Source organism: Mesorhizobium sp. B2-3-15 (assembly GCF_006442875.1).
Taxonomy (GTDB): domain Bacteria; phylum Pseudomonadota; class Alphaproteobacteria; order Rhizobiales; family Rhizobiaceae; genus Mesorhizobium; species Mesorhizobium australicum.
Window position 1 is genome coordinate 627,134 of record NZ_VFVO01000002.1, and the last position, 41,450, is coordinate 668,583.

Annotated in this window: 38 protein-coding genes (1 of these 38 cut by a window edge); 23 read left to right on the top strand and 15 right to left on the bottom strand. The window is 63.9% G+C overall.

Annotated features, from left to right (window positions below; translation table 11 throughout):
• The 4 genes from FJ954_RS06940 to FJ954_RS06955 all read right to left on the bottom strand — a co-directional run.
• A protein-coding gene (locus tag FJ954_RS06940; RefSeq protein WP_140660863.1) for a DUF937 domain-containing protein crosses the window boundary here: on the bottom strand, positions 1-768 show its 5' portion. The gene continues 264 nt to the left of window position 1, outside the view; the window shows 768 of its 1,032 coding nt (coding positions 1-768); its start codon is at positions 766-768; the stop codon falls past the left edge of the window.
• A 90-nt stretch (positions 769-858) separates the two neighbouring features.
• Positions 859-2,232: a glutamate--cysteine ligase gene (locus FJ954_RS06945; RefSeq protein WP_140660864.1), complete on the bottom strand. Its 1,374-nt coding sequence runs from the start codon at positions 2,230-2,232 to the stop codon at positions 859-861.
• Positions 2,233-2,376: 144 nt separating this feature from the next.
• The gene (locus FJ954_RS06950) at positions 2,377-3,111 is read right to left on the bottom strand and encodes a 16S rRNA (uracil(1498)-N(3))-methyltransferase (protein WP_015316494.1); all 735 of its coding nucleotides are present in this window, start codon (positions 3,109-3,111) and stop codon (positions 2,377-2,379) included.
• Between the two features lie 31 nt (positions 3,112-3,142).
• Positions 3,143-3,790 carry a hypothetical protein gene (locus tag FJ954_RS06955; RefSeq protein WP_015316495.1) on the bottom strand — a complete coding sequence of 216 codons (648 nt, stop codon included), beginning with the start codon at positions 3,788-3,790 and terminating at the stop codon, positions 3,143-3,145.
• A gap of 87 nt (positions 3,791-3,877) precedes the next feature.
• Between FJ954_RS06955 and FJ954_RS06960 the strand changes: the two genes are divergently transcribed.
• Both FJ954_RS06960 and FJ954_RS32225 read left to right on the top strand, forming a co-directional pair.
• On the top strand, positions 3,878-4,576 hold the full coding sequence (locus FJ954_RS06960; protein WP_140660865.1) for a type 1 glutamine amidotransferase: 699 nt from the start codon (positions 3,878-3,880) through the stop codon (positions 4,574-4,576).
• A gap of 289 nt (positions 4,577-4,865) precedes the next feature.
• Entirely contained in the window at positions 4,866-4,997 is a 132-nt protein-coding gene (locus tag FJ954_RS32225; protein WP_013893872.1) for a hypothetical protein, read from the top strand.
• A 66-nt stretch (positions 4,998-5,063) separates the two neighbouring features.
• On the opposite strand, the gene FJ954_RS06970 is transcribed toward FJ954_RS32225, so the two are convergent.
• From FJ954_RS06970 to FJ954_RS06980, 3 genes are read right to left on the bottom strand one after another with little or no spacing between them, the layout of a single operon-like run.
• A complete protein-coding gene (locus FJ954_RS06970) occupies positions 5,064-5,837 on the bottom strand; it encodes a metallophosphoesterase (RefSeq protein WP_140660907.1) in 774 nt (257 codons plus the stop codon).
• A 33-nt stretch (positions 5,838-5,870) separates the two neighbouring features.
• Positions 5,871-7,007 (bottom strand): alpha-hydroxy acid oxidase, encoded by a 1,137-nt coding sequence (locus FJ954_RS06975; RefSeq protein ID WP_015316498.1) that lies wholly within the window; start codon positions 7,005-7,007, stop codon positions 5,871-5,873.
• Between the two features lie 25 nt (positions 7,008-7,032).
• Positions 7,033-7,836, bottom strand: a complete 804-nt coding sequence (locus tag FJ954_RS06980; protein ID WP_015316499.1) for an FCD domain-containing protein — start codon at positions 7,834-7,836, stop codon at positions 7,033-7,035.
• A 207-nt stretch (positions 7,837-8,043) separates the two neighbouring features.
• On the opposite strand from FJ954_RS06980, the gene FJ954_RS06985 reads away from it, so the two are divergent.
• The 4 genes from FJ954_RS06985 to glcF all read left to right on the top strand — a co-directional run bounded on the left by FJ954_RS06985 (position 8,044) and on the right by glcF (position 13,798).
• On the top strand, positions 8,044-9,366 hold the full coding sequence (locus FJ954_RS06985; protein WP_140660866.1) for a DUF3422 family protein: 1,323 nt from the start codon (positions 8,044-8,046) through the stop codon (positions 9,364-9,366).
• Between the two features lie 155 nt (positions 9,367-9,521).
• Positions 9,522-11,018: an FAD-linked oxidase C-terminal domain-containing protein gene (locus tag FJ954_RS06990; RefSeq protein ID WP_140660867.1), complete on the top strand. Its 1,497-nt coding sequence runs from the start codon at positions 9,522-9,524 to the stop codon at positions 11,016-11,018.
• A 238-nt stretch (positions 11,019-11,256) separates the two neighbouring features.
• Complete coding sequence (locus FJ954_RS07000; RefSeq protein WP_140660868.1) at positions 11,257-12,462, top strand: FAD-binding protein; 1,206 nt, start codon at positions 11,257-11,259, stop codon at positions 12,460-12,462.
• Between the two features lie 10 nt (positions 12,463-12,472).
• Positions 12,473-13,798, top strand: coding sequence for a glycolate oxidase subunit GlcF (gene glcF, locus FJ954_RS07005; RefSeq protein ID WP_140660869.1), 1,326 nt, complete (start codon positions 12,473-12,475; stop codon positions 13,796-13,798).
• A gap of 8 nt (positions 13,799-13,806) precedes the next feature.
• On the opposite strand, the gene FJ954_RS07010 is transcribed toward glcF, so the two are convergent.
• Together FJ954_RS07010 and FJ954_RS07015 are read right to left on the bottom strand one after the other, a co-directional pair.
• A complete protein-coding gene (locus FJ954_RS07010) occupies positions 13,807-14,727 on the bottom strand; it encodes a bifunctional 5,10-methylenetetrahydrofolate dehydrogenase/5,10-methenyltetrahydrofolate cyclohydrolase (RefSeq protein ID WP_015316504.1) in 921 nt (306 codons plus the stop codon).
• Positions 14,728-15,016: 289 nt separating this feature from the next.
• Positions 15,017-15,763, bottom strand: coding sequence for a L,D-transpeptidase (locus tag FJ954_RS07015; RefSeq protein WP_140660870.1), 747 nt, complete (start codon positions 15,761-15,763; stop codon positions 15,017-15,019).
• Between the two features lie 212 nt (positions 15,764-15,975).
• Here FJ954_RS07015 and FJ954_RS07020 point away from each other — a divergent pair, with 212 nt between their 5' ends.
• Positions 15,976-16,614, top strand: coding sequence for a DNA-3-methyladenine glycosylase I (locus FJ954_RS07020; RefSeq protein ID WP_140660871.1), 639 nt, complete (start codon positions 15,976-15,978; stop codon positions 16,612-16,614).
• Between the two features lie 11 nt (positions 16,615-16,625).
• Here the strand turns inward: FJ954_RS07020 and FJ954_RS07025 are convergent, their stop codons facing one another.
• Positions 16,626-16,877: a hypothetical protein gene (locus FJ954_RS07025; RefSeq protein ID WP_140660872.1), complete on the bottom strand. Its 252-nt coding sequence runs from the start codon at positions 16,875-16,877 to the stop codon at positions 16,626-16,628.
• 249 nt (positions 16,878-17,126) lie between these two features.
• Here FJ954_RS07025 and hisS point away from each other — a divergent pair, with 249 nt between their 5' ends.
• The 4 genes from hisS (at position 17,127) to FJ954_RS07050 (ending at position 22,489) form a co-directional block, all read left to right on the top strand.
• A complete protein-coding gene (hisS, locus tag FJ954_RS07030) occupies positions 17,127-18,632 on the top strand; it encodes a histidine--tRNA ligase (RefSeq protein WP_140660873.1) in 1,506 nt (501 codons plus the stop codon).
• 178 nt (positions 18,633-18,810) lie between these two features.
• Positions 18,811-19,929: an ATP phosphoribosyltransferase regulatory subunit gene (locus FJ954_RS07040; RefSeq protein WP_140660875.1), complete on the top strand. Its 1,119-nt coding sequence runs from the start codon at positions 18,811-18,813 to the stop codon at positions 19,927-19,929.
• Positions 19,926-20,624 carry an ATP phosphoribosyltransferase gene (gene hisG / locus FJ954_RS07045; protein WP_140660876.1) on the top strand — a complete coding sequence of 233 codons (699 nt, stop codon included), beginning with the start codon at positions 19,926-19,928 and terminating at the stop codon, positions 20,622-20,624. The genes FJ954_RS07040 and hisG overlap by 4 nt, the downstream gene beginning before the upstream one ends.
• Before the next feature lie 92 nt (positions 20,625-20,716).
• Positions 20,717-22,489, top strand: a complete 1,773-nt coding sequence (locus FJ954_RS07050; protein ID WP_140660877.1) for an AMP-binding protein — start codon at positions 20,717-20,719, stop codon at positions 22,487-22,489.
• 7 nt (positions 22,490-22,496) lie between these two features.
• Here the strand turns inward: FJ954_RS07050 and FJ954_RS07055 are convergent, their stop codons facing one another.
• The gene (locus FJ954_RS07055) at positions 22,497-24,041 is read right to left on the bottom strand and encodes an alpha/beta hydrolase (protein WP_181177769.1); all 1,545 of its coding nucleotides are present in this window, start codon (positions 24,039-24,041) and stop codon (positions 22,497-22,499) included.
• 174 nt (positions 24,042-24,215) lie between these two features.
• Between FJ954_RS07055 and FJ954_RS07060 the strand changes: the two genes are divergently transcribed.
• Entirely contained in the window at positions 24,216-24,857 is a 642-nt protein-coding gene (locus FJ954_RS07060; protein ID WP_015316513.1) for a class I SAM-dependent methyltransferase, read from the top strand.
• 16 nt (positions 24,858-24,873) lie between these two features.
• Here the strand turns inward: FJ954_RS07060 and FJ954_RS07065 are convergent, their stop codons facing one another.
• A complete protein-coding gene (locus FJ954_RS07065) occupies positions 24,874-25,548 on the bottom strand; it encodes a TetR/AcrR family transcriptional regulator (protein WP_015316514.1) in 675 nt (224 codons plus the stop codon).
• Positions 25,549-25,651: 103 nt separating this feature from the next.
• Positions 25,652-26,596, bottom strand: a complete 945-nt coding sequence (locus tag FJ954_RS07070) for a nucleoside hydrolase (protein ID WP_015316515.1) — start codon at positions 26,594-26,596, stop codon at positions 25,652-25,654.
• Between the two features lie 102 nt (positions 26,597-26,698).
• On the opposite strand from FJ954_RS07070, the gene FJ954_RS07075 reads away from it, so the two are divergent.
• The 4 genes from FJ954_RS07075 (at position 26,699) to FJ954_RS07090 (ending at position 30,451) form a co-directional block, all read left to right on the top strand.
• Positions 26,699-27,712, top strand: coding sequence for a 2OG-Fe(II) oxygenase family protein (locus FJ954_RS07075; RefSeq protein ID WP_015316516.1), 1,014 nt, complete (start codon positions 26,699-26,701; stop codon positions 27,710-27,712).
• A gap of 80 nt (positions 27,713-27,792) precedes the next feature.
• Positions 27,793-28,650, top strand: coding sequence for an ABC transporter substrate-binding protein (locus FJ954_RS07080; RefSeq protein WP_140660879.1), 858 nt, complete (start codon positions 27,793-27,795; stop codon positions 28,648-28,650).
• 56 nt (positions 28,651-28,706) lie between these two features.
• Positions 28,707-29,648 (top strand): amino acid ABC transporter permease, encoded by a 942-nt coding sequence (locus tag FJ954_RS07085; RefSeq protein ID WP_140660880.1) that lies wholly within the window; start codon positions 28,707-28,709, stop codon positions 29,646-29,648.
• Positions 29,645-30,451 carry an amino acid ABC transporter ATP-binding protein gene (locus FJ954_RS07090; protein WP_140660881.1) on the top strand — a complete coding sequence of 269 codons (807 nt, stop codon included), beginning with the start codon at positions 29,645-29,647 and terminating at the stop codon, positions 30,449-30,451. Before FJ954_RS07085 ends, FJ954_RS07090 begins: the two co-directional genes overlap by 4 nt.
• A 19-nt stretch (positions 30,452-30,470) precedes the next feature.
• Here FJ954_RS07090 and FJ954_RS07095 read toward each other — a convergent pair whose 3' ends face one another.
• Positions 30,471-31,379: a hydrogen peroxide-inducible genes activator gene (locus FJ954_RS07095; protein WP_015316520.1), complete on the bottom strand. Its 909-nt coding sequence runs from the start codon at positions 31,377-31,379 to the stop codon at positions 30,471-30,473.
• 178 nt (positions 31,380-31,557) lie between these two features.
• On the opposite strand from FJ954_RS07095, the gene katG reads away from it, so the two are divergent.
• Positions 31,558-33,768, top strand: coding sequence for a catalase/peroxidase HPI (gene katG, locus FJ954_RS07100; RefSeq protein WP_140660882.1), 2,211 nt, complete (start codon positions 31,558-31,560; stop codon positions 33,766-33,768).
• A gap of 68 nt (positions 33,769-33,836) precedes the next feature.
• Here katG and FJ954_RS07105 read toward each other — a convergent pair whose 3' ends face one another.
• Positions 33,837-34,514 carry an MIP family channel protein gene (locus FJ954_RS07105; protein ID WP_140660883.1) on the bottom strand — a complete coding sequence of 226 codons (678 nt, stop codon included), beginning with the start codon at positions 34,512-34,514 and terminating at the stop codon, positions 33,837-33,839.
• A gap of 316 nt (positions 34,515-34,830) precedes the next feature.
• Here FJ954_RS07105 and FJ954_RS07110 point away from each other — a divergent pair, with 316 nt between their 5' ends.
• The 6 genes from FJ954_RS07110 to FJ954_RS07135 form a co-directional block, all read left to right on the top strand.
• On the top strand, positions 34,831-36,120 hold the full coding sequence (locus FJ954_RS07110) for an RsmB/NOP family class I SAM-dependent RNA methyltransferase (RefSeq protein WP_140660884.1): 1,290 nt from the start codon (positions 34,831-34,833) through the stop codon (positions 36,118-36,120).
• A gap of 72 nt (positions 36,121-36,192) precedes the next feature.
• Entirely contained in the window at positions 36,193-36,645 is a 453-nt protein-coding gene (locus tag FJ954_RS07115; protein ID WP_140660885.1) for a TspO/MBR family protein, read from the top strand.
• A 93-nt stretch (positions 36,646-36,738) separates the two neighbouring features.
• Positions 36,739-37,197 (top strand): PaaI family thioesterase, encoded by a 459-nt coding sequence (locus FJ954_RS07120; RefSeq protein ID WP_023771340.1) that lies wholly within the window; start codon positions 36,739-36,741, stop codon positions 37,195-37,197.
• A gap of 105 nt (positions 37,198-37,302) precedes the next feature.
• Positions 37,303-37,971: a 5'-methylthioadenosine/S-adenosylhomocysteine nucleosidase gene (locus FJ954_RS07125; protein WP_140660886.1), complete on the top strand. Its 669-nt coding sequence runs from the start codon at positions 37,303-37,305 to the stop codon at positions 37,969-37,971.
• A gap of 55 nt (positions 37,972-38,026) precedes the next feature.
• A complete protein-coding gene (guaA, locus tag FJ954_RS07130) occupies positions 38,027-39,589 on the top strand; it encodes a glutamine-hydrolyzing GMP synthase (protein ID WP_140660887.1) in 1,563 nt (520 codons plus the stop codon).
• 761 nt (positions 39,590-40,350) lie between these two features.
• Positions 40,351-41,450: VCBS domain-containing protein (locus tag FJ954_RS07135; RefSeq protein ID WP_210243307.1), on the top strand; the 1,100-nt coding region annotated here is incomplete at its 3' end.

Below are 41,450 nucleotides of genomic sequence, written 5' to 3' on the forward strand. Positions count from 1 at the left end.
CCCCAGCGGGTTGTCGCCGTAGGGGCTCTGTGTCTGCTGGGACTGGGGCCGGCTTTGTGGTTGCTGCGGCGCGCCGCCACCGAACATGTCCTGCAGCACCTTGCCGAGCGGATTGTCGCCATAGGGATTGGGCGCCGGCTGCGGCTGGCTTTGCGGCTGCGGTGAGCCGCCGCCGAACATGTCCTGCAAGACCTTGCCGAGCGGGTTGTCCATGGGGTTCTGAGGCGGTGGCGCCTGGCGCTGTTGCGGCGCTGGCGCCTGCATGCCGCCTTGCCGCATCATCTGCTCGATGATCTCGCCCAGTGGATTGTTGCCGCCGCCGCCAAGACCAGCCGCTGCCTGCATCTGGTTTGTCGTCTGCTTGAACAGTCCGCCCATTACCATCGAGGCGATAGCAGGCAGCATCTGCTGCAAGATCTGCTGGCTGACGCCGCTCGCCTGCGCGGCCTGGCTGGCCACGGCGCGCGACAGGTCTTTCGAACCGAACAGATGTCCCAGAATGCCGTTGCCCTCGTCGACGCCTTGCGGCGAGAAGGCGCGCGTGGCGTCCTCGAAATATTTGGCGTGCTGGCCGCTTGCCATCGCCGTCATGAAGGCGCCGAGCCCATAGGGATCGGCGGTGTTGCGTTGCAACCCTTGTGAAAAGGCTGGCAGCAGTGCGGCGACCGCCGCCTGCGTCTGCTGCAGCGAAAGCCCGTATTGCTGGGCAAGCGCCTGCATGCCGTTGCCGTTCTGGGCCTGCGCCAGCATGTCGAACAAGGTAGGCATCGGCTTCTCCTCCGGGAAATCCTCGAAAGAGAGCCTAATTCGTTTCAGCGCCCGATTGAAGTTACTTTTGCCACCCGCCATGGCTCGCGGTTAATAGGCATACTCCATGAACACCGGCTCGATCGAGCCGCCCCAGCGCGTGTGGTAGGCCGACAGCATCTCCTCCGCACTGGTGGTGCCGCGCGCCACGACCTCGTCGAGCGTGTTGAGGAACGAGGTTTCGTCGTAGCCGTCACGGTTCTTCTTGCCGCGGTTCTTCAACCCCGTGCGCGAAATGGCCATGACGTCGCGGGCGACCTCGCGCAACGTCGTGTTGCGGAAGGGCGCGGCAATGCCGAGCTCCGGCACGGCGTTGCGCATGGCCAGGACTTCCTTGTAGGTCCAGCTCGACGTCAACGCCTCGGCCGCGTCGAGTGCCACCTCGTCGTAGAGCAGCCCGACCCAGAAGGCCGGCAGCGCGCAGATGCGCCGCCAGGGACCGCCATCGGCGCCGCGCATTTCAAGGAAACGCTTGAGCCGCACGTCCGGGAACAGCGTCGACAGATGGTTCGCCCAGTCGCCCATCGTCGGCAGCCCGTCCGGCACTTCATTGCGCGCGGCCCCGGCCATGAACTGGCGGAAGGTGATATGCGTCATGTCGTGATAACGGCCATCGCGAATGACGAAATACATCGGCACGTCGAGTGCCCATTCGACATAGTCGGCGAAACCGAAATCGGGCGAGAAGCAGAATTCGAGCAGGCCCGAGCGCTGGTTGTCGGTGTCGCGCCAGATGTCGCCGCGCCAGCTCTGCAGCCCGTTCGGCCGGCTGTCGGTGAAGGGCGAGTTGGCGAACAGTGCGGTCGACAGCGGCTGCAGCTTCAGCGACACCTGCATCTTGCGGCGCATGTCGGCCTCGCTCTCGAAGTCGAGGTTCACCTGGATCGTGCAGGTGCGGTACATCATGTCGAGGCCCTTGGTGCCGACCTTGGGCATGTAGCGCGTCATGATCTCATAGCGCGACTTCGGCATTTTCGGTGTCTCGGCCAACGACCATTTCGGGCTGCCGCCGAGGCCGAGGAAGCGGATGCCCATCGGCTCGGCGATCTCGCGCACCTGCGCCAGATGGGCGTTGCCCTCGCGGCAGGTCTGGTGGATCGTCTCCAGCGGCGCGCCGGAAAGCTCGAACTGGCCGCCGGGCTCGAGCGAAATTGCCCCCTGGCCCGTCGGTTCGACCAAGCCGATGATGCGGCCGTCATCCATGATCGGATCCCAGCCAAGCTTGTTCTGCATGCCTTCAAGGATGGCGCGGATGCCGCGTTCACCACCATAGGGCACCGGTGCGTTGCCATCGACATAGAACGGGAATTTCTCGTGCTCGGTGCCGATGCGCCATTTTTCGCGCGGCTTGTTGCCTTCGGCCAGGTGCTCGACAAGCTCGTCTATGCCTTCGATGGGCCGGAAATCGGTTGTGTCGCGCGCCATTCTCAAGCCCTCAAAGGCGGTTGGACCACCGCCGGCGCTAAATGGACGAAATGTCAGTAGCCGATCAAGCGAAAAATCCTGAGCCACAGGTCAAGAGGAATTGAAGGCCACGCCCAGCAAGCACCTCTTGCAAGAGACAGAGCACTACCAGTCGCCGATTGTTGCCTGCATCACCGCAAGCGCTGCCACGGCCGCCGTGTCGGCACGCAGGATACGCGGCCCGAGCGGAATGGCGGTCACGAAGGGAAGCGCGCGCAGCATCTTGCGCTCCTCGTCGGAAAAGCCGCCCTCGGGCCCGACCAGCAGGGCGAGCTTCTTCTCCTTCACCGTCTGCAATGCTGGCAGTGGGTTGTTGGTCGAGGCGTCCTCGTCGCAGAAGATCAACCGGCGTTCCTTGTCCCAGCCGGTCAGCAGGCGCTCGAATTTTTCCGCGTCGCGAACCTCCGGCACCGCCAGGATGCCGCATTGTTCGGCAGCCTCGACGACATTGGCGCGCAGGCGATCGAGCGACGGCTTGGCCACCTGCGTGTGCTGGGTGATGACCGGCTGCAGGACGCCGGCGCCCATCTCGACCGCCTTCTGCACGAGATAATCCAGCCGGCCCTGCTTCAGCGGTGCGAAGCAATAGACCAGGTCAGGCAAAGGCGGCTGCGGCCTTTGCAGCGCCAGCACTTTCAGCCGCACCGAGCGCTTCGATTTCGCTGATATCGCGGCCGACCACTCGCCGTCGCGGCCATTGAAGACAAGGATCTCGGCGCCTTCGGCGAGCCGCAGCACATGCAGGAGATAATGGCTCTGCTGCTGGCCGGGTTCGACCTCGATGTCCAGTCCGAGGTCGTCGGGCACGAACAGACGTTGCATCTTGTAGTTGGCGCGCATGGCCGAGGAATGGGCGAGGCGGCCGCCGGCGTCAAGCCTTGGCGGAGGGATGCCACACAGGCTGAAAGCCGTGACGCAGGATGGCAACCGTCGTTTCCGGGGTCAGCAGCACCAGCGTCTCGTCCTCGAACCGACCCAGGCTGGTAGGCGGGCCGTATCCGGCAAAAGACCATGGCAACGCCTTGCCGTGGCACAAGGCGTAGGTGCTGCCGCCGGTTGCGATCATCGCGCCGTCGGGCAGGCGGGCAAGCGCGTCCATCGCGACGGCAGGCCGTTTGCCACCCGACGCCAACCGCTCCTTGTGCAGCCGTTTGTCCACCTGCGGCGCGCGCGGCTCGGCAATGACGAAGGCTTGGCCGAAGCGCCTGACAAAATCCCTGGCTCGTTCGCGCTGGCAAAAGAAGCAGGGACGATGCCCGGCGGCGAGCGCCGTCACCTCGTCGAGGAAGAACAGTTCAGTCCAGCCGGCCTTGCCATCGGCCCGGTTGCGGCCCATCGGCTCGCGCCGCACATTGCGGAATTGGCACACGCAGATGATCCAGGCCTGAAGCGCCCAGCGCTTTTTCAGGAGCGTCTTTGTCGCGGGGTCGTGGATGATGCCGCGATTGCCGGTGAACAGGCCGCGCTCCGGCACGGCATGAATGGCGCCGAACGGATCGACCCGGTTCTGCAGTGGCATGGTTTTCTCCTGGGATACGCATCTTGGCTGCGATACTGGCGGCATGATATCGCTGGTTTCCTCGTTTTCATGTCAGCAGGGTTTGCCATGCGGGTGCTGGTGGTCCAGAACTTCGACAATACCGGCCTTGGCCAGGTTGGCGCGGCGCTCGCGGAAGCGGGTGCCGATCTCGATGTGCGCCTTCCCTACAAGGGTGATGCGCTGCCACGGGACGCAACCGGCCATGATGCCATGGTGGTGCTCGGCGGTGGCCAGAATGCACTGGACGACGAAGACTATCCCTATTTCCCGGCGCTGCTGGAACTGACCCGCGATTTTGCCGGCAAGGACCGCGCAGTGCTCGGCATCTGTCTCGGGGGTCAACTCGTCGCCCGCGCCTTTGGCGGCGAGAACCGCATTGGCGGCGCCAATGAATTCGGCTGGCGCGGCGTGTCGTTGACCCCGGATGCCAAGGCCGACCCGGTGCTGTCTGCACTGCCGGAAACATTCCCGATCTTCCAGTGGCACGACGATACATTCGAGCTGCCGGACGACGCCGTGCGGCTCGCCGGCAACGATGTCGCCGAAAACCAGGCGTTTCGCGTCGGCCGTGCCGTCTACGGCTTCCAGTTCCATTTCGAGGCCGACCGGCCGCTGGTGAAGGACTGGAGTTCCTCCTTCGCGCCGACCATTGCCGCGCGCCATCCCGACTGGGCCGGCGAGCTCGAGGGCGAAATGGCCCGTAACGGCCCTGACGCCGATGCTGCGGGCCTCGCCATCGCCCGTGCCTGGGTGGCGACGATCTGAGCATTCCCTTCCGCGTCCTACCGCGTGACATAATTGGCACGTGGGACGGAATCCGTCTGGGGAAAACCTTTTCATCCTTGGCTTGGGTCCGCCCGCTATCCTAGAAGGCGCGCGCTATATCGGCTGTGCAACCGGGATGAACCTTTTGTGTGACCCGTGCGACACACCATCGATACAGAACACGCCTAGAAGCGCGAAATCGTCGAAACTTTGAAGCGATTTTTCCATTTCAACGCATTGGTAACCGCCTCGTGCACAGATGCAGAAAGCTCAACAAGAGATGACCTCCGTGAAAGCAGCTCTTCTGTCCTTTGCCATGCTGTCCGCCATCGTGCTTTGCGGCCTTGGCATCTATGCCGCCGATGCCGCCAACAACCACAATGCGGTCGACGGCTACGGCGTTACCGCCTCCCTGCGCTAAAGCCCAGGCATCCCTCGCGCGAGTATTCCTCGCGCCAGTATCCTCGCGCCCTTGGGCGCCGGGGCCTCAAGGTTCCTTTATCGACATTTCCAGGATGCGTTTGTCCGCGCCGTCCACGACGAGCGCGGTAAGCATGCCTGACTGCCAGGCAAGCGTGTCGACATTGACGCGGTTGGCCATCACTTCCGCCTCGGGGACCGGCGTGTGGCCATGCACCACGATCTTCGGGAGGAGACCGGCGTGATCGTGGAAGACGTCACGGATCCAGATCAGGTCCTGGATATTCTGTTTCTCCAGCGCAATGCCTGGCCTTATGCCGGCATGGCAGAAGAAGAAGTCGCCTGACGTCACCGAGAACGGCAGCGACCGCAGGAAGTCGATATGGCTTTGCGGCACGGCTGCGAGCAAGGCTTGGTGGCCCTTGCGCATGGCTGACTCGGCCTTGCCGAACCAGATGCCGCTGCCGTTGTTGATCGTCACCCCATAGGATTGCGCGGTCTGGATGCCGCCAAAACGGATGAAAAGCCCTTCGGGGTCGGGTGTCTCGAGAAAGTCGAGAAAGCCGAGGTCGTGGTTGCCGGCCAGCATCATGTTTCGCTGATCGCGTTCGCGCGCTTCGATCAGGAAGTCGATGACGCCCTTGGAGTCGGGCCCTCGATCGACATAGTCGCCAAGATGGATGATGCGCCAGTCCGCGACCAGGTCCCTGGCGATCTCGGCCTCGATCTGTCCGTGCATGGCGGCCAGCAGGTCGAGCCGGCCATGCACGTCGCCGATCGCGTAGAGACGCACGCCGTCCGGCCCGCGTGCGTCGAGGAAATGGATGCCGGGTTCCGCCAAGGTTTTGGTATCTCCGTGGTCAGATGTCATGGCCTAGCGCCGGAGTTGGTCCTTGCCCATGTCGGTGACCAGACGCTTTCCGCACAGCGCCAGCGTGATGTCCATCTCCTTACGGATGATTTCCAACGCCTTGGTAACCCCTTCCTTGCCGAGCGCGCCCAGGCCGTAAAGAAACGGCCGGCCGATATAAGTGCCCTTGGCGCCCAGGCAGAGTGCTTTCAACACATCCTGGCCGGAGCGGATGCCGCCGTCCATATGCACTTCTATTCTGTCGCCGACCGCATCCGCGATCTCTTCCAGCGCCATGATGGAGGACGATGCGCCGTCGAGTTGGCGGCCGCCATGATTGGAAACGATGATGGCATCGGCGCCGGTGTTGGCTGCCATCAGCGCGTCCTCCTTGTCGAGGATGCCCTTGAGGATCAGTTTGCCGCCCCAGCGCTCCTTGATCCAGGCGACGTCCTTCCACGACAGGTGCGGATCGAACTGTTCGGTCGTCCATGACGACAACGAAGCCACATCGCCGACGCCCTTGGCATGGCCGACGATGTTACGGAAGGTACGGCGCTTCGTGCCAGCCATGCCCATCCACCAGCCAGGCCGCACAGCGATGTTGGCGATGTTGGCGAGCGTCATCTTGGGCGGCGCCGAAAGCCCATTGCGGACGTCCTTGTGGCGCTGGCCGAGGACCTGCAGGTCGAGCGTCAGCACCAGCGCCGAGCACTTCGCCGCCTTCGCCCGGTCGATCAAGTTGAGGACGAAATCCTTGTCGCGCAGCACATAGAGCTGGAACCAGAACGGTTTCTTCGTCACCGACGCGACATCCTCGATCGAGCAGATGCTCATCGTCGAAAGCGTGAACGGCACGCCGAATTCCTCAGCCGCCTGCGCTGCCAGCATCTCGCCGTCGGCGTGCTGCATGCCGGTCAGGCCTGTCGGCGCAAGCGCCACCGGCATCGACACTTTCTGGCCGATCATGGTCGATTCCAGCGAGCGGTTGCTCATGTCGACCAGCACGCGCTGGCGGAACTTGATCTTCTGGAAGTCTTCCTCGTTTGCCCGGTAGGTGCTCTCGGTCCAGGCGCCGGAGTCGGCATAGTCGAAGAACATCTTGGGCACGCGCCGGCGCGCGAGATCCTTGAGGTCTGCGATGGTGAGAATGTCGCTCATGATGGTCCCCGCTTGATCAAATTGACTAGGAGCGGCTGCGCGCTGGTTCGCTGCCGCCGGTTTCTGAGCGCTGCCTTAGCCTCAGCCGCGACACGCGTTGCCAGTCGCCGCTGCGCTCGGCTTCCGCCATCGAGCGCTCGACATAGGTCATGTGGTCCATCGCCGCCTGGCGGGCGGCGGCCGGATCGCCAGCCCTGACCGCGGTGTGGATCGCCCGGTGCTGCGCCAGCAGCGCCTCTCGCGCGCCCGGCACGGTGAACACCAGCAGCCGGTTCTGGAACACGCCTTCCGATAAGAGGCGGTAGCAGGAGCGCAGCGTGTGCAAGAGCAGGATGTTGTGCGCGCATTCGCAGATCGCGTGGTGGAATTCAACGTCGATTTCCGCCTCGTCGTCGAAGTCGCCGGTGCGATGCGCCTCATCCATGCGCGCCATGATGCGGTCGAGCAGGGCGAGGTCTTCGGGTGTGGCACGCCGTGCCGCGTATTCGGCGGCTATGCCCTCGACCTCGCGGCGATACTCCAGATAGTCCGTCACAGCCTTGCGATGCGTCGAGATCAGGTCCGCCACCGGCTTGGTAAACAACTGGCCGATAATGTCGGCGACATGCGTGCCGCCGCCGGCCTTGGTCGTCAGCAACCCACGTCCTTCGAGCGCCTTCAGCGCATCGCGCAGGATGGGCCGTGACACATCGAACTGACGCGCCAGTTCGCGCTCGCCCGGCAGCCGGTCGCCAGTGCGCAGCACGCCTTCGAGGATGAGGCTTTCGATCTGCTGCACGACTTCGTCGGCGGTGCGCGAATGCTCGATCCTGGAGAAAATATCGCTCAAAGGAAGCGCCTGGGGACGGAATGAATGTCGCGCAGATTAAAGCGTCTGTCGCCAACTGGTCAAATTATTTATCCAATTCGCCTGGTTCGGTCGATTTTCGCATCGCGCCGGCACGTCGCCTCGCGCTAAACTTTGCTGTTTACGTCCCTTGTCGATTGCCGCAAGACGGCACCATTGCACGAAGGGTCGAAACCAGGGGGACCAGATGTGTCGGACGAGACGTCCAATCTTGAATTCCAGTCGCGCAGCCAAGGCAGCGTCATGGGCTTTCCGGCGCATGAAGGCCGGCCCGGCGCGCTCGGCGAGGTTCATGCCCGTCCGCATCCACTCGTCGAGAAGCCGCGTGTCCTCGTCCAGCTCTCCTTCATGACCGAAGGAGGCTCCGCGGTCGACCATGCCGTGCTTTCGGAACTGTCGCGCCGCCTCGGCATCGCCGCCCCCGAGCGTCATGCCCGCCACCACGCCGTGAAATGGGGCAAGGGCACCCTGCGCTGGGAGCGGCATACGGAGTTCTCGACCTATCTCTGGGAAGGACCGCTGGCCGAGAATGGCCGGGGGCAAGAGGATTCGCCGTTCGGCAATGGCTTTTCGCCGCCGGGAACCGTCATCTCGGGCATCCGGCTCGAGATCCGCAAGTGGACGCAGGCGAACGAGAGGCTGATCGCCGGCTTCGACCCGACCAGCCTCTGTCACTCGCTCGTCGAGCGCGGCAGCGCGGCTATTGTCACCGACTTCCGCCAGGACGGCGATGGCATGACCCGCATGCTGGTGCTTGATCGTGGTCTGACCCCGGCCAGCACCGGCGCGCTGTCGCAGCGGCTGATCGACATCGAGACCTACCGCACGCTTGCCATGCTCGGCTTGCCGCTGGCGCTCACCTTGTCCAGCCGCGCCCGCCGCATCGAGGATCGCTTGGCACAGACGACCCTGGAAATGAAAGTTGCCGAGACCCGCGACAGCCAGACGCTGCTCGCCGACCTGACGGAGCTTGCCGCCGAACTGGAGGCTGATGCCGCTTCCAGCCTTTACCGCTTCGGCGCCAGTCGCGCTTATGACGGCATCGTCACTGAAAGGCTCAAGGCACTGGATGAGGAGCCAGTGCTGGGCTACGACACCTGGGCGGGCTTTCTGCTGCGGCGCATGGCGCCAGCCATGCGCACCTGCCGCTCGGTCGAGGAGCGCCAGGCCAATCTGTCGCGAAAGCTGACCCGTGCCACCACGCTGTTGCGCACCTGGGTGGATGTCGAGGTCGAGAAGCAGAACCGCGATCTGCTCGCCTCGATGAACAACCGCGCCCGGCTGCAACTGCGCCTGCAGCAGACCGTCGAAGGGCTCTCGGTCGCCGCCGTCTCCTACTATGTGGTGGGCCTCATCGGCTATGTCGCCAAGGGCGCGTCGGTCTTTGGCCACGCCTTCGCGCCGGAGGTCGTTACCGCCGCATCGGTGCCGGTCGCCATCCTGCTGGTCTGGTGGGGCGTGCGCAGGGTGCGACAGATGCATTCCGAGCCGGCGAAGCATCCGGCCGAATAGACCGCGCCAAGCTTCGAAGCGCGATGGATGTGCAGCGGCAGATTGCCGCTGCGGAAGCCTTGCCTGCATCCGCCCCGGATGCCATCAAAGCAAGGTTTGCAACAAATGCCCCTAGCTGGTAAATCATTTTTACCAGTTGAGTGGAGGAAGCGCCGATGTCCGGCCTTGCCATGCCCAAGCCAGACGCCGAGACGCTGCGCCGGCGCAGCGAAATCGTCGCCGACATGCGCATCATCGTACCGGGCGAGGGCGTGGTCGACGCGGCCAATGAAATGCGGGCCTTCGAGAGTGATGGCCTGACTGCCTACCGGCAAGTGCCGCTGGTCGTGGTCCTGCCCGAGACGGTGGCGCAGGTTTCCCGTCTGCTGAAATACTGCAACGACCGCAACATCCGCGTCGTGCCGCGCGGATCCGGCACCTCGCTGTCGGGCGGCGCGCTGCCGCTGGAAGACGCGGTGCTGCTGGTCATGAGCCGGTTCAACCGCATCCTGGAGATCGATTTTCCCAACCGCATCGTCGTCGCCCAGCCTGGCGTCACCAATCTCGGCATCACGTCCGCCGTCGAGCAGGAGGGTTTCTACTACGCCCCCGACCCATCATCCCAGATCGCCTGCTCGATCGGCGGCAATGTCGCCGAAAATTCCGGCGGCGTGCACTGCCTGAAATATGGTCTCACCGCCAACAATGTGCTTGGCATCGAGATGGTCCTGATGAATGGCGAGGTGGTGCGGCTCGGCGGCGGCCACCTCGATGCGGAAGCCTATGACCTGCTCGGCGTCATGACCGGTTCGGAAGGTCTGCTCGGCGTCGTCACCGAGGTCACCGTGCGCATCCTGAAGAAGCCGGAGACGGCGCGGGCGCTGCTGATCGGCTTTCCGACCAGCGAGCAGGGCGGCCAATGCGTGGCCGACATCATCGGCGCCGGCATCATTCCGGGCGGCATGGAAATGATGGACCGGCCGGCGATCCACGCGGCGGAGGATTTCGTCCATGCCGGATATCCCCTGGATGTCGAGGCACTGCTGATCGTCGAGCTCGATGGGCCGGGCGTCGAGGTCGATCATCTCATCACCGCGGTCGAGGCGATCGCCATCCGCAACGGCTCGACCACCTGCCGCATCTCGCAGTCCGAGCAGGAGCGGCTGAGTTTTTGGGCCGGCCGCAAGGCGGCATTCCCCGCCGTTGGCCGCATCTCGCCCGATTACTACTGCATGGACGGCACGATCCCACGCAAGGAGTTGCCGCGCGTGCTGGCCGGCATGCGCGAGCTGTCGGAAAAATACGGCCTCGGAGTCGCCAATGTCTTTCACGCCGGCGACGGCAATCTGCATCCCCTGATCCTTTATGACGCCAACGTGCCTGGTGAACTCGACAAGGCCGAAAGCTTTGGCGCTGACATTCTGAGGCTTTGCGTCAAGGTTGGTGGCGTGCTCACCGGCGAACATGGCGTCGGGGTCGAGAAGCGCGACCTGATGCCGGAAATGTTCAACCAGGTCGACCTCGACCAGCAAATGCGCGTCAAGTGCGCCTTCGATCCCAACCATCTGCTCAATCCCGGAAAGGTGTTCCCGCAACTGCGCCGCTGCGCCGAACTGGGGCGCATGCATGTGCATCGCGGGCAGGTGGCGTTTCCCGACATTCCGAGGTTTTGAGGGACATGTTGGCGCTTGAACACCCCCCTCTGTCCTGCCGGACATCTCCCCCGCAAGGGGGGAGATTAGCAGTTCCGGCGTCTCGCCGTTCAACAGACATTGGATGTTGGCGAAATCCGATGCGGCATCTGATCTCCCCCCTTGCGGGGGAGATGTCCGGCAGGACAGAGGGGGGTGTGAAGAAACGCGACCTATCACTTCTCGCCCGCTTTGCGGGGCAGAGGAAGGGCACGCGTGCATGACCATCTTCACCCCCACCACCTCAGCCGAAGTCCTCTCCACTGTTGCCTGGGCGACGGCAGAAGAAGCATCGCTCGAAATTCTCGGCCACGGCTCCAAGCGCGGCATCGGCCGTCCGTTGCAGACCGAGCATACGCTCGACCTGTCGAAACTCTCGGGCGTGACCCTCTATGAACGCGCAGAACTGGTGCTGTCGGCCAAGTCAGGCACGCCGCTGGCCGAGATCGAAAGGCTGCTGGCTGAAAACGGCCAGCAGCTTGCCTTCGAGCCGATGGACTACGGCCCGCTGCTCGGCGGCGAGCCGGGCAAAGGCACCATCGGCGGCGTGCTCGGCGCCAACCTGTCCGGTCCGCGCCGGCTGAAGGCGGGCGCCGCGCGCGATCATATCCTGGGCATCAACGTCGTCTCCGGCCGGGGGGAAGCTTTCAAGTCGGGCGGCCGCGTGGTCAAGAACGTCACCGGCTACGATATGTCGAAGCTGATGGCCAACAGCTGGGGCACGCTGGCCGTCTTTACCGACGTCACCTTCAAGGTGCTGCCCGCGGCCGAGACCGAAGTCACGCTCGCTGTCCGTGGCCTGCTCGATGATGCAGCCTGCGCCGCCATGGCCTTGGCCCTTGGTTCCAGCGCGGAAGTATCGAGTGCTGCCCATCTGCCGGAGCGCATCGCCGCCCGCGTTGCCGGCGGGATGCTCGGCAGTGAAGCCGCCACGCTGCTGCGCGTCGAGGGCTTTGGCCCGTCGGTTGCCTATCGCATCACCGCGCTGAAGACCCTGCTCGGCAAGGCCGGGCCGCTGGAAGAGATTTCCGGTGAGACCTCCAAGGCAATCTGGCGCGACGTGCGCGATATCAGGCCCTTCGTTGACGGCAGCGAGAAGCCGGTCTGGCGGGTCTCGATGACGCCCGCACAGGGGCACCAGATGGTTCTGACCCTACGCATGCAAGCCGCCGTCAGTGCCTTCTACGACTGGCAGGGCGGGCTGGTGTGGCTGCGCATGGAGGAGGGCGATCCCGAAGCCACCCTGCTTCGAGGGCTGTTGCGGAAACATGGCGGCGGCCACGCGACGTTGGTGCGCGCCGCTCCCGCCCATCGTGTCGCGCTGCCAGTGTTCGAGCCGCAGGCGCCGGCATTGGCGGCGCTCAGCCAGCGCCTGAAACAGGAATTCGACCCGAAGAACATCCTCAATCCCGGCCGCATGGCCTAGGACATCAGAGATGCAGACCAATTTTTCGCCCGCCCAGCTTGCCGACCCTGATGTCGCCGAGTCCGAAAAGATCCTGCGCAAATGCGTGCATTGCGGTTTCTGCACCGCCACCTGCCCAACTTATGTAACGCTTGGCAACGAGCTCGATTCGCCGCGCGGGCGCATCTACCTGATCAAGGACATGCTGGAAAACGGCCGTCCCGCCGATAAGGAAATCGTCACTCATATCGACCGCTGCCTGTCCTGCCTGGCCTGCATGACCACCTGTCCGTCGGGCGTCAATTACATGCATCTGGTCGACCATGCTCGTGCCCATATCGAGGAAACCTACAAGCGGCCGCTGCTCGACCGACTGACTCGCGCCATGCTGGCTTTCGTGCTGCCTTATCCCCAGCGCTTCCGCGCCGCTCTCAAGCTTGCGGGGCTGGGCAAGCCTTTCATTGGCCTGTTCGAGAAGATTCCTGCACTGAAGCCGCTCGCCGCGATGCTCAAGCTCGCGCCTGCATCGATCCCGGCGGCCTCGCCGATGGCCTTGCCGGGTGTCCATGCCGGGCAGGGGACGAAAAAGGGCCGCGTCGCCATCCTGCGCGGCTGCGCGCAATCGGTGCTTGACCCCGCCATCAACGACACCACGATCTCGCTGCTGACGCGGCTCGGTGTCGAGGTCGTGGTGCCACCGGGCGAGGGCTGCTGCGGCGCCCTGGTTCATCACATGGGGCGGGAAGAAGCCGCCCTTGCCTCGGCCAGGCAAAATGTCGATGCCTGGACACGCTCCATCGAGCAGGGCGGGCTCGACGCCATTGTCATCACCGCGTCGGGCTGCGGCACGACGATCAAGGACTACGGCTTCATGCTGCGGCTCGATCCGGCCTATGCCGACAAGGCCGCGCGCGTGTCGGCGCTGGCCAAGGACATCACCGAATACCTGGCAAGTCTCAAGCTCCCTGAACCGGTGCGCAAGCCCGGCACTGTCGTTGCGTATCACTCGGCCTGCTCGATGCAGCACGGCCAGAAGATCACCCGGCAGCCGAAGGAGCTGCTCGCCAAGGCCGGTTTCATTGTGCGCGAGCCGCGCGAGGGCCATCTCTGCTGCGGCTCGGCCGGCACCTACAACATCCTGCAGCCCGAGATTTCGGCCAGGCTGCGCGATCGTAAGGTGAAAAACATCGAGGCGACGGGCGCCTCGATCGTCGCCACCGGCAATATCGGTTGCATCACGCAGATCGCATCCGCCGCCAGCATGCCGGTGGTGCACACGATCAAACTGCTCGACTGGGCCTATGGCGGGCCGAGGCCGGATGGCATTTTGGATGAGAGCCTGGTCGCTGCGGAGTAGGCCGGGCGCTATTCCGCCGCAAGCCTGTCCGACGTGCCGTAGGTCGCCTCGTAGAGCGCGCGCTGGCGGCTGAGCGCGACCATGGTATTGCGCAGCAGGATCGCCACCGTCAGCGGACCGACGCCTCCCGGCACCGGCGTGATCCACGAGGCCACTTCCTTGACGCTGTCGGTGTCGACGTCGCCGACGATGCGGCTCGTGCCGTCCGGTCCGACCTCCGAATTGATGCCGATGTCGATGACGGCGGCACCCGGCTTGACCATGTCGGCCTTGATCAGCCGTGGCTTGCCAACGGCGACGAACAGCGCATCGGCGCGCCGCGCATGGGCGGCGACCGACCGTGTCATATGATGGCAGACCGTCACCGTCGCGCCTTCGCTCATCAGCAGGAAGGCGATCGGCTTGCCGACGATTTCCGAATGGCCGACGATGACCACTTCCAGCCCCTTGAGGTCGAGGCCGGTTTCCTTGAGCAGTTCGACCGAGGCGGCCGCCGTGCAAGGCGCGAGATCGAGCTGGTTGTAGACGATGTTGCCGATCGAGGCCGGATGCATGCCCTCGACGTCCTTTAGCGGATGCACAGCCGCCTGCAGCATTTTGATCGGGATATGCGCCGGCACCGGCCGCTGGATGATGATGCCGGTGACACGCGGATCGGCATTCAGCCCATGGATGGCTGCTTCGAGTTCACCTGAGGTGATCGTCGCGGGAAAGCGCCGTTCCTCGAAATCGATGCCGGCGAGTTGAGCCTTGGCACGCTGGTTGCGCACATAGACATCGACGGCGTCGGTATCGCCGACAGTGATCGAGATCAGCTTGGGCGGAAAGCCCTCGGCCTTGGCAATGGTCGCGTCCTCGCGCACGGCGGCGATGATGCGCTGGGCAACCGGGCCGCCCCTGAGATAGCGGCTGTCGTCGGACAGGGACATGGTTCGAACCTTTGGTGGGGAAATTGTGCACTGCAATAGCAGAGCACGGCCCGGAAATCAGCCCTGAAAACGAAACACCGTGCCTCCGGGGCGACCTGTCGCACCGTGAAACGAAAAGGGCAGCCCGGTTACCCGTGCTGCCCTCTCGTGACTGGCCGTATCCCCACACGGCCCGTCCCCCGTTAACTCGTTGCCAGTCTAAGCACGTCTTCCAAAAGTGCGCTATGACTTAAGGGCAACAGCGCGCCAAAACCTGCTCAGCACTGCTTAACCGGCTGATTCGCCGCCACTATATCACCTCGACGGTGGTTCCGACATTGACCCGCTCATAAAGGTCGACCACGTCCTCGTTGCGCATCCGGATGCAGCCCGATGATACCGCGCCGCCGATCGTCCAGGGCTGGTTGGTGCCATGGATGCGGTACTCGGTCGTGCCGAGATAGAGAGCGCGCGCGCCGAGCGGGTTTTCCATGCCGCCGGCCAGATAGGTCGGCAGGTATCGGCCCTTGGCCGCTTCGCGCTTGATCATCTCGGCCGGTGGACGCCAGTCCGGCCAGACGCGCTTGTTGGTGATCTTGTGGGTGCCCGACCATTCGAAACCGGGCTTGCCGGTGCCGACGCCGTAGCGCCGCGCTTTGCCGTTCTTCTCGACCAGATAGAGGAAATTCTGCGTGGTATCGATGACGATGGTGCCCGGCTTCTGGGCGCCGTCATAGGCAACTTCCTGCGGCAGGTAGACGGGGTTGATCTGCCGGCGCATGACCATGCGTTTGGCAGGCGCCTGCACAGCGGCCGTCTGTACGCTGTCGGGCTGTGCCGGCTGCGCGGTGCGCTGGCGCGGCTGCTGCTGCACGGCCTGTCGGTTCTGCCGCACGATTCCGGGCGCATGGCCGAGCTGCAGCACCCAGGGCGCGGAAAGGTCGGGGCTCACCATCACCGGCGGTCTGTCGGCATAACGGTCGTTGGCGGTTGAGGGTGTGACGCCGGCGGCAAACACAGCCACGGCGCCGAGCAAGGGAAACAGAACTCTTTTCATCGGGAACGCACCTTGATCGTCTAATACGCCGGGCAAGAACGCTCCCGGCTTGCGCGATCATTGGCGGCGAGCAGCAACCGAAACATGAATCGGAATGCGTAAAATGCGGTTCTGTCAGTAAACTCTTTGGTGTGGTTACCGCCCGGTTCAGGAATCTGGTAAAGCCACGGTAAAGACAGCGCGCAAGCGCGTTAACGGATGGATTTCTTGGGATGAGCAATGAAAACACCGGCCTGCTTGCCGGTCCTGACGGTGTCGTGCGCTGCTTCTGGCACGGCAATCTGCCCGATTATCTGGATTACCATGACCATGAATGGGGCCGGCCGGTGGCCGATGACCGCAGGCTGTTCGAGAAGATCTGCTTGGAAGGGTTTCAGTCGGGCCTGTCCTGGCTGACCATTTTGCGCAAGCGGGAGAATTTTCGCGAGGCCTTCGCTGGCTTCGACTTCGATAAGGTCGCCGCCTTCAACGAACGGGATGTCGAGCGCCTGCTCGGCAACGCCGGCATCATCCGCCATCGCGGCAAGATAGTCTCGACCATCAACAACGCCAAACGCGCCCGCGCGATGGTGGATGAGTTCGGCTCGCTGGCCGCCTGGTTCTGGAAGTTCGAACCCGGCAAGGAGGAGCGGCCGGAGATCGTCGACCTCGCCCATCTGCGCGCCAACCCGACCAGCGCGGTTTCCGTTCGGATTTCGAAGGACCTGAAAAAGCGCGGCTGGACTTTCGTCGGCCCGACCACCGTGTACGCCTTCATGCAAGCCATGGGCCTGGTCAACGACCATCTCGAAGGCTGCGTGTGCCGTACGGAGGTCGAGAAGCAGCGGAAGGCTTTCCAGCGGCCGAAATAGCCGCGGGCAGCTCAGGTGCCGTTGGCGCTGGCCAGGAACAGCCCGGCGACGATTGCGGCCACCGTGGCGACCGTCGGATAGATCACCAGCAGACCGGTCACCAACGCGTCGCGCAGGGAAGGATCCTTGCTGGTGCCTGCCGGCACATTGAACGGCCCGGCAGCCTGACCAACCATTTGCGGTGCATGGGTGCCCGCCGGGCGCAGGCGCGTCGGCACTTCGCCGGCCTCGCTGTTGGCCTCAAATTCCGTTGCGCTGGTCATGTCCCGAACCCCTTCGTTTCGGTGCGCTATATCGGCCGCGATTGTGTCGGCACGATGCCGCGCCCGTGGCGGCATTGTTTCATTTCTGGTGTGTTTTTGTTTCAGGGGGTTTCGATTCTTCCTGATCTTGTCGGGTGCGCTCCGGGGCGCCAACCCTTGCCGCTCCCGGCTTCATCGGTTAGGAAACGCGCGCTGTGAACGCGCTAGATTTGCCGCGTCACGAAGTCATGAACATCGGGTGCCCAGATTATGGCCGACAAATCGGAAAAGACGAAAGCGCGGCTGCCGCGCGGGTTTGCCGACCGCGGCGCCGAGGATATCCGCGCCGTCGAGAAGATGATGGCGACGATCCGCTCGGTTTATGAGCTCTATGGCTTCGAACCGGCCGACCAGCCGCTGATCGAATATACCGATGCGTTGGGCAAATTCCTGCCCGACCAGGACCGGCCGAACGAAGGCGTGTTCTCTTTCCAGGACGACGACGACCAGTGGCTGTCGCTGCGCTACGACCTGACCGCGCCGACCGCGCGCTTCGTTGCCGAGAATTTCGAACGCCTGCCAAAACCCTACCGCAGCTACCGTTCCGGCTGGGTGTTCCGCAACGAAAAGCCCGGGCCCGGGCGCTTCCGCCAGTTCATGCAGTTCGATGCCGACACGATCGGCACGCCGGGCGTCGCGGCCGACGCCGAGATGGCGATGATGATGGCCGACGTCATGGAAGCGCTCGGCATCAAGCGCGGCGACTACGTCATCCGCGTCAACAACCGCAAGGTGCTGGACGGCGTGCTGGAAGCGATCGGCCTTGGCGGCGAGGAAAATGCCGGCCGCCGGCTGACGGTGCTGCGCGCCATCGACAAGCTCGACAAGCTCGGTCCGGACGGTGTCCGGCTTCTGCTTGGCCCGGGGCGCTGGGACGGCGGCAAGGAAGGCGAGGGTGACTTCGCCAAGGGCGCCGGGCTGAATGAAACGCAAGCCGAGGCTGTTCTTATGGCGACAGCGCGAAATGTGCAGGCGGGTCTGGATGCCAGCGTCAGCGGGAACGCGGTCTACCAGGAGGGCGTTGGCGAACTTGCGACCATCGAATCGTTGGTCCGGGCTGCCGGATATGCCGAGGACCGTATCGCCATGGATCGTTCCGTCGTGCGCGGCCTCGAATATTACACCGGCCCGGTCTTCGAGGCCGAGCTTCTGGCTGAAATCCCCAACGAGGACGGCCAGATCGTGCGCTTCGGCTCGGTCGGCGGCGGCGGCCGCTATGACGGTCTGGTCTCGCGCTTTCGCGGCGAGCCGGTGCCGGCGACCGGCTTTTCCATCGGCGTCTCGCGACTGATGACGGCGCTGAAGAACCTCGGCAAGCTGGACGTATCGGAAGTGATCGCGCCGGTCGTCGTGCTGGTCATGGACAAGGACACTGAAAGCCTCGGCCGCTATCAGAAGATGGTCTCGGAATTGCGCGCCGCCGGCATTCGCTCCGAAATGTATCTCGGCGGCGCCGGCATGAAGGCGCAGCTCAAATATGCCGACCGGCGCGGTTGTCCCATCGCCGTCATCCAGGGCGGCGACGAGCGGGCCAAGGGCGAATTGCAGATCAAGGACCTGATCGAAGGCGCGCGCATGTCGGCGGAGATCACCGACAATGCGGAATGGCGCGCCGCGCGTCCGGCCCAGGTGACAGTAGCGGAAAGCGAACTGGTCGCCGAAGTGAAGAAGATTTTGGCGGCGCAGGCCGCTGATCGCGCCAAGGGTGGCGCTTGAGCACCCCCCTCTGGCCTGCCGGCCATCTCCCCCGAAAAGGGGGAGATGGGATGTCGCGTAGGTTTTCGCCAATCTCCGATGTTGGGAAAAACGTGCCGAGCCCGAAGCTGCCGATCTCCCCCCTTGCGGGGGAGATGGCCGGCAGGCCAGAGGGGGGTGCCTCGCGCCCAACCTGTCTATGACCTCCCGCCCCGCCATCGCCACCGACATCATCACCCTCTTCGCCAACCGCAACACACATGCCGTCGAAGTCGCGGTGCTGCAGCCGGCCGATCCCTTCCTCGACATGGCCGGCGAGGATCTGCGCCGCCGCATTTTCCTGACCGAAAGCGAAACCGGGCAGACGCTCTGCCTGCGGCCCGAATTCACCATTCCCGTCTGCCTCGACCACATAGCCAGCCAGGCCGGCACGCCGCGCCGCTATTCCTATCTGGGCGAAGTGTTTCGCCAGCGCCGCGAGGGCGGCAATGAGTTCTTCCAGGCCGGCATCGAGGATCTCGGCGACGGCGACACGGCCGAAGCCGATGCCCGTTCGGTCGCCGACGCGCATGCGCTCTTGTCGCTGGTGCTGCCCGGCCAGCCGCTGGCGGTCACGCTTGGCGACCAGGCGATTTTCGAGGCGGTGCTGGCGGCGCTCGGCTTGCCGCGCGGCTGGCGCATGCGGCTGGCCCGCGCCTTCGGCTCGGCGCCTATGCTGGAGACAGCACTCGCCGATCTCGCCAACCCGCCGCGCAACAGCCAGCTCTCCGGGCCGGTCGCGGCGCTTGTCCTCGATGGCGATCTGGACCGTCTTTCCCAGCATATTGCCGGCGGCATGGAGGAAGCCGGCTTGTCGGCATCGGCCGGGCGCGCGCCGTCGGATATTGCGCGGCGGCTGATCGAGAAAGCCGAGTTGCGCAGCGTGCGGCTGTCGAACGAGGCTTTCGCGGCGCTGAAAGATTTTCTGGCGATCGACGTGGCGCTCGATGGCGCGGCCCAGGCATTGGAAACCTTCGCGGCCGGCGCCGGACTTTCGCTGGGTGCGGCGCTGGAAAAATTCTCGGCCCGCGCCAAGGCGATCGAGGCGCATGGCTTGCCCTCCGAAAAAATCCGCTACGACGCCGCTTTCGGCCGTCCGCTCGACTACTACACCGGTGTCGTCTTCGAAATCGCGGCCGCCAACGGCGAGCGCGCCTTGGCCGGTGGCGGGCGCTACGACCGGTTGCTGACGCTGCTCGGTGCCAAGACCGCGATCCCCGGCGTCGGCTTTTCGGTGTGGCTCGACCGCATCGAGGCGCTGCGGGGGGCGGCATCATGATCACGCTCGCCGTTCCCTCGAAGGGTAGGCTCAAGGAGCAGGCGCTGGAGGTGTTGGCCAAGGCCGGCCTCGCCGTCAGCCTGCCCGGCGACGAGCGTAAGTATCACGCCCGCGTCGAGGGTCTGGACAATGTCGAAGTGCTCTTCCTGTCGGCCCCCGAGATATCGGGCGAAATAGGCCAAGGCGCGGTCGATCTCGGCATCACCGGCGAGGACCTGGTGCGGGAAAATCTCGCTGACTGGGAAGCGCGGGCCGAGATCGTCGCCCGCCTCGGCTTCGGCCATGCCGATGTGGTGGTCGCGGTGCCCGAGATCTGGCTCGATGTCGACACGATGGCCGATCTCGACGATGTCGCCGCCGACTTCCGCCAGCGCCATGGCCGCAGGCTGCGGATTGCCACCAAATACTGGCGGCTGACCCAGCAGTTCTTCTCCCAAAAGCACGGCATCCAGGTCTATCGCATCGTCGAGAGCCTGGGGGCTACCGAGGGCGCGCCGGCGGCCGGCCTCGCCGACGTCATCGTCGACATCACCAGCACGGGCTCGACGCTACGCGCCAACCATCTCAAGGTGCTGGGCGATGGCGTGGTCCTGAAATCACAGGCCTGTCTGGTCGCGTCGAGGAAGACACGTGCAGCGGCCGACGACGTCGTTTTGCGCGACATCGTCGCGAAACTGGCGGCAGCGGTCGCATAGCGATCCTTCAGGGAAGGGGCTCCAGTACCATCGACGGGATTTCCAGCATCCCGGCAGGCTGATAGGTTCGGCCAGTCTTGGAGGAGACAGCGATGCCGGTCAATCTCGACGAACTGAAGAATGCCACCAATCTGCGCGGACGCGGCGCGCGCGCCGGCAGCGTCTTTATTGCACCGGTCGATGGCAGGGCGCATGTCTCGGGCGACCGCAAAGTGCCGCTGCTCGACAAGACCATTCCCGCGCTGTTCTCCGACACCGTCGGCAAATACGGCACGCTCGATGCCGCCGTGTTCGTCGGCCAGGACAAGCGCTTCACGTGGAGCGAACTGTCGGATACGGTGGATGCACTGGCCGCCGGCTTTCTGGCGCTCGGCCTCCGGAAGGGCGACCGGGTCGGCATCTGGTCGCCCAACCGCTGGGAATGGCTGGTGACGCAATTCGCCACCGCCCGCATCGGCCTGATCCTGGTCAACATCAATCCGGCCTACCGGCTGACCGAGCTGGAATATGCCCTGAACAAGGTTGGCTGCAAGGCACTGGTGACGGCGGCGAGCTTCAAGACATCGGACTATCTCGCCATGATCGAGACTCTGGCGCCGGAGATCGCTACGGCGACGCCCGGCAAGCTGAAGGCCGGGAAATTGCCTGCGCTCAGGATCGTCATCCGCATGGGCGAGGACAATTCGCCGGGCATGTTCAATTTCGGCGACGTGCTGGCCATGGCCGGCCGCGACGAGCATGACAGCCTCGATCGTATCTCGGAAGGGTTGAAGCCGGGCGAGGCGATCAACATCCAGTTCACGAGCGGAACCACGGGGGCACCCAAGGGCGCGACGCTGACCCATTCGAACATCGTCAACAATGGCAATTTCGTCACATCGGCCATCAAGCTCACTGTCGACGACCGGCTCTGCATCCCGGTGCCGCTTTATCATTGCTTTGGCATGTCGATGGGCACGATGGGTTGTGTGTCGAAAGGCGCGACCATGGTTTTTCCCAGCGAGGGTTTCGATCCCGGCCTGACGCTGAAAGCCGTGTCGCATGAGCGCTGCACAGGCCTCTATGGCGTGCCGACCATGTTCGTCGGCATGCTCGACCACGCGGATTTCTCGACATTCGATCTTTCCAGCCTGCGTACCGGCATCATGGCCGGTTCGCCATGCCCGATCGAGGTGATGAAGAAGGTGGTGTCGCTGATGCATATGTCGCAGGTGACCATCGCCTACGGCATGACCGAGACCAGCCCGGTCTCGTTCCAGAGCGGAGTCGACGATCCCCTGGAAAAGCGGGTCTCCACCGTCGGGCGCATCCACCCTCATGTCGAAGTCAAGGCGATCGACGCCGATGGCGCCACCGTTGCGGTCGGCGCGCCGGGCGAGCTCTGCACGCGCGGCTACTCGGTGATGAAGGGCTATTGGGACGACGACGAGAAGACCGGCGAGGCGATCGACAGCGACGGCTGGATGCACACCGGCGATCTCGCCACCATCGACGTCGAGGGCTATTGCAACATTGTCGGCCGCGTCAAGGACATGGTCATCCGCGGCGGCGAGAACGTCTATCCGCGCGAGGTCGAGGAATTCCTCTACCGGCATCCCAAGGTCAAGGAGGTGCAAGTGTTCGGCATCCCGGACGCCAAATATGGCGAGGAGCTGTGCGCCTGGATCGTGCTCAAGCCCGGCCAGATCGCCACCGAACAGGAGATAAAGGCCTTCTGCGCCGGCCAGATCGCCCACTACAAGGTGCCGCGCCACATTCGCTTCCGCAGCGAATTGCCGATGACGGTGACCGGCAAACCGCAGAAATTCCTGATGCGTCAGGCGATGGTCGAGGAACTCGGGCTGGTGGCGCAGAAGACGGCGTGAGGCCGGATCAGCCGTGTCGCACAAGCACGCCGATAGCCTTGAGCAGCGCCTGCTGGTCGCCGACCCAGAACCAGTGGTCGTCGCCATCGACCTCGATAAACCGCGCGCCTGGAATCTTGGTCGCTAGGAACCGCCCCGCCTCGATGCGCACGGCGCGGTCGCCGGAACGGTGGAGGATCATCGTCGGGGCGGAGACTTTTGCCAGGAGGTGACGGACATCGGCGTCCCGCAACGCCTCGAGCAGCCCTGCGACCGCGCCGGGACTGGAGGCTGCCCTGAGCAATCCGGCCCACCAGGTCCTCGCCTGGCGGTCGCCAGCGAGGCTCGGGGCGAAGGTTTCGATTTCCGCCGGGCCACCCCAGCCCGCCAGCAGCCGTTGCTTCCACAAACCATACTGCGCGACGGTCAAGGCGTGGGGATAGTCAGGTGCACGGCTGCCTTTGGCGAGCGAGCCCCACAAGACAAGGCCCGTCAGCCGATCGGGATGCTGGACCGCAAAACGGATACAGCCCGGCCCACCCTCCGATGCGCCGACCAGCAAGGCCCGGCGGCTGCCGGCCGCGTTCATGACCGCCAGAATATCCTGCGCCGTCGCCTCGACCGTGGGGCGGGCACCGACTCGGTCGGAAAGCCCCATGCCGCGCCGGTCGAAGAGGATCAGGCGACCCAGGCGCGAAACCGCGGTCAGCCAGGCGCGGCAACCCGGGTCTTCCCAGATACGCTCGACATGTGAAATGAAGCCGGGAACAAGCACGATGTCCGTCGGGCCGCTGCCAAAGATCTGGTACGCGATGTGGATACCGCCCACCGCGACATAGCGCGTCCTGGGCACGTCCAGGGCGGCGTCCTGAGTTGGTTGGCTCAGCATGGCAAGCGTGGCGGGGTCCGGCGCTACACCGAGTTCGTCCCGCAAGAGCCGGATGCACGTGTCGATCTGCCGCTCGGCCGCCGCCCTGTCCCCGGCCGCCAGATGGGCACGGACCAGATGTCGGTGCGCGCTTTCGCTCAAGGGGTCGAGTGCCGCCAGCCGTGTCGCGTGAACGACCGCGCCACGAGGCTGGCTGTAGGCGATCTTGGCGTCGATGAGCCGCTCCAGCGCCTGCACCAGCCGGCCACGCAACGTCTCTCGCCGAAAGAAGACCCATTCCTCGAATTGCGGACAGTCCGGCAGCAAGAAGCCGGCGAGATAGTCGTCTTTGTAGATCTCGGCTGCCTTGTCGAGAGCGCCGGAATTGCAGGCCTGCTCGAAAATCCTGGTGTCGATCTCGGCGGACAACGCCGGGTGCAGGCTTAGCGAGACGCCTGTGGCGGCGATGATCTCGTTGCCGAACGCGATGCGGATTTTGTACAGCGTGCGCCGAAGGCGGGCGCGTGCGGCCTGCTCGTCGGCTTCTGGCCACAACAGCGTGGCGGCGACCTCGCGCGCCACCGGTCCGCTGGCCTCGGCGAGATAGATGAGGAGGGCTGCCGCCTTGCGCAGGGCGAGTTCCACCCGCCGGCCGTTCAACCGGAACTCCGGAAAACCCAGAAATCGGAATTCCAATCGCTCCATCGATCCGACCACGGCCATGCAGGGACGTTGAGGGGACGCCGGCCTTCTATCCATTCCCACGACATCGGGCCGATCGGGCCCGATCATGAGACTCCCTTGGAGCGAGAAATGTCACTGGTCAATACTCTCACCCGCCCTGTCGGTGCCGCCAACACACGGCAAGGAGGCTGAGACATGTGCCAATCCTGTCTCTCCTGGTACGCGCGCTGCATTGCTCCCTACCTCGTCCACGCCGGCTGTTCGGCCAACGCTTTCACGGACATGCGAAGGCGTCTGATCCCGCGGGCAGGGGGCGTCGTCGTCGAAGTCGGCTTCGGCTCCGGCCTGAACCTTCCCCATTACGACGCCGCCAGGGTGAAGCGGCTGGTCGGCGTCGATCCCGACGGCACGATGCTGGGCCTTGCCGAACCGAAGAGCCGTTCCCTGCCATTCGATGTCGACTGCATCAGGGCCAGCGGTGAAAGGCTGCCCTTGGCCGACAGCTTCGCCGACACGGTGGTCGTCACCTATGCCTTCTGCACCATTCCGGACCCCGAGGCGGCGCTGACCGAGATCCGGCGCATCCTCAAGCCCACGGGCCGGCTGATCTTCATCGAGCACGGCCAGGCCGAAGGGCCGCGTTGCCGCCGGTGGCAAGAGCGTCTGAACCTGATATGGGGCCGGCTCGCCGGCGGCTGCCACCTCAATCGCGATCCATTGCACCTGATCCGGACGGCGGGCTTTCATATCGTCGAAGCGCAGCGCGAGCGGTTCCAGCTACCCTTCTGGCAGTTGGGAAGTCACCATGCCGGCATCGCGATACCCCTAACGGGTTGACGGGATGCCTCGTCCGCTAACGCCGCCCGCGCCGTATTTCCGCCGGCCGTGGCGCCGAACCCGGCTCCTGCACCAGCGGCCCCAGCAGCACCTCGCCGAACAGTGGCTGGTAGCTGCGGCGCACCGCCGGGTCCTCCTTGAAGGACAGCGCATATTGCCCGATCTGGTGGAAATAGGTGATGCGGGCCCTGACCAGGCTTTCGTCCTCGGGATAACCCATGGCGCGGAAGGAGCGGGTCAGGAGTTCGATGCGCAGGTCATCGATATCCTTGACCTCCTGCGCCAGCTTTTTCGACGTTCGTGACCAGTCGCGCACGGCGAGGTCGAGCAGGGGACTAAACGGCGCCTCGTCGACCCAAACATGCACGATGTCGGTGAAGAACTGCAGGCCGTCTATATTCTGCATCTCGCGCATAGCCCAGAAGGGCTCGCAATTGATATCTCGCCATTCTTGCAGCAGGCCGTCGCGAAGATCGGCCAGGCTGGTGAAATGGAAATAGAAGCTGCCGCGCGTCACCTTGAATTGCTTGGCGAGGCGGTCGATCTTGACCTCGCCAATGCCGTGCTTCTCCAGCACCTTGCGCGCCGCTGCGATCCAGGCCTCGCGACTCAGCGTCTGCCGCGCCGTCTTCCCAGGTCCCGCGGCTTTGGCTGGTCTCTTGCCTTTGGCCGGGGCGCTGTCCGATTTCATCCGATCAAGACCTTCATCGCACACGCAACGCCCACAAAACCGTTCGCCGGCTCCGATGCGCTTCGCGACTCATCAAGTGTCCATCTATCGCGGAAGGCGCAACTCAGGGCAATGCGCTGATCCGCTCCAGCATGAGTTCGAAGAACGGCGCGGGATCGATGCGCCGCAGGACGTTGCAGTTCTTGCGCCGGCCGGTGACGTGCCACCAGTCGACGACGGTCATGCCGATTGTCTCAGGCGAGACAATGTCGACCGTCACCGCGCACTGGCGCTGTTCATAGATTTGCGGTGCCAGGAGATAACCGGTGACGCAGGCATCGTGGATGGGGCGTGCCGGCGTCTCGAATTTGTGGGTGCCATACTGGCGGTAGAAGTCGGCCAGGTTCGCGGCCTCGATCGCCGCGCGGCTGCCGCTTGCGCGCAGGCGGTCGAGCCACTCAGGCGTCATCAGCGCCGTGTAGGTGCAATCGATGCCCGCCATGGTCACCGGCGCGCCGCTGTCGAACACCTTGTGCGCGGCATGCGGGTCGACGAAGATGTTGAACTCAGCGGCCGGCGTCGCGTTGCCACCCTGGAAGAAGCCGCCGCCCATCAGCACCACTTCGCGCAGACGGGGCACGATCCTCGGCTCCATGGTCATGGCCATGGCCAGATTCGTCATTGGCCCGAGCGTGCAAACGGTCAATTCGCCTTCCGGCGCGTCCATGATGGTGCGCACCATGTAGTTCACCGCGTGTTCGCCCCGCAGCGGCGTCACCGGTTCGGCAAGGTCGGCGCCGTCGAGGCCGGTTTCCCCATGGACATATTCGGCGGTGATCAGCTTGCGCACCATCGGCGCCGGGCAGCCGGCATAAACGGGCACATCGGGCCGCCCGGCGAGTTCGACGACTTTCAGCGCATTCTTCGAGGTCAGGGCAAGCGGCACGTTGCCGCCGACCGTGGTGATGCCGACCACGTCGAGTTCATCAGGCGACCCCAGTGCGAAGAGGATGGCGAAGGCGTCGTCCTGGCCCGGATCGGTATCGATGATGATCTTGCGTGGTGCCATGATGCCGCGTCCTTCCTTTTGCGATCGAAAGCCTATTGATGAGGCCGTTCGGATGTGTAGAAATACAGTACTGTATCTTATGTTCAAGACAGGGTGTTCGAAATGGATGCACAAGAGCGCGGCGATTTTTCCGAAATTCCGATCCTCGACGTTTCGCCGCTCTATGGCGACGACGAAGGCGCGATCAGGGAAACGGCAGCGACACTGCGCCGCTATCTCGAGACGATCGGCTTCCTCTATGTCACCGGCCACCCCATTCCGCGCACCGATGTCGAAGCGGTCCGCGAGGCCTCCAAGCGTTTCTTCGCCTTGCCCGAGGAGGAGAAGGCGAAGCTGAAGATCGACAAGAATTTCCGCGGCTACTTGCCCTTTGCCGGCTCGACCATCGTGACCTCGTCCGTGGCGGCCGTCAGCAAGCCGAACCAGAGCGAATCGATCTTCTTCATGCACGAGGTCGGCGCCGACGACCCCCGGGCCTTGGCCGGCAAGCCGCTGCAAGGCCCCAACCAGTGGCCTGACGAGGCCGCCCTTGCCGGCTTCAGGGAGACCATCGAGCGCTATGTCCAGGAGATGGGCACGCTCGCCCGCAAGATGGTGCGCGCTATCGCGCTTTCGCTCGGGCTGCCCTCCGACAGTCTCGACCGCTATTTCGAGCAGCCGACGACTTTCCTGCGGCTGCTGCACTATCCGACGCAGCCCCAGGAAGAGGGGCTTTTCGGTTCGGCGCCGCACACCGACTACGGCTTCATCACGCTGCTAGCCCAGGACAATGTCGGCGGCCTCGAGGTCAAGAACAAGGCGGGCGACTGGGTTCCCGCGCCGCCGGTTCCGGATTCCTTCGTCATGAATGTCGGCGACATCCTGGCGCGTTGGTCGAATGACCAGTTCGTCTCGACGCCGCACCGCGTCATCAACCGCTCCGGACGCGAGCGCTATTCGCAGCCCTTCTTCTTCGATCCCTCAATGGACGAGACGATCGCCGCACTTTCGGTCTGTGTGCCGGCCGGCACACAGCCGAAATACGAGCCAGTGCTCTATGGCGATTACCTGATGGAGCGCATCGACAAGAATTATCATTATCGAAAGAAGAAGGCGGCCGAAGCAGCCGCTTCCTAAGGGACACCGAGCCCGTGCCGGCCACTGGCCCGGGCTCTGCCGGAAAGACTGCAAACAAGGACAAGAAAAGGGGAACAGCAATGAACAGATATCTGCGAATGACCAGCCTTGCACTGGCGCTCTCCACCACCGTCGGGGGCGGGGTTTCCAAAGCCGCCGACGTGCCGAAATCGGCTGAGGTGAAAGAGAGCGGAACGCTCGCCGTCGCCAACACTCTGGACTTCGCGCCGTTCGAATATCTCGACGCCGACGGCAAGCAGACCGGCATCATCGTCGAACTCGCCGGCGAGGTGGCCAAGCTCGTCGACGCCAAGCTCGATATCCAGCGCACGCCGTTCCCGTCGATGATCCCGGGTCTTGCGGCGGGCCGCTTCAAGATCGCCTGGGAGACCTTCTCGGCCACGCCGGAGCGCCTGAAGCAGGTCGATTTCATCATGTTCCTGAAGGCAGGGCTCGCCGTCTCGACATCGCCTGACAAGAAGGCGAGCTTCAGCGGCGACATGCCGCTCTGTGGCAAGCGCATCGGCGTCTCGGCCGGCAGCGCCTCGGATTTCCTGGTCGACAAGCTCGGTAAGGAATGCACCGACAAGGGCCAAAAGGCTATCGAGAAATCGGTGTTCAACTCCTCCACCGATATCGTCCAGGCCGTGCTTTCGGACCGCGTCGACGCGCGTATGGACGATGCCACCGCATCGAGCTATTTCGAGGTGACGAGCAAGGGCCAGTTGGTGGTCCTGCCGACCCTTTACGAGGTCGCGCCGCTCGGCATGGCGATCGCCAAGGACGACAAGCAGACCGCCGACATGATGGTGGCGGCACTTGCCGAACTGTTCAAGAACGGCACGTACAAAGCTATCCTGGAGAAATACGGCATGGGCGCCTATGCGATCAAGGAACCCTACTTCGTCGGCACCATGGACGCGCTTCGCGCCGAATAGAGACCATCCGGCGCCTGATGAACGTCAGGCGCCGGCCCGCAAGCTGGAGACATCCGATGGGCGTTGCCCTCCCGACCGACATCGGCGTCGAGCCAAGCGTTTCCGCCGCCGTGTCACGACTGACCGTCGTGCCGCAGCGCCGCTATGGCATTTGGGTCGGTACGGCGTTCGCCCTGCTGCTGGCCTTCCTCATCATTCGTGCTTTCGCCAGCAACCCGGCCTTTGCCTGGGGCACGGCAGCCGGATACCTGTTCCATCCCTCGATCATGCGAGGCCTCGGCAACACGCTGATGCTCACCGTCATCATCATGGTGCTGGCGATCATTGTCGGCACCATCATCGCGATCATGCGGGTGTCGCCGAGCCCGGTGCTGCGCGCCTTTTCCGGCGTCTACGTCTGGTTCTTCCGGGGTGTCCCAGCCCTGATCCAGCTGATCTTCTGGTTCAACCTGTCGCTGCTGGTGCGCGAAATCTCGCTGACTTTGCCGTTCATAGGCACGCTGTTTTCCGTGCGCACCAATGATTTCATGACGCCGTTCTTCTCCGCCGTGGTGGCGCTTTCGCTGTGCGAGGCCGGCTACATGGCCGAGATCATCCGGGCCGGCATCAAGTCGGTGCCGTCTGGCCAGTCAGAGGCGGCGAGCGCGCTCGGCATGCCCTACCGCATGATCCTGAAGCGCATCACCTTGCCGCAGGCCATGCGCTTCGTGCTGCCGCCGACCGGCAATGAGGCGATCAACCTCCTGAAGATGACGTCGCTGGTGACGTTCATCGCCGTCGACGACCTGTTCTATACCGCGCAGAGCATCTATGCGCGCACCTTCGAGACCATTCCGCTGCTGATCGTGGTCGCCTTCTGGTATCTCGCGGTGGTCAGCATCATGTCGGTGGGGCAGCATTTCCTGGAGCGCCATTTCGGCCGCAGCGATGTCAGACGCGACCCCCTGACGACGCGCACCTTGCGCAACTTGATCAGCCTGCGCGGCGTTGCTCGATGAGTGATGTGAAGTCCGAAAATCGTGCCCGCTTCGGGGTGTCCGCCAACTCCATGGTGTTCGCGCGCGGCGTGCGCAAAACCTATGGCCAGCTTGAAGTTCTCAAAGGTGTCGACCTCGATGTACCGGAGGGATCGGTCGCCTGCATCATCGGCCCGTCGGGATCGGGCAAGAGCACGTTCCTGCGTTGCATCAACCATTTGGAAAAACTCAGCGGCGGCATCCTGCTCGTCGACAGCCAGTTCGTCGGCTACGACCTCCAGGGCGACAAGCTCTATGAGGTGAAGGACGATCTTCTGTGCCGGCGCCGCGCCGAGATCGGCATGCTGTTCCAGTCGTTCAACCTGTTCTCGCACATGACGGTGATGGAGAACCTGATCGAGGCGCCGATGCAGGTGCGGCGCATTCCAGTCGACCAGGCAAAGACCGAGGCGGAGGTGCTGCTGCGGCGTGTCGGCCTGGCCGACAAGGTCGACCGCTATCCCCGCGAACTGTCCGGGGGCCAGCAGCAGCGTGTCGCGATCGCGCGCGCCCTGGCGATGAAGCCCAAGGTGCTGCTCTTCGACGAGCCGACCTCGGCGCTCGATCCGGAACTGGTCGGCGAAGTCCTGCAGGTTATGCGCGACCTTGCCGAGAGCGGCATGACGATGGTCGTCGTCACCCACGAGGTCGGCTTTGCCCGCGAGATCGGCGACCAGCTCGTGTTCATGGACGGCGGCGTGATCGTCGAACGCGGCGCGCCGCGCGAGATGATCGCCAACCCGGTGTCGCCGCGCACCCGCGAGTTCCTGTCGCGGGTGCTGTAACGAGCGTTAGGGCCACCTCTCAGGCCGCCAACAGCGCCGGGCCTAGCCCCCGTATAATCTTGGCTAGCTCGACGCATTCCCCGTGCCGCGCATTGTTGCGTCGCCAGGCCAGGCAGATCATGCGCTGCGGCATCGGTTCCTGGAACGGCACGATCTTGAGGTCGGGGATGGTGCCGGCGGGGCCGGTCGCCATTTCGGGGATGAGCGTGACGCCGAGCCCGTGCGCCACCATCTGCAGGAGCGTGGTCAGGCTGGTCGCGCCATAGCTTGCCATCGCCACCGGCCGCACATTGCCGCAGACGGCCAGCGCCTGTTCGCGCAGGCAATGGCCTTCTTCCAGCAGCATCAGTCTTTCCAGCGCCGGGCTCTCGGGTGGAACCGGCGGCGAGGCAAAGGCCGGATCGTCCGACGGCACGGCCAGGAAGAACCGGTCGGGAAAGAGCGCCTCGGTGATCAGTCCTGGATGGTCGAGCGGAAGTGCCGCGATGAAGGCGTCGAGTTTTCGCGATGCGGTGTCTTCGACCAGGGAGGTGGTGACCGCCTCGCGCAATTCGAGCAGCAAGGCCGGGAAATGCTTCTTCAGTTCGGGCAAGGCGCGCGGCAGAAGATAGGGCGCGACAGTCGGGATGATGCCCAGCCGGAAGCGTCCCTCCATGGCCGTGCGGCCGCGCCGGGCCGTCGTTTCCACGTCACGTATATCAGCCAGGATGCGCTCGATACGCGGCAACAGGGCGATCGCCTCGTCCGTCATGCGCACCGACTTGCCGCCGCGTTCGAACAGCCGGCAGTTCAGCCGTTGCTCCATTTCGGCGATCTGCGAGGACAGCGCCGGCTGGCTGACACCGGCAAGTTTCGCCGCACGCCCGAAATGCAGCGTCTGCGCCAGCGCGTCGAAATAATGCATCTGGCGAACTGTCAGTCCGATCATGCGGTCAAGGCCATCATAAGAAAATCCTATCGAAATAAACAGGAAAGACAATTTGTTTTTATCGACGGTCTGGCCTAGGCTGGAATGGTTCCAGATTGGCGCGGGCCGCTGGCCGCCCCCAAAATCTCGGCAAAAAATCAACCTCGGCAAATCAAACCTCGGCAAATTGGAGTGAGAGATGGACGCGAAAACCGACGACAGCAGCGCGGGCAAATGCCCTGTCGCGCATGGATCCGCCGGCCGGACCAACCGTGACTGGTGGCCGAACCAGCTTGACCTTGGCGTTCTCCATCAGCAGTCGAACCTGTCGGACCCGATGGGCGAGGACTTCGACTATGCCAAGGAATTCGCCAGCCTCGATCTCGATGCGGTCATCAAGGACCTGCACCAAGTGATGACGGATTCGCAGGATTGGTGGCCCGCCGACTTCGGCCATTACGGGCCGCTGTTCATCCGCATGGCCTGGCACAGCGCCGGCACCTACCGCATCGGTGATGGCCGCGGCGGTGCCGGAGCCGGCCAGCAGCGTTTCGCGCCGCTCAACAGCTGGCCTGACAACGCCAATCTCGACAAGGCGCGCCGCCTGCTCTGGCCGGTCAAGCAGAAATACGGCCGCAAGATTTCCTGGGCCGACCTGTTGATCCTCACCGGCAACGTCGCGCTGGAATCGATGGGCTTCAAGACCTTCGGCTTCGCCGGCGGCCGCGCCGACGTCTGGGAGCCCGAGCAGGACGTGGACTGGGGTTCGGAAACCAAGTGGCTGGGCGACGAGCGCTACTCGGGCGATCGTGAGCTTCGCGGCCATCTCGGCGCCGTGCAGATGGGCCTGATCTACGTCAATCCGGAAGGGCCGAACGGCAAGCCCGATCCGCTGGCCTCGGCCCGTGATATCCGGGAAACCTTCGCGCGCATGGCGATGAACGATGAGGAAACCGTGGCGCTGATCGCCGGCGGTCACACCTTCGGCAAGACCCATGGCGCCGGCGATGCCTCGCTGGTGGGCGCTGAGCCGGAAGGTGCCGGCATCGAGGCGCAGGGCCTCGGCTGGTCGAGCAAACATGCGTCAGGCATTGCCGGCGACGCCATCACCTCGGGTCTCGAAGTCACCTGGACCACGACGCCGACCAAGTGGAGCAACAACTTCTTCGACAATCTGTTCAATTTCGAATGGGAGCTGACGAAGAGCCCGGCGGGCGCCCATCAGTGGACACCGAAGGGTGGCGCCGGTGCCGGCACGGTGCCGGATGCGCACAACCCCTCGAAGCATCACGCGCCGGCCATGCTGACCACCGACCTCGCGCTGCGGGCCGACCCGGCCTATGAGAAGGTCTCGCGGCGTTTCCATGAACATCCGGATCAGTTCGCCGATGCCTTCGCCCGCGCCTGGTTCAAGCTGACCCACCGCGACATGGGTCCGGCGGTGCGCTATCTCGGCCCGTTGGTGCCCAAGGAAGAGCTGATCTGGCAGGACCCGATCCCGGCGCTCGACCATGAACTGGTCAGCGAGCAGGACATCGCATCGCTGAAGGCCAAGATCCTGGCCTCCGGCCTGTCGGTTTCCGAACTGGTCTCGACGGCCTGGGCCTCGGCTTCGACCTTCCGCAACTCCGACAAGCGCGGCGGCGCCAATGGCGCACGCATCCGGTTGGTGCCGCAGAAGGACTGGGAAGTCAACCAGCCGGCCGAACTGTCGAAGGTGGTTGCCAGGCTCGAAGGCATCCAGACGGAGTTCAACACCGCGCAGACCGGCGACAAGAAGGTCTCGCTGGCCGACCTGATCGTGCTCGGCGGTGTCGCCGCGGTCGAGAAGGCCGCCAAGGATGGCGGCAACGACGTGAACGTGCCGTTCACGCCCGGCCGCATGGATGCATCGCAGGAGCAGACGGATGTCCACTCCTTTGCCGCGCTCGAGCCGAAAGTCGACGGCTTCCGCAACTATGTCAGGGGCAAGCAGCCCATGTCGGTTGAGGCCATGCTGGTCGACCGCGCGCAGTTGCTGGGCCTGACGGCGCCGGAACTGACGGTGCTTGTCGGCGGCCTCCGCGTGCTTGGCGCCAACACCGGGCACTCGAAGCACGGCGTGTTCACCGATAGGCCGGGTACGCTGACCAACGACTTTTTCGTCAACCTGCTCAGCATGAGCACGGTCTGGGATCCGGCTGCAGGTTCTGTTCCGGGTTCGGAAGAAGTGTACGAAGCGCGCGACCGCAAAACCAAGGCAGTCAGGTGGACCGGCACCCGTGCCGACCTGATCTTCGGTTCGCATGCGCAACTGCGGGCATTGGCCGAGGTCTACGGATCGGCGGACGCCGGGCAGAAATTCGCCCGGGATTTCGTTGCGGCATGGACCAAGGTGATGAACGCCGACCGCTTTGACATCGCGGCCTGACCCGAGCTTGAGGACCTACGCAAGAGGCGCGGGCCACGGCCCGCGCCTCTTGCATTCAGGCTCTGGAATCAATCCTTCTCGAAGACACGCGCCTTAGCGACGACGCCGGCAATGGCGCCGCCGATCAGCGGTGCGACGATGAACAACCAGAGCTGGCTGAGTGCGGCGCCGCCGGTAAACAGCGCCGGGCCGATCGAGCGCGCTGGATTGACCGAGGTACCGGTGACCGGGATCATCGCGAAGTGAATGCCCGCTAGCGTCAGGCCGATGACCAGGCCGGCAAACGCCGTCGAGTGCTTTTCAGCGGTAACGCCAAGGATCACCGTGACGAAGGTGAAGGTGCCGATCAGCTCCCACAGGAACGCCGAGCTCATGCCCCATTTCGTCTCGTCCCAGCCATTGGCACCGAAGCCGCCGGTATGGCCGCCGGTCTGGCCGGAAACGATGATCCACAACGCCAGCGAGGCGATGATGGCGCCGATGACCTGCGCGATCCAATAGGGGATGACGTCCTTGGCCGGCAGCCGGCCGGCAAGGAATACGCCGAGCGTCACCGCCGGATTGAGATGCGCGCCCGAAATCGGGCCGATCGCATAGGCCGCCGCGATGAGGCCGATGCCGAATGCCAGACCGATGCCTTCCTGGCCAAGCGGCAGCGCGCCGCCGAAGCCGCCCGTCACCACGGACGCCGTACCGATGAACACCAACAGAAATGTACCTAGAACTTCCGCCAGATAAGTCTTCATTGCCCTCTCCTCGTGAAGATCCGCCGGTCCACGTTTTCCGCGCCGCGAATCATGACGGCAAGAGTATTCCCAACCGAAAAACTTGGAAAGCAGAGCTGTAGTGCCACACGCCGTCCTTCCGGCCGCCAGTTAAGAACATTAGAAATCTTGTATCTACTAGTCTGCCTGCTGCTAACCGCCGTGAAGATTTACCGGTCGGACAAGTTTCGCCGACCACCGCCAGCTTGCCCTCGCGGCGAAGCCGGGCGGGGTTCAATCCGGACGTGAAAGGCTCTAAGAGCAGACCGGATAATGTGCTCGATTGATGGAATGACGAATGCGACTGGGCGGACGGCTGGCTGCGGCCATTGAAGTGCTGGAGGACATTGGTCGGCGTCACCGGCCGGTGGCCGACGCGCTGAAGGATTGGGGCCTGTCCCATCGCTTCGCCGGCGGTGGGGATCGCGCCGCGATCGGCAACATCGTCTACGACGCGCTGCGCCGTAAGCGCTCCGCCGGCTGGTTGCTGGGCGAAGACACACCGCGTGCCATCGGCTTCGGGGCGCTGCTGCTCGAATGGAGCCAGACGGCGCAGTCGCTCAACGCAGCGCTCGAAGGTGACAAATTCGCGCCGCCGCTGCTGAGCGCCACGGAACTCCAGGCAATCGCGGAACGCCGGCTTGCCGACGCGCCGCCTGCTGTTCGCGCCGACATTCCCGATTGGTGCGAACCGCTTTTCCAGCGGGCCTTCGGCGAGACATGGGTCGAGGAGGGCGCGGCGCTCGCCACACGTCCGCCGCTCGACATCCGGGTCAACACGCTGCAGGCCGATCGCGCCAAGGTGTTGGCCGAACTCGCGCAGACCGGTGCCAGTGCCGCACGGATCGCACCCTACGGCATCCGCATCCCGCCGATCGACGGTGACGGCCGGCATCCGAACGTGCAAGCCGAGCCGGCCTTTCAGAAAGGCTGGTTCGAGGTCCAGGACGAGGGGTCGCAAATTGCGGCGGCGCTTGCCGGCGCGACGGCTGGCATGCAGGTGCTCGATTTCTGCGCCGGCGCAGGCGGCAAGACGCTGGCTTTGTCGGCGGCGATGGACAACCACGGTCAAATCTTCGCTCACGATGCCGAAAAGGCGCGGCTGGCGCCAATCTTCGACCGCATTCGCCGCTCGGAAAACCGCAATGTGCAGGTCGCCACCAAGCCGGCCGAGCTTGCCCCGCTGACCGGCCACATGGACATCGTGCTGGTCGACGCGCCCTGCACCGGCAGCGGCACCTGGCGGCGGCGTCCCGACGCCAAATGGCGGCTGACGCAGAGACAGCTTGATGCCCGCAAGGGCGAGCAGGCGACGATCCTCGATGCCGCCAGAACCTACGTCAAACCCGGTGGCCTGCTGGTCTACGTAACCTGCTCCGTGTTCGACGAGGAGAACGGTGAACAAATCGCCGCGTTTCGCGAGCGGCACGGCGGCTTTGCCCCGGTCGATCATCGCCAGCTCTGGGACAGCCGTTTTCCCGGCCATACCGCCGCGATGCGGATCGGTGCCCTGGGTGGCATTTCGCTCTCGCCGGCGCTGAGCGGCACAGACGGATTTTATTTTTGCGCCATGCGCCGGGCGTACTGACGCTGCCGTTGACAGCTGCCCGCAGCGCCCCAATTGCAGACGCGCGGCGTTGCGCCGCCACAGGGTGAGTGCTTGCAAAGATATCTGTCGCTTCTGCTGTTCCTCGTCCTGGTGCTGGGCGGAGGCCTGCTGATCGGTTTCGCCACCTTGCCAGGTGCCTGGTATGCATCGCTGGCCAAGCCTTCCTTCAATCCGCCCAACTGGATTTTCGCGCCTGCCTGGACACTGCTCTATGTGCTGATCGCCGTGGCCGGCTGGCGGACATGGTTGCAGGACCCGGCCGGCACCGCGATGAAGATCTGGGGCGCTCAGCTCGTCCTGAATTTCCTGTGGTCGCCAATCTTCTTCGGCGCAAAAATGATGGGGTCTGCTCTGGTCATCATCGTGCTTCTTCTGGCCGTCATCGCGCTGTTTATCGCCAGCGTCTGGACCCGCGATCGGCTCACCGGCTGGCTTTTCGTGCCCTACGCGGCGTGGGTGGCGTTCGCCACCTTGCTCAACGCCTCGCTTCTTTGGCTGAACTAGGTGGCGTGCGGTTTGCTGCAGTGCAGCAAAAGCATTTGCCTGCCGCTCATGCCTCTGCGATAAGCTTTCCCGGCAAACGTGAAGGCAACGGCGATGGCAGCAAAGATCGTACCGGCTCCGGACTATGAGGATCGCGTCAGGGCGTCCTTCGCACGCCAGCAGGCGATGGCGACGATCGGCGCCGAACTGACATTGGTGACCCCCGGCATCATCGAGATTGAGATGCCTTATTCAGCGGCGCTGACCCAGCAGCATGGGTTCCTGCATGCCGGCGTCATTTCGACGGCGCTGGACTCGGCTTGCGGCTATGCGGCGTTCTCGCTCATGCCGGAGAATTCTGGCGTGCTGACCATCGAATTCAAGGTCAACCTTCTGGCGCCGGGCCGGGGTGAGCGTTTTCTGTTCCGCGGTTCGGTGACCAAACCCGGCCGTACCATCATCGTTGCCGACGGCCAGGCCTATGCCTTCGCCACCGACGGCGAGGCCAAGCTGATCGCCACCATGACCGGGACGATGATGACGGTGCTAGGCCGTGATGGTATCGCTGGGTGAGTGGCCGGTTCGCCGCGGGCGAATTTAATCGTGCCGGCGGCACGGAGCTGCCGCCGGCAGCGGCCATGCCGTTGGTCATAATGTAGCGCAAGCAGGAGGATCGCCATGACTGGCAACGTCGTGCGCATTGGCGGCAAGGATGTCCTCTTCGTCATGGCGGCGCGGGCCGAATATGGCCCGCATCTGCAGCGATTGTTCACGCCGCTGATGACGGGCGTGGGCCCGGTCGAGGCCGGCGTGCGGCTGGGCGCTGAGCTCTCCTGGTTGAAATCGGACAAGGCATTGCCCGATCTGGTGGTATCGCTCGGCTCTGCTGGTAGCCGGACCCTGGAGCAGACCGAAATCTACCAGGCCGTCTCCGTCAGCTATCGCGACATCGATGCCTCGCCGCTGGGCTTCGAAAAAGGCGCGACGCCGTTTCTCGACCTGCCGGTGATCGTACCGTTGCCGTTGCGTATTCCCGAAATCAAGGAGGCGACACTGTCGACCGGCGGCGCCGTCATTACCGGCGCGGCGTACGAAGCGATCGCCGCCGACATGGTCGACATGGAGACCTTCGCCTGCCTGCGCGCCTGTCAGCTTTTCGACATCCCGCTCATCGGGCTGCGCGGCATTTCCGACGGCGCGGCTGATCTCAGGCACGTCGGCGACTGGACCGAATATCTGCACGTCATCGATGAAAAGCTGGCCGACGCCGTCATGCGGCTCGAACAGGCGATCGGTTCGGGCTTGCTCCGGCCGGATTCACCTGGTGACGAGGCGATACCGCTCTGAAAGTCAGGCGACGCAACCCATTGCGCAGACTCGTTTCTTTCTCTAAAGGCTCGCCATGACGACAGCCAATCACACCGACACCATCCTGATTGTCGATTTCGGCAGCCAGTTTACGCAGCTCATCGCCCGCCGCATCCGCGAGGCCGGCGTGTTTTCCGAGATCGTGCCGTTCCAGTCGGCCGAGGCGGCATTCAAGCGCATCAACCCGAAAGCGGTCATCCTGTCCGGCGGCCCGGCTTCGACGTCCGATATCGGCAGCCCGCGCGCGCCGCAGATCGTCTTCGATGCCGGCGTGCCTGTGCTTGGCATCTGCTATGGCCAGATGGCCATGTGCGTGCAGATGGGTGGCGTCGCCGAAAGCTCCAACCATCGCGAATTCGGCCGCGCCTTTGTCGAGATCGAGAAGGACAGCCCGCTATTCGAGGGCCTGTGGGCCACAGGCCAGCGCCATCAGGTGTGGATGAGTCATGGCGATCGCGTCATCGCCCTGCCGCCTGGCTTCGAGGTGTTCGGCAAATCGGAAAGCTCGCCCTTCGCCATTTTCGGCAATGTCGAACGCAGGATGTACGGCATCATGTTCCACCCCGAGGTGGTGCATACGCCGGATGGTGCCAGGCTGCTCAGGAACTTCGTCCACAACATCGCCGGCATCGAAGGCGACTGGACGATGCGCGCCTATCGCGAGCACGCGGTCGAGGCGATCCGCAAGCAGGTCGGCAAGGGCAAGGTCATCTGCGCGCTGTCGGGCGGCGTGGATTCCTCGGTGGCTGCCCTTCTGATCCACGAGGCGGTCGGCGACCAGCTCACCTGCATTCTTGTCGACCATGGCCTGATGCGCAAGGACGAGGCCGCTGGTGTGGTGGCGATGTTCCGCCAGCACTACAATCTGCCTTTGATCCTGGTCGACGCCTCGGACAAGTTCATCTCGCAGTTGGAAGGCGAGTCCGACCCGGAAAAGAAGCGCAAGACCATTGGCCGGTTGTTCATCGAAGTGTTCGAGGACGAGGCCAAGAAGCTCGGCGGCGCCGATTTCCTGGCGCAAGGCACGCTCTATCCCGACGTCATCGAGAGCGTCTCCTTCACCGGCGGCCCCTCGGTCACCATCAAGTCCCACCACAATGTCGGCGGCCTGCCCGAGCGCATGAACATGCAACTGGTCGAGCCGTTGCGCGAATTGTTCAAGGACGAGGTGAGGGCGCTGGGCAAGGAACTCGGCCTGCCCGAAAGCTTCATCGGACGCCATCCGTTCCCAGGCCCCGGCCTCGCCATCCGCTGCCCGGGCGGCATCACGCGGGAAAAGCTGGAGATCCTGCGCGAGGCCGACGCCATCTATCTCGACGAAATCCGCAAGGCCGGCCTTTATGACGCGATCTGGCAGGCCTTCGCCGTGCTGCTGCCGGTGCAGACTGTCGGCGTCATGGGCGACGGCCGCACCTACGAATTCGTCTGTGCGCTACGCGCCGTGACCTCCGTCGACGGCATGACGGCTGACTTCTACCACTACGACATGGCCTTCCTGGGCGCCGCCGCCACCCGCATCATCAATGAAGTCCGCGGCATCAACCGCGTGGTGTATGACGTGACGTCGAAGCCGCCTGGCACAATCGAGTGGGAGTGAGGGGCAGACGGCAATCGCGTAGATTCGGCGGCGATTTTCGCCATCGAGAATTGTTCTTGTGTCCGTGTCTCACTTTCGCTGAACTGGTATTCTTCATCTCCAATCTGGCAAGTCCGATCTGCCCAAGTCCCTTACGAGGTAAAGACCTTTAAGAAGGGGGCTACGGCGTAAAACGGCGTGCACAAAGGCAAGATCTGCTTCGCGCCTTGTCATCCTTGGAGTGATCTGCGTTGGAGCGTGAAAATTCCGGATGTCCGGCTCGCCCGTGGCAGCGATCAAGGTCCAGCGTTAGTGCGCTGGCGGGCTCTCGTTACGCTGCCCCGCATCTTCTGCCGCGCTGGCTCATATCAGCCGTGCGCTCGTTCGATCTCACAAGCCGATCCGGGTGGCTGCAGCTCCTTCATGTTGAATATTAACCGTTCGCCCAAGTTGGACGTTGACGCTTCCTCCCCAGTAGAGTTAATAATCTCCTAATATAAGCATTGTCTAAAATCTCTTGATCGGAAACCGGCAATTTAGGCGATGCAATTGGGTTGGGAGACGTAGCGCTGCGACAACGCCGTCGCAGCCGCCATCATGCGATCATCATCCGCTAGCTCCAGCCGGCACTGCTTGTCCGGCAGGCTCGCTGATGATGCGCCGCACTCGCTTTCAACCCAGCTGTGTGGCGACTTTGGGATCGATGCTCGGACAGAGCGTGGTCGTACAGGACTATTAACAAACAGGCGTTGGGGCGTCTGCTACAGAAACAGGGGTTGAAAATGGCTACTCAGGTCACCGGTGCCGGCGGCACCACGGCGTCATTCTCCAATACACCGCAGGCAAAGGACGACCTGTTCACCAGCAGCACCACCGGGCTTAATGAGGATAGTTCTCAGCCCATCTTCCTGAATGTGATGGCCAACGATCTCGGCGGGAACGCCAAGACGCTTTGGTCGGTCGACAACGGGATCAACAATACAGGCGCGATGAGTGGATACTCCGCTGCTGATTTGTTGACACAAGACTCGGCGCGGAGCGAAATCGGCAGCTCCGACACAAGTTCTAACGGCGCGAAAATCTGGATCACATCCGACGGACTCGTTGGATACGACGCGGCTACCTTAACAGCGGCTTTCAAGACGCAATTACAAAACTTGAATGCAGGGCAATACCTGACTGACACGTTTATCTATTCAATTCGGCTCGGCAATGGAACGCTCAGTTGGGCAACCGCCACGGTACAGTTCGCCGGAACCAACGACGCGGCCGTGATTTCCGGAGTCTCTACGGGCGCAGTGATCGAGGCGGGTGGCGTCGGCAATGGAGTTCCTGGGACGCCGACGGCGAGCGGCACGCTCACCGACACCGACGTCGACAACACACCCAATACATTCCAGGCCGTCGCGGCCGGACATGCAAGTGACCATGGCTACGGCACGTATCAGATGACCACGGGTGGCGTCTGGACCTATACGCTCGACAACGGCAACGCCACGGTCCAGGCGCTCAATGTCGGCGACACGACCACCGACACCTTCACCGCTCATACCGCCGACGGCACCGCCCAGGTGGTGACGATCACCATCCACGGCACCAACGACGCGGCCGTCATCACCGGCACGGCGAACGGCGCAGTGACCGAGGCCGGCGGCGTGGCCAACGCCATTCCCGGGACGCCGACGGCGAGCGGCGATCTCAACGACACCGATGTCGACAATGCGACCGACAGCTGGCAGACGGCTCCCGCCGGCACGGCAAGCACCGGCGGCCTCGGCACCTATCAGCTCGGCGCCGACGGCCAGTGGACCTATACGCTCGACAACGGCAACGCCACGGTCCAGGCGCTCAATGTCGGCGACACGACCACCGACACCTTCAC

Bases quoted from the DNA above. Each gene is read 5' to 3' on its own strand.
- FJ954_RS06945 (WP_140660864.1), bottom strand. From the start codon at position 2,232: ATGGCGCGCGACACAACCGATTTCCGGCCCATCGAAGGCATAGACGAG.
- FJ954_RS06950 (WP_015316494.1), bottom strand. From the start codon at position 3,111: ATGCGCGCCAACTACAAGATGCAACGTCTGTTCGTGCCCGACGACCTC.
- FJ954_RS06955 (WP_015316495.1), bottom strand. From the start codon at position 3,790: ATGCCACTGCAGAACCGGGTCGATCCGTTCGGCGCCATTCATGCCGTG.
- FJ954_RS06960 (WP_140660865.1), top strand. From the start codon at position 3,878: ATGCGGGTGCTGGTGGTCCAGAACTTCGACAATACCGGCCTTGGCCAG.
- FJ954_RS06975 (WP_015316498.1), bottom strand. From the start codon at position 7,007: ATGAGCGACATTCTCACCATCGCAGACCTCAAGGATCTCGCGCGCCGG.
- FJ954_RS06990 (WP_140660867.1), top strand. From the start codon at position 9,522: ATGTCCGGCCTTGCCATGCCCAAGCCAGACGCCGAGACGCTGCGCCGG.
- FJ954_RS07000 (WP_140660868.1), top strand. From the start codon at position 11,257: ATGACCATCTTCACCCCCACCACCTCAGCCGAAGTCCTCTCCACTGTT.
- glcF (WP_140660869.1), top strand. From the start codon at position 12,473: ATGCAGACCAATTTTTCGCCCGCCCAGCTTGCCGACCCTGATGTCGCC.
- FJ954_RS07010 (WP_015316504.1), bottom strand. From the start codon at position 14,727: ATGTCCCTGTCCGACGACAGCCGCTATCTCAGGGGCGGCCCGGTTGCC.
- FJ954_RS07015 (WP_140660870.1), bottom strand. From the start codon at position 15,763: ATGAAAAGAGTTCTGTTTCCCTTGCTCGGCGCCGTGGCTGTGTTTGCC.
- FJ954_RS07020 (WP_140660871.1), top strand. From the start codon at position 15,976: ATGAGCAATGAAAACACCGGCCTGCTTGCCGGTCCTGACGGTGTCGTG.
- FJ954_RS07025 (WP_140660872.1), bottom strand. From the start codon at position 16,877: ATGACCAGCGCAACGGAATTTGAGGCCAACAGCGAGGCCGGCGAAGTG.
- hisS (WP_140660873.1), top strand. From the start codon at position 17,127: ATGGCCGACAAATCGGAAAAGACGAAAGCGCGGCTGCCGCGCGGGTTT.
- FJ954_RS07040 (WP_140660875.1), top strand. From the start codon at position 18,811: ATGACCTCCCGCCCCGCCATCGCCACCGACATCATCACCCTCTTCGCC.
- hisG (WP_140660876.1), top strand. From the start codon at position 19,926: ATGATCACGCTCGCCGTTCCCTCGAAGGGTAGGCTCAAGGAGCAGGCG.
- FJ954_RS07050 (WP_140660877.1), top strand. From the start codon at position 20,717: ATGCCGGTCAATCTCGACGAACTGAAGAATGCCACCAATCTGCGCGGA.
- FJ954_RS07055 (WP_181177769.1), bottom strand. From the start codon at position 24,041: ATGGAGCGATTGGAATTCCGATTTCTGGGTTTTCCGGAGTTCCGGTTG.
- FJ954_RS07060 (WP_015316513.1), top strand. From the start codon at position 24,216: ATGTGCCAATCCTGTCTCTCCTGGTACGCGCGCTGCATTGCTCCCTAC.
- FJ954_RS07065 (WP_015316514.1), bottom strand. From the start codon at position 25,548: ATGAAATCGGACAGCGCCCCGGCCAAAGGCAAGAGACCAGCCAAAGCC.
- FJ954_RS07070 (WP_015316515.1), bottom strand. From the start codon at position 26,596: ATGGCACCACGCAAGATCATCATCGATACCGATCCGGGCCAGGACGAC.
- FJ954_RS07075 (WP_015316516.1), top strand. From the start codon at position 26,699: ATGGATGCACAAGAGCGCGGCGATTTTTCCGAAATTCCGATCCTCGAC.
- FJ954_RS07080 (WP_140660879.1), top strand. From the start codon at position 27,793: ATGAACAGATATCTGCGAATGACCAGCCTTGCACTGGCGCTCTCCACC.
- FJ954_RS07085 (WP_140660880.1), top strand. From the start codon at position 28,707: ATGGGCGTTGCCCTCCCGACCGACATCGGCGTCGAGCCAAGCGTTTCC.
- FJ954_RS07090 (WP_140660881.1), top strand. From the start codon at position 29,645: ATGAGTGATGTGAAGTCCGAAAATCGTGCCCGCTTCGGGGTGTCCGCC.
- FJ954_RS07095 (WP_015316520.1), bottom strand. From the start codon at position 31,379: ATGATCGGACTGACAGTTCGCCAGATGCATTATTTCGACGCGCTGGCG.
- katG (WP_140660882.1), top strand. From the start codon at position 31,558: ATGGACGCGAAAACCGACGACAGCAGCGCGGGCAAATGCCCTGTCGCG.
- FJ954_RS07105 (WP_140660883.1), bottom strand. From the start codon at position 34,514: ATGAAGACTTATCTGGCGGAAGTTCTAGGTACATTTCTGTTGGTGTTC.
- FJ954_RS07110 (WP_140660884.1), top strand. From the start codon at position 34,831: ATGCGACTGGGCGGACGGCTGGCTGCGGCCATTGAAGTGCTGGAGGAC.
- FJ954_RS07120 (WP_023771340.1), top strand. From the start codon at position 36,739: ATGGCAGCAAAGATCGTACCGGCTCCGGACTATGAGGATCGCGTCAGG.
- FJ954_RS07125 (WP_140660886.1), top strand. From the start codon at position 37,303: ATGACTGGCAACGTCGTGCGCATTGGCGGCAAGGATGTCCTCTTCGTC.
- guaA (WP_140660887.1), top strand. From the start codon at position 38,027: ATGACGACAGCCAATCACACCGACACCATCCTGATTGTCGATTTCGGC.